Annotated in this window: 44 protein-coding genes and 1 tRNA gene (1 of these 45 cut by a window edge); 19 read left to right on the top strand and 26 right to left on the bottom strand. The window is 36.4% G+C overall.

Annotated elements, in window-relative coordinates:
• Positions 1-17 precede the first annotated feature (17 nt).
• On the bottom strand, positions 18-821 hold the full coding sequence (locus BMY56_RS10890; protein ID WP_143057810.1) for a hypothetical protein: 804 nt from the start codon (positions 819-821) through the stop codon (positions 18-20).
• A 217-nt stretch (positions 822-1038) separates the two neighbouring features.
• Here BMY56_RS10890 and BMY56_RS10885 point away from each other — a divergent pair, with 217 nt between their 5' ends.
• The 3 genes from BMY56_RS10885 to BMY56_RS10875 all read left to right on the top strand — a co-directional run bounded on the left by BMY56_RS10885 (position 1039) and on the right by BMY56_RS10875 (position 6976).
• A complete protein-coding gene (locus BMY56_RS10885) occupies positions 1039-2436 on the top strand; it encodes an ADP-ribosylglycohydrolase family protein (RefSeq protein ID WP_091623886.1) in 1398 nt (465 codons plus the stop codon).
• Between the two features lie 100 nt (positions 2437-2536).
• Positions 2537-3751 (top strand): DNA polymerase IV, encoded by a 1215-nt coding sequence (gene dinB, locus BMY56_RS10880; RefSeq protein WP_091623883.1) that lies wholly within the window; start codon positions 2537-2539, stop codon positions 3749-3751.
• 186 nt (positions 3752-3937) lie between these two features.
• Complete coding sequence (locus BMY56_RS10875; RefSeq protein ID WP_091623880.1) at positions 3938-6976, top strand: DNA polymerase III subunit alpha; 3039 nt, start codon at positions 3938-3940, stop codon at positions 6974-6976.
• Between the two features lie 152 nt (positions 6977-7128).
• Here the strand turns inward: BMY56_RS10875 and BMY56_RS10870 are convergent, their stop codons facing one another.
• A complete protein-coding gene (locus tag BMY56_RS10870; protein ID WP_091623878.1) occupies positions 7129-7971 on the bottom strand; it encodes a helix-turn-helix domain-containing protein in 843 nt (280 codons plus the stop codon).
• A 227-nt stretch (positions 7972-8198) separates the two neighbouring features.
• On the opposite strand from BMY56_RS10870, the gene hxlB reads away from it, so the two are divergent.
• Positions 8199-8783, top strand: a complete 585-nt coding sequence (gene hxlB / locus BMY56_RS10865; RefSeq protein WP_091623875.1) for a 6-phospho-3-hexuloisomerase — start codon at positions 8199-8201, stop codon at positions 8781-8783.
• A gap of 49 nt (positions 8784-8832) precedes the next feature.
• The gene (hxlA, locus tag BMY56_RS10860; protein WP_091623873.1) at positions 8833-9462 is read left to right on the top strand and encodes a 3-hexulose-6-phosphate synthase; all 630 of its coding nucleotides are present in this window, start codon (positions 8833-8835) and stop codon (positions 9460-9462) included.
• Positions 9463-10142: 680 nt separating this feature from the next.
• Here the strand turns inward: hxlA and BMY56_RS10855 are convergent.
• Entirely contained in the window at positions 10143-11774 is a 1632-nt protein-coding gene (locus BMY56_RS10855; protein WP_091623870.1) for a carboxylesterase/lipase family protein, read from the bottom strand.
• A gap of 239 nt (positions 11775-12013) precedes the next feature.
• Between BMY56_RS10855 and BMY56_RS10850 the strand changes: the two genes are divergently transcribed.
• The gene (locus BMY56_RS10850) at positions 12014-13036 is read left to right on the top strand and encodes a nucleoside hydrolase (protein ID WP_218144561.1); all 1023 of its coding nucleotides are present in this window, start codon (positions 12014-12016) and stop codon (positions 13034-13036) included.
• On the opposite strand, the gene BMY56_RS10845 is transcribed toward BMY56_RS10850, so the two are convergent.
• The 3 genes from BMY56_RS10845 to BMY56_RS10835 all read right to left on the bottom strand — a co-directional run bounded on the left by BMY56_RS10845 (position 13033) and on the right by BMY56_RS10835 (position 16369).
• Positions 13033-14013: a Gfo/Idh/MocA family protein gene (locus BMY56_RS10845; RefSeq protein WP_091623864.1), complete on the bottom strand. Its 981-nt coding sequence runs from the start codon at positions 14011-14013 to the stop codon at positions 13033-13035. The genes BMY56_RS10850 and BMY56_RS10845 overlap by 4 nt on opposite strands.
• 152 nt (positions 14014-14165) lie before the next feature.
• Positions 14166-14597 carry a BLUF domain-containing protein gene (locus tag BMY56_RS10840; RefSeq protein ID WP_091623861.1) on the bottom strand — a complete coding sequence of 144 codons (432 nt, stop codon included), beginning with the start codon at positions 14595-14597 and terminating at the stop codon, positions 14166-14168.
• A 95-nt stretch (positions 14598-14692) separates the two neighbouring features.
• Positions 14693-16369 (bottom strand): sulfatase family protein, encoded by a 1677-nt coding sequence (locus tag BMY56_RS10835; protein WP_091623858.1) that lies wholly within the window; start codon positions 16367-16369, stop codon positions 14693-14695.
• A 222-nt stretch (positions 16370-16591) separates the two neighbouring features.
• Between BMY56_RS10835 and BMY56_RS10830 the strand changes: the two genes are divergently transcribed.
• Positions 16592-17464, top strand: a complete 873-nt coding sequence (locus BMY56_RS10830) for a DUF808 domain-containing protein (protein ID WP_091623855.1) — start codon at positions 16592-16594, stop codon at positions 17462-17464.
• Between the two features lie 139 nt (positions 17465-17603).
• On the opposite strand, the gene BMY56_RS10825 is transcribed toward BMY56_RS10830, so the two are convergent.
• The 4 genes from BMY56_RS10825 to dnaE form a co-directional block, all read right to left on the bottom strand.
• Positions 17604-17677 (bottom strand) — tRNA-Asp (locus tag BMY56_RS10825).
• Positions 17678-17748: 71 nt separating this feature from the next.
• On the bottom strand, positions 17749-18678 hold the full coding sequence (locus BMY56_RS10820) for a DUF58 domain-containing protein (RefSeq protein ID WP_091623852.1): 930 nt from the start codon (positions 18676-18678) through the stop codon (positions 17749-17751).
• 125 nt (positions 18679-18803) lie between these two features.
• Complete coding sequence (gene trxA / locus BMY56_RS10815; protein WP_091623850.1) at positions 18804-19121, bottom strand: thioredoxin; 318 nt, start codon at positions 19119-19121, stop codon at positions 18804-18806.
• Positions 19122-19357: 236 nt separating this feature from the next.
• Positions 19358-23743, bottom strand: coding sequence for a DNA polymerase III subunit alpha (gene dnaE, locus BMY56_RS10810; protein WP_091623847.1), 4386 nt, complete (start codon positions 23741-23743; stop codon positions 19358-19360).
• Between the two features lie 390 nt (positions 23744-24133).
• Between dnaE and BMY56_RS10805 the strand changes: the two genes are divergently transcribed.
• Complete coding sequence (locus tag BMY56_RS10805) at positions 24134-24721, top strand: 30S ribosomal protein S16 (protein WP_091623844.1); 588 nt, start codon at positions 24134-24136, stop codon at positions 24719-24721.
• Between the two features lie 13 nt (positions 24722-24734).
• Positions 24735-25262 carry a ribosome maturation factor RimM gene (gene rimM, locus BMY56_RS10800; protein ID WP_091623841.1) on the top strand — a complete coding sequence of 176 codons (528 nt, stop codon included), beginning with the start codon at positions 24735-24737 and terminating at the stop codon, positions 25260-25262.
• Here the strand turns inward: rimM and BMY56_RS10795 are convergent.
• On the bottom strand, positions 25259-26305 hold the full coding sequence (locus tag BMY56_RS10795; RefSeq protein WP_091624470.1) for a sugar phosphate isomerase/epimerase family protein: 1047 nt from the start codon (positions 26303-26305) through the stop codon (positions 25259-25261). The two genes, rimM and BMY56_RS10795, sit on opposite strands and share 4 nt — an antisense overlap.
• Positions 26306-26342: 37 nt before the next feature.
• Positions 26343-29108 (bottom strand): DUF7133 domain-containing protein, encoded by a 2766-nt coding sequence (locus BMY56_RS10790; protein WP_091623839.1) that lies wholly within the window; start codon positions 29106-29108, stop codon positions 26343-26345.
• Positions 29109-29231: 123 nt separating this feature from the next.
• On the opposite strand from BMY56_RS10790, the gene BMY56_RS10785 reads away from it, so the two are divergent.
• On the top strand, positions 29232-30665 hold the full coding sequence (locus tag BMY56_RS10785) for a sulfatase family protein (protein ID WP_091623836.1): 1434 nt from the start codon (positions 29232-29234) through the stop codon (positions 30663-30665).
• A gap of 77 nt (positions 30666-30742) precedes the next feature.
• On the opposite strand, the gene BMY56_RS10780 is transcribed toward BMY56_RS10785, so the two are convergent.
• On the bottom strand, positions 30743-31099 hold the full coding sequence (locus tag BMY56_RS10780) for a hypothetical protein (RefSeq protein ID WP_091623834.1): 357 nt from the start codon (positions 31097-31099) through the stop codon (positions 30743-30745).
• A gap of 75 nt (positions 31100-31174) precedes the next feature.
• Positions 31175-31594 (bottom strand): carbohydrate-binding family 9-like protein, encoded by a 420-nt coding sequence (locus tag BMY56_RS10775; RefSeq protein ID WP_091623831.1) that lies wholly within the window; start codon positions 31592-31594, stop codon positions 31175-31177.
• A 582-nt stretch (positions 31595-32176) separates the two neighbouring features.
• On the opposite strand from BMY56_RS10775, the gene BMY56_RS10770 reads away from it, so the two are divergent.
• From BMY56_RS10770 to BMY56_RS10755, 4 genes are read left to right on the top strand one after another with little or no spacing between them, the layout of a single operon-like run.
• Positions 32177-33046, top strand: coding sequence for a sensor histidine kinase (locus BMY56_RS10770; RefSeq protein ID WP_245737198.1), 870 nt, complete (start codon positions 32177-32179; stop codon positions 33044-33046).
• Positions 33043-33756, top strand: coding sequence for a LytR/AlgR family response regulator transcription factor (locus BMY56_RS10765; RefSeq protein WP_091623824.1), 714 nt, complete (start codon positions 33043-33045; stop codon positions 33754-33756). Before BMY56_RS10770 ends, BMY56_RS10765 begins: the two co-directional genes overlap by 4 nt.
• A gap of 39 nt (positions 33757-33795) precedes the next feature.
• Positions 33796-34506: a tRNA1(Val) (adenine(37)-N6)-methyltransferase gene (locus tag BMY56_RS10760; protein ID WP_079511808.1), complete on the top strand. Its 711-nt coding sequence runs from the start codon at positions 33796-33798 to the stop codon at positions 34504-34506.
• Positions 34507-34561: 55 nt separating this feature from the next.
• On the top strand, positions 34562-35740 hold the full coding sequence (locus BMY56_RS10755) for an acyl-CoA dehydrogenase family protein (RefSeq protein WP_079511807.1): 1179 nt from the start codon (positions 34562-34564) through the stop codon (positions 35738-35740).
• A gap of 183 nt (positions 35741-35923) precedes the next feature.
• Here the strand turns inward: BMY56_RS10755 and BMY56_RS10750 are convergent, their stop codons facing one another.
• From BMY56_RS10750 to BMY56_RS10740, 3 genes are all read right to left on the bottom strand, one after another.
• Positions 35924-38221: an FdhF/YdeP family oxidoreductase gene (locus BMY56_RS10750; RefSeq protein WP_091623821.1), complete on the bottom strand. Its 2298-nt coding sequence runs from the start codon at positions 38219-38221 to the stop codon at positions 35924-35926.
• A gap of 104 nt (positions 38222-38325) precedes the next feature.
• The gene (locus tag BMY56_RS10745) at positions 38326-38691 is read right to left on the bottom strand and encodes a DUF7009 family protein (protein WP_091623818.1); all 366 of its coding nucleotides are present in this window, start codon (positions 38689-38691) and stop codon (positions 38326-38328) included.
• Positions 38692-38960: 269 nt separating this feature from the next.
• Positions 38961-39839 carry a nucleotidyltransferase family protein gene (locus BMY56_RS10740; protein ID WP_245737197.1) on the bottom strand — a complete coding sequence of 293 codons (879 nt, stop codon included), beginning with the start codon at positions 39837-39839 and terminating at the stop codon, positions 38961-38963.
• Between the two features lie 142 nt (positions 39840-39981).
• Between BMY56_RS10740 and BMY56_RS10735 the strand changes: the two genes are divergently transcribed.
• Together BMY56_RS10735 and BMY56_RS10730 are read left to right on the top strand one after the other, a co-directional pair.
• Positions 39982-41334, top strand: a complete 1353-nt coding sequence (locus BMY56_RS10735; protein ID WP_091624465.1) for a Gfo/Idh/MocA family protein — start codon at positions 39982-39984, stop codon at positions 41332-41334.
• 130 nt (positions 41335-41464) lie between these two features.
• Positions 41465-41797, top strand: a complete 333-nt coding sequence (locus tag BMY56_RS10730; protein WP_091623816.1) for a hypothetical protein — start codon at positions 41465-41467, stop codon at positions 41795-41797.
• A gap of 269 nt (positions 41798-42066) precedes the next feature.
• Here the strand turns inward: BMY56_RS10730 and BMY56_RS10725 are convergent, their stop codons facing one another.
• From BMY56_RS10725 to BMY56_RS10710, 4 genes are all read right to left on the bottom strand, one after another.
• Positions 42067-43278, bottom strand: coding sequence for an AEC family transporter (locus BMY56_RS10725; RefSeq protein ID WP_177170955.1), 1212 nt, complete (start codon positions 43276-43278; stop codon positions 42067-42069).
• A gap of 119 nt (positions 43279-43397) precedes the next feature.
• Positions 43398-44588 carry a pyridoxal phosphate-dependent aminotransferase gene (locus BMY56_RS10720; protein WP_091623813.1) on the bottom strand — a complete coding sequence of 397 codons (1191 nt, stop codon included), beginning with the start codon at positions 44586-44588 and terminating at the stop codon, positions 43398-43400.
• A 27-nt stretch (positions 44589-44615) separates the two neighbouring features.
• Entirely contained in the window at positions 44616-45113 is a 498-nt protein-coding gene (locus BMY56_RS10715) for a hypothetical protein (protein ID WP_091623809.1), read from the bottom strand.
• A gap of 30 nt (positions 45114-45143) precedes the next feature.
• The gene (locus BMY56_RS10710) at positions 45144-48089 is read right to left on the bottom strand and encodes a TonB-dependent receptor (RefSeq protein ID WP_218144560.1); all 2946 of its coding nucleotides are present in this window, start codon (positions 48087-48089) and stop codon (positions 45144-45146) included.
• Positions 48090-48622: 533 nt separating this feature from the next.
• On the opposite strand from BMY56_RS10710, the gene BMY56_RS10705 reads away from it, so the two are divergent.
• The gene (locus tag BMY56_RS10705; RefSeq protein ID WP_091623803.1) at positions 48623-49096 is read left to right on the top strand and encodes an Lrp/AsnC family transcriptional regulator; all 474 of its coding nucleotides are present in this window, start codon (positions 48623-48625) and stop codon (positions 49094-49096) included.
• Between the two features lies 1 nt (position 49097).
• On the opposite strand, the gene BMY56_RS10700 is transcribed toward BMY56_RS10705, so the two are convergent.
• Positions 49098-50489 (bottom strand): Gfo/Idh/MocA family protein, encoded by a 1392-nt coding sequence (locus BMY56_RS10700; RefSeq protein WP_091623801.1) that lies wholly within the window; start codon positions 50487-50489, stop codon positions 49098-49100.
• Positions 50490-50721: 232 nt separating this feature from the next.
• Between BMY56_RS10700 and BMY56_RS10695 the strand changes: the two genes are divergently transcribed.
• Both BMY56_RS10695 and BMY56_RS10690 read left to right on the top strand, forming a co-directional pair.
• Entirely contained in the window at positions 50722-51180 is a 459-nt protein-coding gene (locus BMY56_RS10695) for a COG2426 family protein (RefSeq protein ID WP_091623799.1), read from the top strand.
• Positions 51181-51284: 104 nt separating this feature from the next.
• Positions 51285-51638 carry a pyruvate kinase gene (locus tag BMY56_RS10690; protein WP_091623796.1) on the top strand — a complete coding sequence of 118 codons (354 nt, stop codon included), beginning with the start codon at positions 51285-51287 and terminating at the stop codon, positions 51636-51638.
• Positions 51639-51821: 183 nt separating this feature from the next.
• Here BMY56_RS10690 and hutG read toward each other — a convergent pair whose 3' ends face one another.
• The 4 genes from hutG to hutH form a co-directional block, all read right to left on the bottom strand.
• Positions 51822-52778, bottom strand: a complete 957-nt coding sequence (gene hutG / locus BMY56_RS10685; protein ID WP_091623793.1) for a formimidoylglutamase — start codon at positions 52776-52778, stop codon at positions 51822-51824.
• 65 nt (positions 52779-52843) lie between these two features.
• Positions 52844-54844, bottom strand: coding sequence for a urocanate hydratase (locus tag BMY56_RS10680; RefSeq protein WP_091624462.1), 2001 nt, complete (start codon positions 54842-54844; stop codon positions 52844-52846).
• Between the two features lie 27 nt (positions 54845-54871).
• Positions 54872-56119 (bottom strand): imidazolonepropionase, encoded by a 1248-nt coding sequence (hutI, locus tag BMY56_RS10675; RefSeq protein WP_091623790.1) that lies wholly within the window; start codon positions 56117-56119, stop codon positions 54872-54874.
• 4 nt (positions 56120-56123) lie between these two features.
• A protein-coding gene (gene hutH, locus BMY56_RS10670) for a histidine ammonia-lyase (protein WP_091623787.1) crosses the window boundary here: on the bottom strand, positions 56124-57671 show its 3' portion. The gene runs 27 nt beyond the window's last position; only the last 1548 of its 1575 coding nucleotides appear in the window; the start codon falls outside the window, past its right edge — the gene reads right to left on this strand; its stop codon occupies positions 56124-56126.

The raw sequence follows: 57671 nt of genomic DNA, 5'->3' as shown, positions 1-57671 counted from the left end.
TGAGGTGTGAGATTGTATTACTTAACACTTATCAATACAGCTTCACAACTTTGAAGGTCTGAGTTAAGAACAATATTCTCAGATTTTTTGCCATCTGAAATTTCAACTGACACGGTGTTAGGTGGTGAATCGCCTAAATTGTGCGCATAAAGAAATAGGTCATTAGATTTTTTAGGATCCAATTTTACGTTAAATTCTTTTTTCCAATATGTTAAATAATATTTGGAAACAACTGAAACGCCATTAAGGTATATAGAAACAATATCCCCATCTTGTCTACCATGATCCCAAATTTTTATAGTTATATTTTCTGAATCGAATTGTAATTCCTTGGTGTACGATATTTTTCTACCCTCAAAAGTTTCTCTTATAACCGGTTTCTTTTCGGGTTGTGTTACTTCGGTATTTTTAGGGGCAATTGCTTTTTTAGTTTTTGATTTTTTCTTACTAGGGACTGAACTAGTGTTTGCTAATTGTTGTTTTTTCTTTCGCTCATCAGATGCTGCATTGGTAATGGTAAAGAAGGGAGTCACTCTTTTGGCTATCTTATATTTATCGTCTGGAAACAATTCTATGGCAACAACTTGATATCGACTGCCAGAGCCAATATTTTTAGCAAGCTCAATGCCTTCTTCAAAGCCATCATTCTTAAAAGTGCCTAATTCTTGAACGACCATTTCATTTCGTACCAGAAAAAAACGGATAGTTTTACTTGTGTCAATATTTATGGTGTTCCATTTTAAAGTAATTTTATCAGGAATGTTCCAATTTGTACCTGTATCGGGTTTGGTAAGGTTAATTACAGAATTTTTATTATCCATATTACCTTGTCCAAATGAAGTTGCTGTAAACAGGCTTAAAAGGCATAAAATTAAAAAAGGGCTTTGACGCATATATAAAGTCTTGTTTCAAAGATAGTATTTAACCTTAACATCCTATAGTGCTTTGGTAGATTGCAATTTACTTCGTATTTATTGATAGGAACTATAATCAGATTATATTATTTACTTAGCTTTATTGTGTATGAAACCGTCCATTATGATATTATATTTAAATAGTTTTTCAAGAAAAACCACCCATTACTTCTTAGGATTATTAATAGTAATTTCTGTAATTTCCTGTAAGAATAAAGTGGGTTCTACAGGAAAAATGTCACACGATATAGTACAAGATTCTTTGTTGGATTATAAATCCTATCAACCAAAAAGCATTGATATTACAATCTCGAGATCAGTATACAAGAATAAATTATATGGTTTTTGGTTGGGTCAATGTATTGCCAATTGGACAGGCTTGATTACCGAAATGGATAAAATCGGAATTCCCAATAGTGAGGGTAAAGGAGAAGGTTTTTATACTCGTGATAACTGGGGTAAACCCGATGAGCCCAATTTATGGGGCTCAAATAATTATTCTAAGACAATTGATTTTTTATTCGCTGATCAAGACAGTATTTGGGGTGCAGATGATGATACCGATATTGAATATATCTACCAAGAGTTGCTTTATGAAAATAAGACCTCAATCTTAACAGGTGACATGATTAGAACCGGATGGTTAAAGCATATTAAAAAAGAAGAAGAGAACTATTTGTGGGTTTCTAATCAACAGGCACTTGATCTAATGGAGGAAGGTATGCTACCGCCAGAAACAGGATTACCTGAAAATAATCCGCATTATGAAATGATTGATGCTCAACTGACTACCGAAATATTTGGTTTTTTCGCACCCACGCGCTCAGATGTAGCACTGAAAATGGCACATTTACCTATACAAACCGTTGCTAGAGAAAACGCAGAGTGGATTTCTAATTTTAATGTAGTTATGTATGCTTTGGCTTCTTTAGCAGATGATGATAAATCTATTAAAGCGAATTTAAATTGGATGGCTGCAGAAGCCCGTAAACAATTGCCCAATGATTCGTACTCCGCTAAAATGTTCGATTTTGTAAAAGGTGAATATGAATCTGGTGTTACATGGGAAGAAGCTAGAGATGCTTTGCATGAGAAATATCAAATTCGTCAAGAAGACGGGTATTTATGGGCTACTAAGGATGAAACTTGTAATGGTTGTTTTGCGGCAGGTATCAATTTTGGGGCAAGTATTGTTAGCTTATTATATGGTGAGGGCGATATAAAGGAAACTATAAAAATTGGAACCTTGTGTGGATGGGATTCTGATAATCCTACCGCTACGTGGGGTGGATTATTGGGTTTTATGTTAGGTAAAGAAGAGGTTGAAAAGGCTTTTGATAGAAAGTTTGCCGAAAAATTCAATATACATCGTACTAGAATTGGTTTTCCCAACGACGGTATTGATGATTTTGACCATATGGCTACAAAAGGAATTTATATCATTGACAGGGTAGTGCAAGAAGAACTTGGTGGTGGGGTTGATCTTGTAAATGATGTTTGGTACATACCTCAAAAAAACTGACTTCGCTATTAAAATATAATAATGTTAATATTTGGAATAAATCCTAATAATTGGAAATAATCCATAATTTAGCTATCCCGATTTTTTTAGAGGGATAGTTATGAGCAAGACCATACTTCACATAGATTTAGATACATTTTATGTATCTGTAGAGCGACTCAATAATCGTGAGTTACAGAATAAACCCTTGCTGGTGGGTGGTACGGGAGACCGTGGTGTGGTAGCGGCATGTAGTTATGAAACCCGCGGATTTGGAGTGCATTCTGGTATGCCCATGAAAATGGCCCGCGAACTATGTCCCGAAGCTTTTGTAATTCGTGGTAATGCAGGAGAGTACAGCAAGCACTCAGATGTGGTGACCGAAATTATAAAAGAGTATGTGCCCGTATTCGAAAAATCGAGTATCGATGAGTTTTATGCAGACCTATCCGGCATGGATCGTTTTTTTGGCTGTTATCAGTACGCTTCAGAAATGCGTAAGAAGATTATTAAAGAAACCGGACTACCCATTTCCTTTGGCCTATCGGCAAACAAGGTTGTTTCTAAAGTTGCTACTAACGAAGCCAAACCTAACAATCAATTGAAAATAGATGAAGGGCTTGAGAAACCTTTTCTAGCACCACTTTCTATAAAAAAAATTCCCATGGTGGGTGATAAAACGTATCAGACCTTACGAAATCTAGGTTTACGTCAAGTACGTAGTGTGCAAGAAATGCCCATGGAAGTGATGCAGCGGGTTTTGGGAGCAAATGGCGGAGTTATTTGGAAAAGAGCCAACGGTATAGATAATACGCCCGTAATCCCCTTCTGTGAACGAAAATCAATTTCAACCGAACGTACGTTTGATAAGGATACCATTGATGTAAATAGACTGCGAGGTATTCTCATTGCCATGACCGAAAATCTAGCGTATCAATTACGACGAGGCGAAAAGTTGACAGCGTGTATTTCAGTAAAAATTCGATATTCTGATTTTAACACCTATTCAAAACAATTACGCATTCCCTATACGAGTGCCGATCATATTTTGATTCCGAAGATTTTAGATCTGTTCAAGAATTTATATAACCGTAGGTTATTGGTGCGGTTGATAGGCATACGTTTTAGTCATTTGGTTACGGGTAATTACCAAATCAACCTGTTTGATGATACCGAAGAAATTCTAAGCCTTTATAATGCCATGGATGAAATTCGTAAACGCTATGGAGATAAAAGTGTATTGCGGGCATCGGGCATGGGAGCCAAAACGATTGGTAGAATGCATAATCCTTTTAACGGACTGGCACCTGTTGTGCTAGCGCACAGGAAATTGTAAGCCCCTAGCGCCAAAGGGTTGAATAAAATAGAGCGTGCTTCGCATTGCGCCCAAAGAAAAGCCTCGGAATGATGCCTTCTGTTCACTGAGCGTAGTCGAAGTGAGAGTTGGAAATTAGAAAAGAGAAAAGAGAGCGCTTCACGTGCAGCGCAAAATACTAACAATGAACAACCGACAACCAAAAAAGTGTACCTAAACTGCCATACATATTACAGCCTTCGCTACGGTACCTTTTCAGAACTGGAGCTCTTGCAATTGGCAAGGGAGCATCACGTGACGCAATTGGTGTTAACGGATATCAATAATACATCTGCCTGTTTAAATTTTGTTCGTAAGGCTTCGGAATATAATGTTCGGCCTATTTTGGGTATTGATTTTAGAAATGGAATAGAGCCTTGTTTTGTAGGTATCGCAAAAAACAATAATGGTTTTCTGGAGCTGAATAATTTTTTGTCGGAACACATTCATCAAGGAAAGAAAATTCCTGAAATAGCTCCGAAGTTTGAACATGTATATATTATCTACCCGTTTGAAAAAGTCCTTCAGAATGAAAAGAAAAGCTTTGCTGAAAATGAGTTTATAGGAGTTTCTGTTAGCGAGCTAAAACGACTTCGGTTTTCAAAATTATTAGAGCAAAGAGATAAAATAGTACTGTTGCAACCCGTAACGTTTAGAAATAAACGCGATTTTAATGCACACCGATTATTACGTGCCATTGATAATAACACCTTGCTCAGTATGTTGTCGGTTACGGAACAGGCGAGTGAAGATGAAAAAATGTATTCCATTCCTAATCTGGCAGCACATTTTTCTGAACATAGCTTTATTCTAGAGAATACCCAACGCTTGATCGATACATGTTCTATACATTTTGATTTTTCAGAAGGTCGAAAACCACAGAATCTTCAGACGTATTTAAAAACAAAGGAAGAGGATGAGGTATTTCTTGAAAAATTGTGTCAAGAAGGTTTGCCATATCGGTATCCAGAAGTGGATCAGCCTGTTTTGGATCGTTTAGAAAAGGAACTGGGACTTATTAAAAAGATGGGTTTCGTCTCTTACTTTCTCATCAATTGGGATATTATTTCCTATGCCCGAAAACAGAATTTTTTTTATGTGGGGCGTGGTAGTGGTGCAAATAGTATTGTAGCCTATTTGCTTTTTATTACCGATGTAGATCCTATGGAGCTCGACCTGTATTTTGAACGATTTATTAATCTGTATCGCGTGAATCCGCCAGATTTTGATATTGATTTTTCGCATCGAGATCGACCTATAATGACCGAATATATTTTTAACCGGTTTAAAAATGTAGCACTCTTAGGGACCTATGTTACCTTTCAGGCGCGCGGGGTCATTCGGGAACTGGGGAAGGTATTTGGTCTGCCTAAGGATGAAATCGATTTGCTGTGCGACGGTAATTTTCAGGCGAGCAGGTTAGACAACATATCTGCCTTAGTGCTGAAATACACCCAATTATTACACGGTATGCCCAATTATTTGAGCATACACGCAGGAGGTATTTTAATAACGGAGAAACCGATTCATTGGTTTTCCGCTACCCATATGCCCCCAAAAGGGTTTCCCACTACACAATTTGATATGATTATTGCGGAGGACGTAGGTCTGTACAAATTCGATATTCTTGCCCAACGAGGATTGTCTAAAATAAAGGAAACCTTGGACATTTTGGAACGGGACCGTCCGGAGGAGTTTGCCAAGTTTGATATTCACGATATCAAGGCCTTTAAAAAAGACCCCAAAATCAACAACATGGTTAAAACAGCGCAGTGTATGGGCTGTTTTTATGTAGAATCGCCCGCTATGCGCATGTTATTGAAAAAACTGGAAGTAGATACCTATTTGGGTTTGGTAGCGGCAAGTTCTATTATTCGCCCAGGAGTGTCTAAAAGTGGAATGATGCGCGAGTATATTCTGCGCCATCGTAATAAGGGCAGAGCAGAGGAGTTAGCGCACCCGGTGATGTTAGAGATTATGCCGGAAACATACGGAGTTATGGTCTACCAAGAGGACGTGATCAAAGTGGCACACCATTTTGCAGATTTGGATTTGGGGGAAGCCGATGTATTGAGACGCGGAATGAGCGGTAAGTTTCGCTCTCGAGAAGAGTTCCAAAAAGTGCAGGATAAGTTTATGGATAATTGCCGTAAAAAGGGCTATGCGGAACAACTTATTAAAGAGGTGTGGGACCAAGTAGCTAGTTTTGCCGGCTACGCTTTTGCTAAAGGACATTCGGCCTCTTATGCGGTAGAAAGCTATCAGAGTCTGTTCTTGCGTGCCTACTATCCCTTAGAATATATGGTGGCAGTACTCAATAATGGTGGTGGATTTTACAAGCCCGAGTTTTATGTGCACGAAGCTCGTATGTTGGGTGCTACCATACATCCGCCTTGCGTAAACAAAAGTAATGCTGGTAACCGTATTGATGGAAAAGAACTGTATTTAGGCTTAGGCTATTTGCGTGAATTGGAAGAGCGTGTTATGGAGCGTATCTTAAAGGAGCGGTATCTTAATGGTAGTTTTGATTCTTTGGAAGGTTTTTTGGATAGGGTGATGATTTCCATAGAACAGGTAAGCATTTTAATACGTATTGATGCGTTCCGTTTTACGGGCGTGAACAAACATGAACTGCTATGGAAGGCCCATCTCTTTTTGAACAAGACTAAAAAAATAGACCACCCCAAGCTGTTTGCGCCCAAGCATCAGCATTTTGAGATCCCTAGTTTATACAGCACGAACCTAGAGGTTGCCTTTACGCAATTGGAGTTATTGGGCTTTAGTTTATGTAGTCCGTTCGAGCTGTTGGCGGAGCCGCCCAAGAATACGGCGGGCAGTAAGGATTTGGAAAATTATCATAACAAAAACATAGATATCTATGGCTATTTGGTCACCGTGAAACGTACAAAGACCCATACAGGGAAACACATGTTCTTTGCTACCTTGATCGACCAACAGGGGCAGGTTTTTGACACCGTACTGTTTCCGCCAGTGGCCGCTAAATATACATTTAGGGGTAGGGGAATCTATCGGTTTTATGGTAAGGTGGTGAGTGAGTTCGGATTTTTAAGCATAGAGGTCATTAAACTGCAAAAACAAGATTTTGTACAAGACCCCAGATATGCGGACATGAAGACCAGTGCAAAGGTTTTTGACCAAAAGAACCATGATCAAGAAGGTAATAGATTGGAAAGTCAGTTGAATTAAAATGAATCTAATACATATCCAAAAATCCTATATAAGAATAGGAATAGAAACACAAAAAAGGTTTCTAATGCCCTGAAAATTAGGGTAGGTTCTGTTAGGTATGAAATTGATTCTACAAAGTAGAATTGTTAATGTGTTGATTATTTAAAAATTTAAGTATACAACGTATTGTCATGAGAAATCACATGCTCTTTTACATTGTTTTGAAATTCTTGAGGAGTTTGCCCTACGTGTTGTTTAAAGAAACGACTAAAGTATGATTGATCTTTAAAATGAAGATTAAATGCTATTTCTTTAATCGTATTTTCGCTATGTATAATTTGGCGCTTTGCCTCTAATATCAACCGATCATGAATTAATTGCACTCCAGTTTTATCTAATTTTTCTTTTAAAATTTGATTTAAGCGCTTAGCACTAATATCCAATTTACTGGCATAAAAATCAGCAGTTCGTTTATTTTTATAGTGTACTTCAAGCAGAAGCATAAACTCATAAACTCGCTTTTCATTAATATCTTGCAATGTAAAATGCTGCTCTTTTAACTGTATCAATTTCAATAAAAACACCTTTAAAAGAGCTTTCATCATTATTAAATTGATGACTTCGTGACTGTATTCTTCTTTCAAAAGTTGAAGAACAGCGGTCAAACCATTCGAACCTTCTTCGCTCACCTGTAAACAAGAAAATTCACCTTGAATATTGAACATTCTGAATACATCTAACAAAAATTCTTTTAAATCTCCTTCTAGTAATTCTTGCTTAAAAGATATCAGGACACCGTTTTTCCCAGCTTTGTTCAGTTGATGCACTCTGTACGGCGGTATCAAATATATCCAATCTCCTTTTAATGTCTGAAAATCGTGCTGCGGAACATGAAGCGCATCTTCATTTTGCAACCATACAATCTCATAAAAATCTCTTCTTGCAGGGTCGTTTAAATAGGCTGGCGGGCAATTTCCTAAATCTTTAATATATAAAACTTTATCACTCAGCATAATACTTCTTTTTAACTATAAAGTAGACCCAAATCTTTGAAAGCATTATCTACCTAAAAAAAGCCCATTTCCAAAATATACCACAAAAATAGCCAATAACACCATCATTAAGAGCCATAATAGCAAATTGTACCATACAACTATCAAATTGTATAAGTCTTTAGCGAGTAGTTCCACATACTTTTGTAGTCGATTTGAATGCCAAAAGACGTTGAATCAAGTTAATTATGGAGGATACCCTTAAAAAGAACGATACTGAATTAGTGGAAAATGCAATGGATATTATTATTCATGAGCATCTTAAACTAATTAAGTCTATACACTATCATGAGATAGCGGCATTGATACCAACAATTACAAATGCCAAAAACATTTTTGTAACTGGCTCAGGCCGAACCGGTCTTATGATGAAAGCTTTTGCAATGCGTTTAATGCATTTGGGATACAAAGTACATGTTGTTGGTGAAACCACAGCACCCGCAATTACAAAGGGAGATCTACTTATAGCTGGGTCTGGATCTGGTACAACCAGCGGAATTGTTAGTGCTGCAGAAACTGCAAACAGAGAAGGTGCTAGTGTTATATGCTTTACCACTAATGCAGAGTCTCCCCTCGCATTACAATCAAAACATACGGTCATCATACCTGCGGCACAAAAGCAAGAACGTGATGAAGATATTTCAAAACAATATGCAGGTAGTCTTTTTGAGCAATCGTTGCTTTTGGTAATGGATGCTTTGATACAGACTTTATGGGGGCTAGATGGCAGTTTGGCTTCAGATTTATGGAAACGACATGCGAATATGGAGTAAATACGAGAACAATACTTAAATAAAACAGAACATTATAAATATTTAAATTATGGTAAAATTACAAGTAGCAATAGATTTATTAAAAATAGAAGATGCCATTGCATTAGCAACAAAAGTGGCTCCTTATGTAGACATTATAGAGCTTGGAACACCGCTTATTAAAAGTGAAGGCTTATCTGGCATTCGAAAAATGAAAGATGCTTTTCCTGATAAATTAGTTTTAGCAGATTTTAAAACTGCTGATGCTGGTGAATTAGAGGCTGGTATGGCTTTTGGTGCAGGAGCTGATTATGTTACTATTTTAGGGACTACAGGAGATTCTACCATTGCTGGTGCGGTAAAAGCTGCTAAAGCACATGGTAAAGGTGTTGTCGTAGATACCATCGGTGTTAAAGACAGGGTTAAGCGTGCTAAGGAAGCTATTGCTTTAGGAGCTGAGTTTGTTGAGTTGCATGCTGGTTTAGATGAGCAAGCAGAAGAAGGTTACTCTATTCAAGTGTTGATTGATGAGGCTGCAAGAGCTGGTGTAAAAGTATCTATTGCAGGTGGTGTTAACAGTAGTAGTATTACTGCTGTAAAACAATCTGGTGCTATTGTGGCGGTTGCAGGAGCAGCTATTTACGGAGCAGAGGACCCTGCACAAGCAGCGAAAGAATTAAAAGAACTATTAAATGCTTAAGTGGCAATACTATAAAAACGTTTTTACCACTAACAAACAAATTCCCATGAATAACATTTCATGGGAATTTGTCATTTACAGCGATTACCATTCCATCAAAGCTTCTAAATAAAATGTATTAAAAGAATTCGTTGAGTACCGACGTTTTTACAACACTAATGGACAAGTATCGACAGCTTTTAGATCCAGTATTATTTCCGCACGTGGCCAAACAAAATATTTAGGGTTAGGGGAATCTATCGGTTTTATGGTAAGGTGTTGAGTGAGTTTGGATTTTTTAGGCATAGAGGTCATCAAACTATAAAAACAGGATTTTGTACAAGACCCAAGGTATGCAGATATGAAAACCAGCGCCAAAGTTTTTGACCAAAAGAAAACGAATGACCAGGAAGAAAATAGATTAGGAAATCTGCTTGTTTAAAAAGCGTCAAGTACATATCCTAATATCCAGAATAATATAAGAAACACAAAAAAAGTTCCTATACATCCGCATTTTCCGCCTCCAATTTTCTTTGCGCCGTACCACGCACCAATAATTTGAATGATTTTTTTCATAGGTCCAATTTAAGGGTTTTGGTGGTTACTTTTAAAACAAAATGTAATTCAAAAAGCATAATTGGTATTGGATTCCTTTTTTAGGAACCTCCAATACCAATTATCAAAAATTATAAAATTATCGTTTAATTATTTTTGTAAGCCTTATCCAAAAACTCGTAACGAGCATCATTTTTGGCTTCTATTAATTTGCTTTCTGTATCGATAACCATAACAGAAGGGGTAAGGTCTTTTGGTTCTGCTGCTTCCCAATTTGGTAAACCTTCTCCATTAGGATTTCCAGCTTTAATGAAATTAGCAAAATAAGTCATCATGTCTTTAGATACTTTAAAGTCATCTGCAGTCCAAGCATAGTCTTTTACCAGGTGTAAATTTCCCATACAGTATTCAATTTCACAAGCATGTGGCGCTCCAACCGCTTTTGGTGTTGGTGGTGCATCAGAGCCCTTTTCTACTGTTCCGCCAGCCAAACCTGAGGCAAGGGTATTATCTACAAGAGATGGCCTTAATTTGCTATATAAATAGCGATAGACAGGTTGGTTGCTATTTTTTCTATGAAGATCAAACCATTTCCAAGTACTATAGGATATAAATCGGTCAGAAGCTAGAGCCGTTGCCGATAGTTCAATTTCTTTTTCGGATCTATGTGGATACAATTCTAATACCTTGGCATATTCTTTCGGATAAGCTTCTTTTACCTTATTTACAAAATTTTCTTCTGTATAAGGACCTTGGGTAAATGCCATACCTGGTATTTCTGCTGAATTCCATCCAAGTAATAAAGGCACCATTGCTTGCTCTTTACTCTCAAAGATTTCAGGAAGGGTCTTAGGTAAAAAATAACCATCTAGCACAGCAGGAAACCCAAATCTTTTAGAACTGTTGTATAGTTCATATACTTCCCTTGTGCTCAATTTTCTTAATTGCGCAAGTGTTGGGTAGCCAATGCTTTTAGCAAATTCTAATCCTGTTTTTTCAGCTTCTTTTAAAGTCACCGGAGACATTGTAGGATTTATTGAAGCACCGCTTTCTCCTATTGCACCAGCAATTAAATTTTTTGATAATGGCGAAGCCATTTGTTGACTTGCACCAATTGATCCAGCCGATTCGCCTGCGATGGTCACTTTTTTAGGGTCACCGCCAAAAGCAGCAATATTTTTATTCACCCACTTTAGTGCTGCATTTTGGTCTAATAAGCCATAATTTCCTGATGCCTTATATGAGGCCTCTGCACTTAATTCTGGATGTGCTAAAAAACCAAATATATTTAAGCGATAGTTAGTAGTTACCACAACAATACCTTCTTTGGCCATGCTTTCACCATCATACCGTGGCTCGGATGCATCACCTGCAACATTTCCACCTCCGAAAAAGTAAACAAGTACTGGTAAATCTTTAGTTTCCATATTCGCTGGTGTCCAAACATTTAAATAAAGACAATCTTCACTGACCCCATTGGATCTAGAGTTCATATCACCAAAAACCATAGTTTGCATCGGTCTTGGTCCAAAGGCTTTGGTTTCCTTTATACCATCCCAGTTATCTAGCGGTTGTGGAGCTTTCCAACGAAGCTCACCTACTGGTGGTTTTGCAAATGGAATTCCAAAATAGCGTTGAATTCCATTATGGGTATCATAATTACCTTCGATAATTCCATTTTCAATGGTTACTTGAACAGGAAAAGAATTGGTCTCTTGTGCTGATGAATAATTGCTTGATACAATCAGAGTGAATATTAAAATTTGAAGGTTTTTCATTTGAATTAGTTTTCTATTGTCTCAATATGTAACAATAATACATTTATTATTTTAAATATTAACTATGTGTTAATTAAAAACAATCTTTTGGACGCGTAATAGAATACAAAAAGCTAATGATATAATGGGAATTATTTTAGGAATGTGTGTATTCTTCTGTTGTTTTATATCGCAACATAACTAGATAGAAGAACATATTATCTATAAAAAACCTAAATTTAGGAGCTAATCCGAATCTTATGAAATCTATATTCCTTTGCTTCCTTATGACTTTTTCGAGCTTAAGTTTTTCGCAACAAGATGGTTTGTCAGAATTAAATGCGTTGGTAAAACCGCGTATGCGGGTAATTATAGATAATGATTTAGGAGGTGATCCAGACGGACTTTTTCAATTAGCGCATCATTTAATGTCTCCATCCGTAGAAATACGCGGAGTTATTGCTTCTCATTTATATGAACAAGGTTTTGGGGCCCCAGGAACTTCTGAGTATGCGAAAGAGAAGGCGCTAGAGATACTAAAAATTTTAAAGTTAGAAAACTCAATACCGGTATATACTGACAAAAGTGAAAGTATGACCGATGTTAAGAAACCTATAGATAGTGATGCTGTGCAGGCAATTATTAAAGAGGCAATGCGAACCGATACCGATTTACCACTTTATGTAGTTTGTGGTGGTGGTTTAACCAATATCGCAAGCGCTTATTTGTTAGAACCTAAAATTGCATATAAAATAACTTTAGTTTGGATTGGTGGGCCAGAATATACAGACATTGCCATACCACCACCAGGATATACCACCTTAGAATACAATTTGGGTATTGATATAAAAGCTGCTCAGGTCATTTTCAACACCTCTAACATTAAGTTATGGCAAGTGCCTAGAAATGTATACAGGCAACCAATAATGTCTGACGCAGAACTTTTAACACGAGTTAAAGGTAAGGGTCAATTGGGTAACCATTTATATGGTGTAATGGCAGAAGCTTTTAGTAAATTGAATAAATGGAATATACCAATTGGTGAAGTCTATATTTATGGCGATAATCCCTTAGTATTATTAACAGCTAATCAGTCTTCTTTTGAGCCAGACCCATCATCGAGTACGTATGTTATTAAACAATCGCCAAAAATTAATGATGCTGGAGTTTATGAAACGAACTTAAACGGAAGAATGATTCGGGTGTATCAACAATTAGATAACCGATTATTGTTCGAAGATTTTTATGCTAAATTAGAGTTGTTTTCGACACAGAAAAATTAAGTATTACGCCCACTTAACTTCTCTAATAGTTCCATGACCAATAATCCATCTTCGGCGGGGCAAGGGTTTTCACCTTTATTTAAAAAATAATCTACTGTCGATTTTATCATTGGTTCTTGAACATGTTTTGGGTTATGAAATGAAAAGGTTTCTATACCTTCAGTAGTGGTTAGTATAACCTCGCTACCAAAAAAAGAAAACTCGATGTTGCCCTCTGTACCATAAATGATGCATTGGTCTTTTTTATTTAAGGTAGAGGTATTGAAACTCCATAGACCACGAAATTGAATTCCATTTTCGAAAGCCATAATACCGTTTACAACATCCTCTACCAACGAATTTTTTTGTGATGTATATGAAAGCCCACGAACAGTCTTTATCGGTCCGAAATAATGAATCATCAAATCGATTTGATGCGGTGCTAAATCGTAAAAATAACCACCTCCGGATATTTGAGGGTTTATACGCCAACTCTCTTCTGTATCTGCGACTATATTCGTTTTATTAGGTTGTAGTATTTGAATATCGACATGCGTAACCTCACCAATTTTTTGGTCTCTTAAGAGCTCTTTTACTTTTAAAAAGGAAGGTAGTTTTCTTCGGTAATGAGCTATGGTAAGCTTGCTAGTACTCTTTTCTATAGCATCACATATTTGTTTGGCTTGTGTAACATTTAAAGCCATCGGTTTTTCAAGATACACGTGTTTACCAGCCTGAATCGCCTGTAATGCATATTTTAAATGTGTAGATGGGGGAGTGGCAACATAAACGGCATTGATGTCATTGCTATTTAAAATGTCGCGGGCATTAGTAGACCAATGTGGAACATGATGTCTGACAGCAAAACTTTTAGCTTTTTCAGCATCTCGGCGCATGACCGATACTAAGTTGGAGTTCTCGACCCGCTGAAAAGCTGGGCCACTTTTTACTTCTGCAACTTCGCCACAGCCAATTATACCCCAATTGATTAGTGCCATACCAGCTAATTATAGATTAAACCAAATATAATGAACATTAAGTTTTAGCCATCATATGGGTAGCATTCTTTGATAGCTATCACAAAGGGTAATTAATAAAGCTATTAGGCCTGTAGTGGTTTAAAAAAGGGATATATACTTTGTTTGAATAGTTAAGCTTGGACACTTACCGATAATTCATCCATCAATCTAAACAATTGACTTTTTGATGATGCACTGAGCGTTAAATTATTTTCTTTAAATAATGTCAATGTTTTAATAATGGTTGTTTCAACGACACTATTGTTGAACATTACTTCTGCGATGCTTTTCATACCCCAATCTGGAAATCTTCTGTCATCTAAGCTATTTTCTTCAATGGCCATAATAAACCGATGTCTTGGGTCTGTTTTTATCGTATTGATTAATTCATTGATATATTGCTCATCTCCTTCAACATATTGTAGAAAATGTTTGTCTTTATAATATAAATACCCACTTATTCCTTTAGCCTTATTCTTTAGAGTAGAAGAAAAAGAGAGTTCTTTTAGTTCTTGGGCCGTAAATGTATGTAGGGCTTCGCTAATGTATAAGACTGTTTTCATGCTAAGGATTTACTTATAATTATTAAACTAAATTATTCGAAATTTATTTTAATATCGCATGCCTTGAATAAGCTATAGCGGAAAATCTAAAGCCTCTAGTTATTCTCACTGCGTTTTTTGACAATCTCACCTAGCTTCTCTTTATTGACTCCGAAAATGCCATTTTTCTCTACATCGTCCATAAAGGTATTTATGTATTTTTGGTTTAATTCATCACTGTCACCATACTTTTTTCTTACTTCTTCTAACTCTTTATGTAGTTTCTCTTTAATAGAAGCATAAGCAGGGTTATCATATTCATTCGTTAATTCTTTAGGGTCTTTTATTCGGTCTATCAATTCCCAATGATCCAAGTCAAAATAGTAATGAATTAATTTGTATTCTTTGGTGATAATAGCATAATGCCTATTAACCATATGTTCTGCTGGATATTCGTAATAATGATAGTAAACCGCTTCACGATTCCAGTCTTCCATTTTACCGGTAAGAATAGGTATAAGGCTTTCTCCTTGCATATCTGATGGTTGTTCTACACCGGCTGCATCTAAAAATGTTTGTGCGAAATCTAAATTCTGAACCATTTCATCTGATGTTGTACCAGGCTTTACTTTGTTGGGCCATGCGACCAAAAGCGGAGTTTTAAACGATTCATCATACACAAAACGCTTATCGAACCAACCATGTTCGCCCAAATAAAATCCTTGGTCAGAGGTGTAAACGATGATGGTATTTTCCATTAAATCATTCTCTTCTAAATAATCTAAAACCCTACCTACATTTTCATCGACCGATTTAATGGTGCCTAGATAATCTTGCATATAGCGTTGGTACCTCCATTTCATTTTGTCTTCATCGCTGAGTGAAGAGTAGTTTGTTTTAAAATCTTCATTTATTTTATCGTACTGAGCTCTAAATTTGAGCATTTGCTCAGCATCCATTCGACCGACCGAATTTTCAAATCTTCGTTTATCGATGCCTATTTCTGGTTCGTTCATTTCATCGATGGTTTCAGGGTAAATTTTATTATCTCCTGTCCAGCTTAAATGTTTTAAAATACTCATTTCAGCCTCTGCCGCAGCTGGGCGACCCTCATATGTATCGAACAGTGTTGCAGGTTCTGGAAAGGTTTTATTGGTGAATTCTTCCATATGCCGCTCGGCCATTAACCAAGAACGGTGTGGTGCTTTGTGTAAATACATTAATAAAAAAGGATCTTCTGGTTTGCGTTCGGTCTTTAGCCAGTCTAAAGTCATATCGGTAATGATATCTGTCACATACCCTTTCACATTGATTTCACCTTCATTTTTTGTGATGAAATCTGGATTGTAATAGGCACCCTGACCTGGTAGAATTTTGAATTGGTCAAATCCTTTAGGGTTATTTCCAAAGTGGAGTTTCCCGAACATTGCTGTTTGGTAGCCTGCCTTTTGAAGAATCTGTGGGAAGGTCACATTGGTGGTATCGAAAGGAAAATGATTGTCAATTTTACCATTGATGTGAGAATGCTTTCCAGTAAGAATTACGGCTCTAGAGGGTGCGCAAATTGAATTCGTGACACTTGAATTGGTAAACAACATTCCCATTTTTGCAATGCGATCAATGTTCGGTGTTTCAATTAAACTATTGTCGTATGCAGAAATTGCCTGATATGCATGGTCGTCAGACATTATGAAAACAATGTTGGGTCTAGTTTGTAGAATTTCTTCTTTTTTAGGGTTACATCCTATGCATAGAAGAGAAGTAATTCCTATTAGGTAGATGAAATTTTTCATAAAAGGTCTTAGTTGTTTAATTAGAAAATCAAGGTACATAAAATAGGGCAATCTTTATCGATTCGTATTTTTTGATATGTTACGTTTTTTGTATTGATCTTAGAAATTTCTATAATCAAAATATATAGTAAGACTCTATAAATCTGTCTTGAGTTACCATTTGTACGGATAGAATTCTAAAATATGATTAGGATAAATTATTTTTGAAAAAAATACAAGACTATGGCTTCAGGATTTTTTGCGATTTTAGATGATGTAGCAGCACTGTTAGATGATGTTGCGGCGATGAGTAAAATTGCAACTAAAAAAACAGCAGGTATACTTGGCGATGATTTAGCGGTAAATGCAGAGAAAGCCTCGGGTTTTGTTTCTAAACGAGAGTTGCCTGTGTTGTGGGCCATTACCAAAGGATCTCTTCTCAATAAAATTATAATTCTACCTATAGCGTTTTTATTAAGTGCCTTTTTACCCTGGGCAGTAACGGTGGTTTTGGTTTTAGGCGGAGTCTACCTAGCTTTCGAAGGTGCCGAAAAAATTTACGAATTTTTTGTGCCTCATGAGCATGCCCATGCTATTGTTGAAATGGAAGAAATAAGCAAAGAGGAAATTTTGGAAATGGAAAAGACAAAGGTAAAATCGGCTATAGTAACCGATTTTATTCTGAGTATAGAAATTGTAATCATTGCTTTGGGCTCAGTGATTAAAGAACCTTTAGAAATACAAATTGCTGTAGTTTCTGTGGTAGCATTATTAGCAACAGTTGGTGTTTACGGTATTGTGGCCCTTATTGTTCGTATGGATGAATTCGGATTTAGATTAATTAACCTCAACAAAGAAGAGGACAGTATCTCAGATAAAATAGGGCACTTTTTTGTGAATGCGCTGCCTAAGGTAATTAAAGCGCTTTCGGTAATTGGAACAATTGCCTTGCTACTAGTTTCTGGCGGCATTTTTGTTCACAACATTGATTTTTTTCACCATCTTTTGCCTAATGTTCCAGGTATACTAGTTGAATTTATTATAGGCTTGGCTATTGGTTTTATAGCGCTATTGTTATTTATGGCCTTTAAGAAGGTATTTTTTAAAACTACCTAGAGTTACATTGTTTTTGACAAAGTGATTTAATACAAGTTCAATAAGGATGTATAGCCACTTTTTTAATCAAGTTATTTGGTGTTATTCCTAAGAAATTTTTATAAACGAAAAAAGCTCTCAATTTCTTGAGAGCTTCTTGCGGTCTGGACGGGACTCGAACCCGCGACCCCCTGCGTGACAGGCAGGTATTCTAACCAACTGAACTACCAGACCGTGGCGTTTAGCGAGTGCAAATATATGTTGTTTATTGAATTGCACAAACATTTTCTTTAAATTTTTTTAGACTAAAGAAATTTATTTCGCTCAACTAAGAACGTGTTAAGCACGGTAGAGAAATCACTTTGAATGTCAATATCCACATATTTAATTTTATATTGAGCGCATTTCATCTTAATATCAGTGATATAGCTGCTAATTTGCTCATGGTAGGCATCTTTTATATTGTCTGCATAAAGGTCTAAATGCTCACCTGTTTCAACATCAATAAATCGTTTTGGAGTATTTTCAAAATTGAAAAATAATTCATGTTGCTTGTCCATTGGGTGAAAAAGGACCACATCATGCTTATTATATTTCAAGTGTCGTAGTGCTTCGAACAATTCTGCGTCATCTTTTTCGCTTTGAAACATGTCGGTAAACAAGAAAATTAGACTACGACGTTTTATATTTTCTGCAATTTGATGTAGATAAGTATAGGTTTTAGTTTCTTTTGGTGGATTCTTTGTTTTACCAATCTCACTTAATTGCGCCAATAACATTTGAAAATGACGTTCGCTTCCCTTTTCTGGGGCATAGTAATTATAACTATCAGAATAGATACTTAAACCAACGGCATCTCGCTGTCTTTTAAGCACGTTCATCAAAGCTGCTATGGCTAACACACTAAACCCTATCTTATTTAATGAATCGATACTTAGATTTTCAACTTCAGGATAATACATAGATGCAGAATTATCTAAAATCATGTGACACCTGAGGTTGGTTTCTTCCTCGTACCGCTTTGTATATAGTTTATCGGTCTTTGCAAATAGTTTCCAATCGATATGCTTGGTGCTCTCCCCGTTATTGTAGATTTTGTGTTCTGCGAATTCTGCAGAAAACCCATGAAACGGGCTTCTGTGAATGCCACTAATAAACCCTTCTACTACTTGATTAGCAAGAAGTTCAAGATTAGAGAATAATGATGATTTATTTAATTCTGATTGTAAGTTCACGAGATTAAAGATAGTAATTGCCCCCTACCTTCCAAAGGTTGAACTGCTAAGATTTAGGTAAAAAAAAAGAGGATGTCTAAACTAGTCATCCTCTTTTTTAAAAAATTATATTTTATATAAACAGCTTATAAAGCAGCGTCAATAGCATCTGTGTAAACTTTCTTAGGTGAAACACCTACTTGTCTACTTACAATTTCACCATCTTTAAATACCAAAACGGTTGGTATGTTGCGTACACCGTACTTTGCAGCGAATTCTTGATTTGCATCAACATCTACTTTACCTACAACAGCTTTGCCTTCGTATTCAGTGCTTACTTCGTCAATAATAGGACCAACCATTCTACAAGGACCACACCATGCTGCCCAAAAATCTACTACTACTGGTTTATCGCTTTTTAAAACTACCTCGTCAAAAGTAGCATCTGTTATTTCTAATGCCATCTTATTTACTTTTATTGATTATGCAAATTTAGTCAATTATTCTTCCGATTCCTTACGAGGTCACGATTCGTTTTAACTATAAAGGTATCAAGCTAATTTATCAATTTATCTAGCTAGTTTTCATGTATCCAAAGCTAAATTTAAGTCATAATATAGTTATTTGTTTAGTGTTAATAGAACTATGTTGTTAACGATATAACGACTGAGTAAAGTATGGTTGTTATGATTGAGTTTATTTAATTCAATTTGTAATGTACATTTTGCTCTTCAAGCTGATGTAATAATTCGGATGAGATTTGCACTTTTTGTCTTCTACTCGATAAATTGACTTTTATTTTTTCTTCCATCTCATACACTATAAAATTAATAGGATGCTCTCCTTTATGATTTACAAGCGTGTCTTTCAGCTGTAATACTTTGCTTTCCTGTAATTCGGTGATGTCTAATTTTATGGTCAATTTACGTGCATAGGTTTCCATAACCTCTTGCAGCATCATAAAACTGTTGAATTGCATTCTTGGGTCACCTTTCTTGCCAGTATCTTTATTTGCCCACCCCTCACGAACGAATAGTTTCACATAAGCGAAAGAATTGATCATTAGAAAATGGCGAAATTTTAAATATTCTTCTCCAAAAATCCTGAATTCAAATGAGTCAGTATAATCTTCCATGGTAAATGCCGCCCATCCTTTTCCATTTTTTGAAACTCTATGCTGAACATCGGTTATAACGCCTGCGAACGTGAGTTCTCTATTCACATAACTAGGTAAGTCGGTAGCACAGGCAACATTGGCATTACAGAAGGATTTTATTTCTGTTTTAAAATCATCTAACGGATGACCAGAAATGTAGATACCAACCACCTCTTTTTCCCTACGTAATTTTTCCATCGTTCCCCATTCCTCGCAAGGTGGTACCATAGGTTCTGGAATTTGCACTTCACTGGCATCGCCAAATAAACTTACTTGTGCCGAGTTTTCGTTTTCTTGAAACTTTGCTCCGTATTTAATAACCTTTTCCAAAAAGGTAATTCCGTCGCCTTCATCGTGAAAATATTGTGCTCTATGTGAGGTGCCAAAAGAATCGAAACCACCGGCAACAGCTAAATTTTCAAAAGCTTTTTTATTCGCAGCTCTAAGATCTATACGTTTCGTAAGGTCAAATACCGATTTAAATGAACCATCTTCTTGGCGATTTTTAACAATAGTCTCTACAGCTGAACGGCCTACACCTTTTACGGCGCCCATACCAAAACGAACTGCCCCTTGTTTGTTTACTGCAAATTTGTAATACGATTCATTCACATCTGGCCCGAGAACATCTAAGCCCATACGCTTACATTCCTCCATAAAGAATGTTACTTGCTTAATATCGTTCATGTTGTTACTCAATACCGCTGCCATATATTCGGCTGGGTAGTGGGCCTTTAAATAAGCGGTCTGATATGCGATATATGCGTAGCAGGTAGAGTGACTTTTATTGAAGGCATAGGCAGCAAAGGCTTCCCAATCTTTCCAGATTTTCTCTAAAACTTCTGTAGGGTGCCCATTTGCAGCGCCACCTTCTAAAAACTGGGGTTTCATTTTTTGCAGTACCGCAAAGATTTTTTTACCCATCGCTTTTCGTAAAACATCGGCATCACCTTTAGAGAAGCCTGCCAATTTTTGCGACAAAAGCATCACTTGCTCTTGGTATACGGTTATCCCGTAAGTTTCTTTTAGGTATTCTTCCATGTCTGGAAGGTCATAGGCGATTTCTTCATTACCGTTTTTACGGGCAATGAAACTTGGAATATATTCCATCGGACCAGGGCGATACAAGGCATTCATTGCAATAAGGTCATCAAAAACGGAAGGCTTCAAATCCTTCATGTGTTTTTGCATCCCGGGAGATTCATATTGAAAAACCCCTACCGTTTCTCCTCGTTGGAAAAGTGCATAGGTCTTTTCATCATCCAACGGAAAATCATCGGGCACCAAATCAATACCATGTTTTGCCTTTACAATTTTTACGGTATCCTTGATTAAGGTCAAGGTTTTTAATCCCAAAAAGTCCATTTTCAGCAAGCCAGCACTTTCAACAACGGAGTTATCGAATTGGGTTACATATAAATCGGAATCTTTAGCCGTAGCAACGGGTACGAAATCGGTAATGTCACTAGGTGTAATAATCACCCCACAGGCATGAATACCAGTGTTACGTACAGAACCTTCTAATATTCTGGCCATTTTAAGGGTCTGGCCTTCTAGGTCATCACCGTCATGTATGTTTAAAAGCTGATGTATTTTTTCTAAATCATCTGCCCTAAATTTCTTCTTTAAGTCGGCCTCACTTTGTCCAAAAATTTTGCTCAATTTGGACATGGTAGGGATTAGCTTGGCTATTCTATCGGAATCACTCAAGGGTAAATCAAGTACACGAGCCGTATCTCTAATTGAAGATTTGGCGGCCATGGTACCATACGTGATAATCTGCGCTACTTGGTTAGCGCCATATTTTTTGATTACATAGTCCATTACCCTACTACGGCCTTCGTCATCAAAGTCAATATCAATATCGGGCATGGACACACGATCCGGATTCAAGAAACGCTCAAAAAGCAAATCATATTTAAGGGGGTCAATATTGGTAATTTTCAAGCAATAGGCTACTACAGAACCAGCTGCCGAGCCACGACCTGGACCAACGGAGACATCCATATTTCGTGCTTCGCGGATAAAATCTTCCGTAATCAAAAAATATCCGGGGTATCCTGAGTTTCGAATCGTATCCAATTCAAAATCGATACGTTCCCTTATTTCTGATGTAATTTCTGGATATCGTTTCTTGGCGCCTTCATAAGTGATATGCCTTAAATAGGCATTTTCACCACGGTTTCCTCCGTCTACAGCATCTTCAGGGTCTTTATATTCTTCTGGTATATCAAAAACGGGTAACAGTACATCACGAGCCAATTCATAGGGTTCGATTTTATTAAGAATTTCTGATATGTTTAAAATAGCATCGGGTAGATCCTTAAAGAGATCTTTCATCTCATTTTGAGACTTGAAATAGTACTCTTGATTCGGTAAGCCGTATCTGTATCCTCTTCCACGACCAATTGGCGTAGCTTGTTTTTCACCGTCTTTTACGCAAAGTAGAACATCATGTGCATTGGCATCTTCTTTGGCGCAATAATAGGTGTTGTTGGTAGCAACCAGTTTTACCTCGTGTTTTTTGGCAAATTCAAGTAATACTTTATTGACTCTTTCTTCATCTTCCTGGCCATGGCGCATCAATTCCATATACAGGTCGTCACCAAATTCCTGTTTCCACCATAAAAGGGCTTCTTCAGCTTGATGTTCACCGACATTCAATACTTTACCTGGTACTTCACCATATAAGTTACCGGTCAATACAATGATATCTTCTTTGTATTGTTGAATCACTTTTTTATCGATACGCGGTACGTAGTAAAATCCATCCGTATAGGCGATAGAAGACATTTTAGCCAAATTGTGATATCCCTTTTTATTCTTGGCGAGTAGTACTATTTGGTATCCGTAATCTTTAACGCTTTTATTCTTGTGGTCTTCACAGACAAAGAATTCGCAACCTATAATTGGTTTTACTTCTTTTGCCGTAGGTTCCTCACCTTTTTCAACTGCCTCTGCATTTTTGGTTTGAACAGATTTGTTGTAGGCACCTATTTCCTTTACGAAATGGAATGCGCCCATCATATTGGCGTGATCCGTAATAGCCACAGCTGGCATTTCTGCATCACCAGCGGCTTTTACTAAATCTTTTACGGCAATGGTAGATTGTAATACCGAAAACTGTGAGTGGTTATGAAGATGGGCAAAGGTCGCATCTTCTAAGGTCTTTATATTTTCTTTTAACTCTTCTTTAGAAACACCACCAGTATCTTTCGCCCAAAGGGCATCTGCAATTTTCTTAGAAGCTTTTTTAAGGTTGATGTGCTTAAGGCCGATGAGTTCAATTTCTTTCGGATTAGCTTCCGAGAAATTTTTGAAATAATCAGGTTGAACATCTAATTGCTCGGTAGAGTATTGTTGTTTTCTGACCAATTCCAAAAAACATCGGGTTGTAGCCTCAACATCTGCCGTTGCATTGTGTGCTTCCCCAAAAGGTTCTCCGAATAAATACTGATGTAATTCTGTGAGGGTCGGCAATTTGAATTTACCGCCACGACCACCAGGTATTTGACACAATTTAGCCGTGTGTTCTGTACAGGTATCTAAAACAGGAAGTTCTTGCAGTGGGTTTTCAACACTCAACCGATGAAATTCTGCACCCATAATGTTGAGGTCGAACTTTACATTCTGTCCAACAATAAATTTAGTTTTGGACATTGCGATATTGAACTTCTCTAAAACTTCTGCTAACTGAATACCTTTTTGTTCTGCCAACTCGGTCGAGATACCGTGAATTTGCTCCGCATCGAACGGAATTGTAAAACCATCTGGCTTCACCAAATAATCTTGATGCTCTATCAACTTACCCATGTCATCATGCAATTGCCAAGCAATCTGTATGCAACGTGGCCAATTGTCCGTGTCAGTATAGAGAGCATTCCAATTTTTAGGAAGACCGGTGGTTTCGGTATCAAAGATGAGGTACATAGCGAATTTTATGAGTGTTCAATGCGGCCAGTTCAGCGAACTAAAAAGTGCCCATAAAATTACTAAAAAGTAAGGTGTTGAGAAAGGGGAGTTGCTAAGAGTTATTAACCGAAGAAATCGATTCTATGACTATTGGTTATATATTTTAAATGTATACCAGAGTTTATATAGCTTATTAATGGGATTAAGCAAATTACTAGAAGTACTCGTTTATGTTCGATTTCACTCATTTATTTACCTGTTATAAATAGTGAAGTTCATTGCTATTTAAATAACTGTAAATCTTAATTGTGTATTAACTAAAATCAAGTATATTTGCAACCGCTTAAGAGTAAACGAAATAAAAAGAATTAATAATCAAGGGTCGGGCACCCTACAAATTAATGTGATATGCCAGTAAAAATTAGATTACAAAGACACGGTAAAAAAGGAAAACCATTCTATTGGGTAGTTGCTGCAGATGCAAGAGCTAAAAGAGATGGTAAATTTTTAGAGAAATTAGGTATCTACAATCCAAATACAAACCCTGCAACAATTGAACTTGATATTGATAGTTCGGTAAAATGGTTGCAAAACGGTGCACAACCTACAGATACTGCAAAAGCTATTCTTTCTTATAGAGGTGTACTTTTAAAGCATCATTTATTAGGTGGTGTTCGTAAAGGTGCTTTAACAGAAGAACAAGCTGAAGAAAAATTCAATACTTGGGTTTCTGAAAAAGAACAAGCTATCGCTGATAAAGTAGGTGGTTTAGATAAAGTTAAAGCTGACGCTAGAGCTGCAGCATTTAAAGCGGAGAAAGAAGTAAATGAGAAGCGTGCTGCTGAAGCTGCTGCTGCATTACTTCCTGAAGTTCAAGAAGGCGAAAGCGCTGAAGCTGAGGTAGAAGCTGTTGAAGCTGCTGGTGAGCCAGAACAAGTTGTTGAAGCTGCAGATGCAACTCCAGAAGCTCCTGCTGCTGAAGAAGATAAAGCATAATTTATAAGAAACGATGCAAAAGGAAGATTGTTTCTACCTAGGTAATATCGTTTCAAAATATAGTTTCAAAGGTGAGGTGCTAGTAAAACTAGATACCGATGACCCCGAGATATACGAAAACATGGAATCAGTATTCGTTTCTTTAGGAAACAATCTGGTTCCATTTTTTATTAAAAGATGTCGCCTTCATAAATCTAATCTACTCCGTATAGATTTTGAAGAAGTAAAATCAGAATCTGATGCAGATCGCATTATGAAAGCTGGTCTCTATCTACCATTAACAAAATTACCAAAGCTAACAGGGAATAAATTTTATTATCATGAGGTAATAGGTTTCACGGTTATAGATTCTGTACATGGTGATATTGGTGTCATAGAAAGTGTAAACGATACTACTGCACAAGCTTTGTTCGAAATACAAAAAGAGGACAAACAATTATTGATTCCTATAAACGATGATATTGTTACTAAGATAGATCGTGAAAATAATACGGTTTTCGTCAAAACACCTGAAGGTTTGGTGGATTTGTATCTTAATTAACTTTCCAAAGCATTTTTAGCATAGGCTAGACATTTCTTAACCTCTTGCACCGCATCGGACCCTTCTGGAATATCATATTCTAATTCAATAGTTACAGGAAAAGTATATTTATTGTCGCGCATTAATTGCAGTACTTCAACAATAGGAGTGTCACCGGTTCCCCATAACACATTTCCCTTATCATGCTCAGGAGTTTGCCTATCTTTTAAATGCATGCTCTTGATATGGCTATGTTTTTCCCTTACAATTTCTAAAGGTGCTTCGTTTCCTGCAGCTACAAAATGGCCTAAATCTAGATTTAAAGCATTGTGGCTAGATTGCTCCAAAGCGGTATCCCAAAAGGTTGGAGTTTGCTGTTCATGACCATGGTATGCTACAAAAACATCATGTTTTTCAGCCATTTGACCCAATTTCAACGTGTGTGCGTCATCACTAGGGTGTTCTAAAGTTACGTGGCTAGCACCTAAAGCTTTAGCTGCTTTCATGCCCCAATTGATTTCTTCGTCAGTATTGTCTTTTCCAAAAGCATTCGGTTTAAAAGCATAAATGCTAACACCAGCATCATTATACATTTTACGAAGCGCTATAAACTTGTCCATCGAGACTGTTGCACGCCAAGCCGCAACGGTTTTATTATATGACTCTAATTTCGATTGCATTACCATAAATTCCTTTTCCTCTTCATCATTCAGTTCATTATTTCTTTTACGTCTCATTAGACCATAAAAAGTTCTTCTGTCTACCGGACTCTCTGGTTTTCCTGCATATTGTTCTGCAGGGTCTCCCATAAGTTCTACTGCATTTATTCCTGTGTCTAAAATATTGTGTAAAGTTGCTTCAGCGCTTTGGTCTGGCATACTTCTAAAAGAGTAGGTGATAAGACCCATTTGAACACCGTTAATCTTCGAATTAAGTTGTGGTGTAAAACTCAGAAAACTACGTGCTCCAAAAACTGAAGGGCCTAATAGTGTTGTGCCGGCAATGAGCGCTGTTGTTTTTTTAAGAAAAGACCTTCGTTGTTGAATTGATTTTTTTGTTTTCATGATGATAGGTTTTGGTGCTGTAAAAAATGTAATTAGTTTATTTAGATAGTTCGTTTTTGGTGTTAAGAACATATAATTTTAACTGTCTTATGCGCCATGGTATTTCATTCTCATCTTTTACTGTAGAAGTCAATTTAAATTTCAGGAATTTTGTTAAAACCGGATTGAAATCTAATTTAAAATCTTGATCTGATCCTTCACCATTATCCAATACTTCCCAATTTTCTCCATCCTTTGAAGTTGATATTTCATAAGAATTTGCAAACGTTTGTAATGGTGGTGGTGATCCTTCTCTCCAACCTCTTGAAATTGGAGGGGAATTGAATTGTATACCTGTAAGCGATAAAGCAATTGGAAATTCAATTTGAAACCACATTCCTTCCTTTTGATTTTCTCCGGTAGTCCATCCTTCAAAATTAAATGCACTTTTTGGCGAAGCGGTTCCTCCAATTCGATTCGGAGCTGTGTGACTTGCCGTAATCTTCCAATCAGGTTGTAGTGGTAAAGAAGTAGGTACGGAGTGTATCAATTCAGGATATCTATACGTTCCTTTTTGGTTAACAGTTTTATCCCTTACTTCGGCTACATATTCGCTCGTTACCGTTGAAGCTTCGTTTGATAGGTTATTTCTAATATAAGATGCGATTGCTGCAACCCATTCATCAGATTGTTCTTTATTGCCCACCATAATACCAGCCGCATACGTTTTACCATCTATAGGGCCTTCTAGACCGTGTAGAATAGTTTTAATAATATATTCTGGATGTTCTTGAACGCGTATGGATCCAGATAAAGGTGGGGCCATTACGGTTCCATTTCCTAAAGGAGTTCCTGTGCCATCGTTGCCGTGGCATTGCACACATAGTTCATTGAATATAATTTTGCCTTTTTCTAAACTCTTTTGTTGTACCTCACTTAAGAGAACTTCATTTCGATTCCAACGATTTTCTTGTTTTGTTGGCGTTAATATTTGAGAACCTACTGTTTGTATTCCTTTTGCCTGATTGGTTTTTACAATCTTGGAAAGTGCTTTTTGATAATCTGGTATCTCTAGTAATTTAACGGTTAACATGGCTTGTAGGGCTACATCTATATTGTCATCTTCCAATAATTTTAAATAGGAAATTGCTAGACTTTTATTCCCAGTTTTATACAACGTTTCGCTGCCGCGGATTGCTTGTATTCTTATTTTAGGATTAGGGTCTTGAAAAAGTGTTTCCAATAGGTCTGGGTGTAGTGCTCCAAGCCCCTCTAGACACCAAATTGCATGAGTTCTTGCTAATTGGTTTTTACTGGATAACGCTACCTTTCGTAGCGCTGGTGCTGTACTCTGATCACGTGAAAGAACAATTAATTGTTGTGCCTTGTCTCGCCACCAACCATTCGGGTGTTCCAAATATGTAATCAATTCCAAAGGTGTTTTATCGAACATTTTTGGTTGGGTCTTATCACGTTCCTTACTATCATGGGTAATTCGCCATATTCTGCCTAGTCCAATCACTTTGTCCAATTGGTATTGTTCTATTTTTGTTCTAAGATAAGTGCCTTTTTGTGCCCATTGTCCTTCTTGAATAATACCATGATACATATCGGTAATATATAGGGTGCCATCGGGTGCGGTGGTCATGTCTACCGGTCTGAATAAAGGATCAGTAGAACGAAGAAATTCAGATTGTTCATCTTGATAGGCATTGTGTAAGGTGGTTAAACCTTCAAATACGACCGGATTAATTTGTCTTACGATTCTCGCAACAGGTTCGCCATAAAAATACTGACCATATAATTCCGATGGTAAACGATCACCACGGTAAACATCGTTACCTGCTGAACCGGTGACACTGTTCAATGATCCATCTTCCGCTCTTATTTGATCCATACCTCCTTGCATGTCGGCAATTTTAACAGCAGCGCCATAGGGTACTTTAAACCCTTCTGCCAACTCGTTTTCAATAGTGTAATTTCCATAATGAATGGGAAATTGAAAATGAGATGGTACACCGCTAGCACCTCCTTGAAACCATAATTTTCCATCATCATCATGTGTTACGCCCCATTGTGCTCTATTATAGCCCGTTTTTTCCCTTATCACTCCATTTGGTGTTTCTTTAACTCTAAATGCATTTACCGTGCTGTAAAGCCAATTATCCATTCCATAATACATGAATGCTTGTTGATGTTCAACATTGCCAGACCTACCGTATTTATTGGTAAAAAATTCCTTTTTATCGGCTATACCATCGCCAGTGGTATCTGTATATTTATACACATTGTCGGTATCTGATTCCATAGTTAAAATACAATCCTTACCGTATGGCAATACAAACCGCGGAAAAATTAAACTATCAACAAATACGGTTCCTGTTTCATAGATGCCATCATTGTCTTTATCCTCCCATCTAGAGATTCTGCTTTTTGGGTCTAAAGTACCATCAGAATCTGCTGATAACATATACGTTCTTAATTCTAATACATACATTCTGCCGTTTCCATCAAAAGAAATGGCGCCTGGTTGTTCAATTTGGGGTTCTGTTAGAATAGGTTCTATGTGATACCCTTCAGGCAATAAAAACTTTGTTGCTTCTTGTTCTGGGTAAAGTGGAAGTACTGGAGATTTTGGTTCAAGGTCAATTCCTGCCCAATCTTCATTTTCTGGGTCTACATCTTCTGGAAGCGTTAAAACAGGAAGTGAATCTGACATCGAGTTAATAACAACATCTACTGGTTTGGGAGTAGTATTTTCCCGTTTACAACTAAAAAGCAAATGAGAACCGATAATAAGACTTAAAAACAAGGTATATTTCATAGAAGATATTAATGAAGTAATTAAGAATGAGATGAATTTCTAATCTTGAAATTATGAAATTTTACATTGATTTATTAGTATATAAAGTAGAATCTGCATATTTGTTCCATAGAATCACATTTTATGAATTCAAAAGTTATTTATATCCTATTTTTAACGCTATTTTTTTATCAAAATAGTAAAGGTCAAGAATCTATAAAGCAACTTTATTCATCACCGAATATCATATTAATTCTTACCGATGATCAGGGTTACAATGATGTGGGTGTATTTGGGGCGGAAGATATTTCGACGCCCAATCTTGACCAAATGGCTAAAGATGGAGCAAAACTCACAAATTTTTACGCTGCTCAAGCGGTTTGCTCTGCTTCACGAGCTGCTATTCTAACAGGTAGTTATCCTAATCGTATAGGGATACATAATGCTCTTATGCCAAATAGTAAGAAAGGACTTAACCCTAAAGAGACTACCCTTGCAGAAATGCTAAAAAATAAAGGTTATGCTACAGCAATATTTGGTAAGTGGCATTTAGGTGATGCGGAAGAGTTTATGCCTACTAAGCAAGGTTTTGACGAATATTTCGGAATACCGTATTCTAACGATATGTGGCCATTGCATCCTCAGCAAGGTCCAATATTTGATTTTGGTGCTTTACCATTATATGAGAACGAGAAAGTAATCGATACCCTGACAGATCAGACAAACTTAACAACATTGATTACCCAGCACAGTGTTGATTTTATTGAACGGAATAAGGATAATCCATTTTTCTTATATGTTCCGCATCCTCAACCTCATGTTCCTCTTTTCGTTTCCGATAAGTTTAAAGGCAAGTCGAATAGAGGTCTTTATGGTGATGTGATTATGGAGCTAGATTGGTCGGTTGGTGAAATTATAAAGTCCGTAGAGAAAAATGGCTTAACCGAGAACACAATTATAATTTTTACATCAGATAATGGACCATGGCTGGCATATGGTAATCATTCAGGTAGTGCATATCCTTTTAGAGAAGGGAAAGGTACCGGGTGGGAAGGTGGCCAACGTGAACCTTTTATAATTAAGTATCCGAAAGAAATTGAAGCAGGGGTTACAATAGACGCTCCTTTAATGGCCATAGATATTTTTCCATCCCTCGCAGAGGTAACAAACTCTGAACTTCCTGATGAGGTAATAGATGGTAAAAGCGCTTGGAGTTTATTGACGGGTAAAACAAATGAAAGTCCGCAAGAAGCTTATTTCTTTTATTACCGAGTTAATGAGTTATTCGGAGTGCGATATGGAAAATGGAAGTTATATTTTCCACACACGTATAGAACAATGAATGGTCAAACACCTGGAAAGGACGGCTTGCCAGGTGAATATAAAATGGTTGATTTAAAGCAAATTGAATTGTATGATTTAGAATCAGATGCTAGTGAAATAAATAATGTGGCTGCAAGCAATGCTAAAGTAATTGCCACAATCAAGAAACTAGCAGATGATATGCGTACAAGGCTAGGGGACTCTTTAATGGGTATGGAAGGTCTAGAAAATAGGGCGCCCGGAATTAAAGAGTGATTTATCAATTATGGATATAATAAATTAGTACTTCTGTATTTCGAAAAACTGAAGTTCATCATCATTATTCACTACCATTACATAATCTTTTTGACATCTTTGGCGGCATAAAATCCTATTTTAGAACCTCGTTTTGCTGTAAAGTAACCCTTACCATCACCTAAGAGAAGAACACCTGTTCCTGCGTCGTTTCTAGGTGTTTCTATTTCTGAAACATATAGATTGCCAATTGCCAAAACATCAAGCGCACCATCGTCGTTAAAATCCCTTATAAGCATTTCGTTAAGGTTCGATAGTTGTGCCATATTGGGTAAATATTTTACTTTAAAAGTACCAGCACCTATATTTTCCATATAAACAGGAGCAAATGTATCTGTGCGGTAATGAAGCGAATGGTTTAGCTTTTCTTCTCCGTAGACATCTTCTATTTCCATGAAGGCGAAAGCATCATATTTTTCAATTTTTTTCTTTATATCTGGTATTTGCTAAGATGAGCATGAGAAGCCCCGCTATGGGTAATGCTTCTCTTTATTATATAAACCCAATACGATATCGCTATTTCCGTTTGCGTCAAAATCATTATTGTAAAAAATAATAGTATCCTTTTGTTTTAATGTAGCCCAGACATGTGGTTCTTTCAATTCAGCAAAAAAGTATAGGTAGCTTTCATCCCAAATCATTTTTACTTTAGTGGTATAGATAGGCTTTTTGCAACCTTCAATATCTATAAAATTATTCGTCCACTTAGCTTTATTCCAAGAAGATTCATCCATTTTTCCGTCAATAATTAAAGTTTCGCTAGTCTTTTGAGCAACATAGGTTTGAGGTGTATTTTGGGCCAATAGAGAGATGCTCCCTATATACAAAAGAAACAATACAATTGCCACGGTCTTTTTTGTCTTTATCGAGTTGTATTCAAAAATTGCCATACCTCAATTGGTTGGTTATGTTGATTTTTTTTAGATACTAAATAAAACTTTCGAGATATGCGTGAAAATAAATTTCACTTTTGGTTCGATATAATTTTAATTTATTTGGCTGAATTCGTGGAAAATTATTGTAATCCTAAATTCATTAAAGTTAAAATTGTAGACTTGCAAATTGTTCCATTTTTAAATTGAATTTAAGCCTATTGTGGTTTTTAATTACTTTTAGCAACAAATAGCAATTTATTACATTTCATAATTTCCCTTGAATATTTTTAAAGTTAGCGAGTGTGGGAATAAATTTAGCTTAACAACTTCAGATTGATATCCAACGTCAATTATGGATATAAAAAGGAATGACTTTTATCTATGCATCATAAGATATTGAATTTTTTACGTAGGCCTAAATTTTTTGGTGACAATGATATTAAACCATTGCACCATGTTTTATTTTGGTCGGTTTATTTTGTGTTCAACACTTTTCGGTGGAGTTTTATTCACGATGATTTTTTACTTTCCTTCAGAACCAATTTAATAGGTTTTCCTATTCATATGTTTTTGGCTTATTTAAATGCGTATTATTTAATGCCAAAATTTATTTACACAAAAAAGTATGTTCAATATACCGCCTATATTCTTTTGGCATTGTTCATTATGCTTTTGTTTAAATACAATTTAACGTATTACTTGGTTAGCACAGATGTAATGCCCGAGGCGCCCGAGGCTGTAAATACGCTTACCGTCGGTTATGCTATTCAGACCATGATAGGCGAAGTATATGTTATTTCCTTTTTTACTGCTATAAAACTAACTATAGATTGGTTACGCGAAAGTAGTAAGCTTCACGATTTAGAAAAGCGCCAACTGAAAACCGAGTTGCGTTTTTTAAGGTCTCAGGTATCTCCTCATTTTTTCTTTAATACACTCAATAATATATACTCTTTAACCCTAGAGAAGTCGGATCAAGCACCTGAGGTTATTCTTAAATTATCTGAACTAATGCGGTATTTGTTGTACGCAACAAAGAAACAAAGACAAGATTTAACCAGTGAGATTAATTGTATTAAGAATTACATAGATTTGGAGCGTATTAGATTTGACGATAGTCTTAAGATAGAAATGAATATTTCAGGAGATCTTGACAATTGTAAAATGGCTCCTATGTTATTAATTCCTTTGGTGGAGAACTGTTTTAAACATGGTGCAAGTAAGAATATCGGTGAAATGAAAATTGATATCGATTTGCAAGTCATTGAAGGTTTTATGATTTTTAAGGTTTCAAATACAATACCTAACCCCCATAAGGAATTTCAGTATCCGGTAAAGTCGGGTGGTATTGGACTTTCTAATGTAAAAAAGCGTTTAGAACTTGGGTATGCTAAAAGCGATTATGAGCTATCTATCTTCGATGAGAATAAAATGTTTAATGTTATTTTAAAGCTTAAGGTAATATGATTTTGAAAGTGATTGTTGTAGATGATGAACCATTGGCGGTTAATGTAATTAAAAACTATATTCTTAGGGTAAAAGAGTTGCAATTAGAAGGAACATTTTCTAATGCCATGGATGCCTCTACTTTTTTAAGGGATAACCCTGTTGATATTATGTTTTTAGATATTAATATGCCTTACCTAAATGGGTTAGAATTTTTGAGCACACTTCATCAAAAACCTTTTGTGATTATGACAACGGCACATGAAGAACATGCCTTAAAAAGTTTTGAGCTCGAAGCAATAGATTATCTAGTAAAGCCAATATCCTTACCAAGATTTTTTAAATCTGTAGATAGAGTTATAGGGCTTAAACAAGGGGTGAATAAGATTGTTAATGACAAAGACGAAAAGCCTTCAATTTTTGTTAAGGTCGATAAGAAGAAATTACAGAAAATATTTCTAGATGAAATAATGGTGATAGAAAGTCTTAAAGATTATATCAGAATTATAACTCCCACGGCAAAGTACATTATTCATAAAACCTTAAGCAGTTTTACTGATGAATTGCCTGGCGATAATTTTATACGTATTCATAGGTCTTACACCATTGCTGTCGATAAGGTTAGTGTAGTTGAGGGTAATAGTGTTGAAATAGGCGGAATACGATATACTATTGGTAGAAGTTATTTAAACGATGCAAAGAGTAGAATTTTGAAAGATTTGAATGAGTAGTGATAGGATATTATCGGCCATTTTTAAAGTGATTCTCTAATGAGCGAGCTATTTCGATTTAAACAATTTGAAATCAACCAAGATCGTTGTGCTATGAAAATTGGTACGGATGGTGTTTTACTTGGCGCTTGGGCTGATATCAAAAATGCTGAATCTATATTGGATATTGGCGTAGGCACTGGCGTTATTGCTTTAATGCTCGCACAAAGAAGCAACGCTGAAGTCATAGATGCTATTGAAATAGATTCGAATGCGTATGAGCAATGTGTAGAGAATTTTGAAAATTCTTTATGGGGTGATAGACTTTATTGTTATCATGCTGGTTTAGATGAGTTTATTGAAGAAATTGAAGATTTATATGATGTAATTGTTTGTAACCCTCCTTTTTATACCGAAAGCGTTACTTCAGGTGATTTACAAAGAGATCAGGCTAGACAAAATGAATTTCTCCCTTTCAATGAACTACTAGAAGCGGTTTCAGTACTAATTTCTGAAAATGGAATCTTTAGTACTATAATACCTTTTAAGGAGAAAGATGATTTTATACGAATGGCTGCAACCTTTGATTTATTTCCCAGTCGTTGTTTGCATGTAAAAGGTAACCCTGCTGCAGAAGTAAAAAGGGTGTTGTTAGAGTTTACTAAGCTAGAAAAAGCATACGAGGTATTAGATTTAACCATTGAAAAAGAGAGACATGTGTATACAATGGATTACATTAAACTAACAAAAGATTTTTATTTAAAAATGTAACTATATGGTTGCATAATGTTATATTTCTTTAATTATCTTTGATAAAAGCAATGTTATGAGACCTGATTTATTTGAAGCACCAGACTATTATAATTTAGATGATTTATTTTCAGAAGAACATTTATTGGTACGTGATGCAGCGCGCCAATGGGTAAAAAGAGATGTTTCACCTATAATTGAGGAATATGCACAAAAAGCAGAATTTCCAAAACAGATTATTGGTGGTCTTGCAGAAATTGGTGCCTTCGGACCATATATTCCTGAAGAGTACGGTGGTGCTGGTTTAGATCAAATTAGTTACGGCCTCATCATGCAAGAAATTGAGAGGGGAGATAGTGGAGTACGGTCAACAGCATCGGTGCAATCTTCTTTGGTGATGTATCCTATATTTACTTACGGCACTGAAGAACAACGTAAAAAGTATTTACCAAAATTAGCAACAGGGGAATGGATGGGGTCTTTCGGATTAACGGAGCCAAACCATGGTTCTAACCCAAGCGGCATGGAAACCAAATACAAAGATATGGGTGATCATTATCTTTTGAATGGAGCCAAATTATGGATTTCAAATTCACCATTCTGTGATATAGCGGTGGTATGGGCAAAGAATGAAGAAGGTCGTATACACGGTCTAATTGTAGAGCGTGGGATGGAAGGTTTTACAACACCAGAAACACATAATAAATGGTCATTAAGGGCTTCGGCTACAGGTGAATTGATTTTCGATAATGTGAAAGTTCCTAAAGAGAATTTATTACCTAATAAATCAGGCTTAGGAGCACCTTTAGGATGCTTGGATTCTGCTAGATTTGGAATTGCATGGGGTGCTATTGGGGCGGCAATGGATTGTTATGATACTGCATTGAGATATGCAAAAGAGCGAATTCAATTTGGGAAGCCAATTGCTGCAACACAATTACAACAAAAGAAATTAGCCGAAATGATTACTGAAATTACCAAGGCTCAATTATTAGCTTTTCGTTTGGGGCAACTAAAGAACGAGGGTAAAGCAACAACTGCACAGATTTCAATGGCTAAAAGAAACAACGTTGAAATGGCCATAAATATAGCGCGTGAAGCAAGACAGGTTTTAGGTGGTATGGGTATAACGGGTGAGTATAGCATTATGAGACACATGATGAATTTAGAAAGTGTGATCACTTATGAGGGTACTCACGATATACATTTGTTGATTACCGGTGCTGATATTACAGGTATGCCAGCTTTTCAATAAAATAACATTTTACTTTAGTAGCCATAACATGCATTGATAAATCTCAATCTATCTTTGAGTCGCACTAGTAAGATGTGTGCATGTTTATGATATAACTTAGCCGATGGAAACATTGGCTTTTTTATGCTTTATGGTTTAAAATAAGTATGTACGTAACAACCTAAAATAAAGTATTATAGACAACTATTTCTTTACCAATCTCACCTTTATTGATTTACTTATTGGAGTTTTACTGCGATCTGCAAAGTGATTATAGGGTACCAAAACGTTTGTTTCAGGAAAGTAAGAAGCCAAATTACCCGATGGTATATTATAAGGTACTACTTTGAAATTATGGGCAACTCTTACGGTAGTATCATACGTACTTGTAATATCAACGATGTCTAATTTTTTGAGACCTACAGCTTTCATATCATTACTATTCATAAAAATTACCCTTCGGGCATTATATACTCCACGATAGCGATCATCTAAGCCGTAAATAGTGGTGTTGAATTGATCATGCGAACGTATGGTCATTAACATGTATTCATCTTTTGCCAATTCGTGAAGTGGTAACTTGTTGATAGATATCTGAGCTTTTCCATTAGGTAGCATGCTAAAATCTAAATCACGTACATTATTGGGTAAGTAGTACCCTGCACCTTCTGAGCGTTCTTTGGTTTTATTAAACCCTTTTGCTACTTGATCTATTTGAGTTCTAATTAGTTCGTAGTCATCTCCTAAAGATTTCCAATTCATAGGGTGGTCATCACCAAAGTAGGCTTGGCCAATATTTGCAATGATTTCTGGCTCACTCATAATAGTGTCTGAAGCAGGTTTTAATATACCCTTAGATTTTTTTACCCTTCCCATGCTATTTTCGACAGTGAAGTGACGGGGCATTCCATTTTTCATGTCTTTTTCTGACCTGCCAATCGTTGGTAAAATCAATGCAGTTTTACCGGTAATTAAATGCGTTCGGTTCAACTTGGTACTAACTTGTACAGTAAGGTCACAGTTTTGTAAACCCTTGGCGGTGTATTCAGTATCTGACGCAGCCATTACGAAATTACCGCCAAGGCACATGAAAATTTTGGCCTTTCCTTCAAACATAGCTTTCATTGAGCCCACTACATCGACACCTTCATGGTCTGGTGGGGTAAAGCCTAGATGTTTTTTAATGCGTTCATTCATTTCTTTGTCAACGAAATGCTGAATGCCAACACTTCGGTCGCCTTGTACGTTACTGTGACCGCGAACTGGGCAAGTACCTGCATTCGGTTTTCCAATAGCGCCCTTAAGAAGTAATAGGTTTACAAATTCACGAATGTTTTCAACACCATTCTTATGTTGGGTTAGGCCCATTGCCCAACAAACAATGATTTTAGATTTGTTGGCTAAAAGAGCTACGGTTTCATCGATTTTATCTTCAGATACACCGGTTAGGTTTAGGAGCTCTTCAGATGAATAAGTATCTAAATCCGAAATAAGCGCATCATAACCGTTAGTGTATTTTTGAATGAAATCATGGTCAAATACATTTTTATGTTCTTGGTCTAAAACTGCTAATTTTTTTAATATCAATTTTATTAGTGGAATATCTTGATTGATGTTTACAGGTAGATGAATATCTGCCATGTCTTCACCGCCGCCAATCCACCCTTTTATGTGCTGCGGATTTTTGAAGTTTACCAACCCTGATTCCTCTAATGGGTTTATACTAATTACCCTACCACCATTCTGCTTACATTTTTCAAGTGCAGATAACATTCTAGGATGGTTCGTACCTGGGTTTTGACCCGCAATAAGTATAACTTCGGCTTCATAAAGATCTTCTAACGTAGTCGACCCTTTACCTATGCCCAAAGTCTCACCTAGTGCAACACCACTACTTTCATGGCACATATTTGAGCAATCGGGTAAATTATTGGTGCCTAGTGCACGGGCGAACATACCATATAAAAATGCAGCTTCATTACTTGACCTGCCAGAGGTATAAAAAATTGCCTCATCAGGATTATTTAATTTCTTTAATTCCGATGCAATTAATTCAAAAGATTCTTCCCACGAAATAGGTTCATAATGAACGCTTCCAGGTTTCAGCACCATTGGTTCTATTAAACGCCCAAATTTGTTAAGTTGAAAATCTGTTAGCTGGGATAGTTCTTCAACTGAGTTTTTTTGAAAAAAATCTGCACCAATATGACTTGTAGTTGCCTCATCACCCAATGCTTTTGCCCCATTTTCGCAATACTCCGCAATTGGTGAAGGGTGTTCTGGGTCTGGCCATGCACAACTAGGGCAGTCAAAGCCATCTTTTTGGTTCATGCTCAGTAATGTTCGCATAGAACGAAGAACGCCCATTTCCTTAAAAGTATGTTTCAACGCTTCTCGTACACCTAAATAACCTGCTGCATGTGTTATGGGATCCTTTAGTTCAATTTCAAGAAAATCTTCAGATCCCCTAAAGGATACTTTTCGGTGAGTATTTGAGTCCATGATTTAAACTTAGTTAATGTGATGGAAATCTTTGGACTTATTTTCGTTAAATTATATCTCGATTGAAAGACCAATTTAAAAACGCTAGATATTATAGAAAGAATCTAACTTGATTTCGGATTTGGATAATTATCCGATTGGTCTTCTATGGTATTATCTAGGCAGGTAAAATCTTTCTCCAGAAGCAAGTATAATTCGTTATCCTTCGATGTTTTAATATTGTGGTCAAAAGTGATTATGTCGTTTGCATACCAAGATTTACCATTTATGTATGGCATTTCTAAACTGATGCTGTTGTTTTTAAAACTGACATTTAGGTTGTCAATATCTTTTTTTAGAACAACTCCATAATTGAATTCTTGATTCCCAAAATTGGTGCTATCATAAATCTTCCCATTTTCAGAAAGCGCTTTAACCTCTGTTTGGGTTAATCTAAATCGAATGGAATCGCCTTTTATTCGAATTTTCATAGCTATGAATTGAGTACACAACAAAAATAGTTCATCTCACCACATAATATGAGCGGTTTACATCAATTTGTTTTTAATAGTTAACCTTCCTCGTAAGTTTACTATGTAATAAAAAACGAATTAAATTTTTTCATTTTCATATAGTGTTCTCGTAAAAGAGTCCAATCTCAAAAAGATTGGACTCTTTTTAGTTTACCTCATTTTAAGCCAAAAGAAAGCCCCATTAGAACATTTATTCTAATGGGGCTTTAATAAATATTCAAAGGAAATTAACTCCAAATAGGAGCAGGGTATTTTCCTGAGTCAGATTTTTCTTTTAGGCTATTCATTGCTTTTTCTTTATCACTTGCATAAGTAACGCCGAACCAGTCGCCACCAGAAGGTATGCATTTTACTTCTATCTCGTTTGCTTGTAACATTTCTTGTATCATTAATGGAATATACAATTCACTATTGGCAATACGGTCATCATCATTTAAAAATAATCTGAATTCAGATTCAATCTTATCGAAAATAGAAGGTCTACAAACCCAAAAGTTCATACTTGCCTGTTCATCTCCTGTGAAATCTAAATTTGTATCTTCATCAACGATTTTATTATCCCTCTGAATTAATTTTAGTCGTTCTTGAACAGAAACTAAATTATCGCCTTTAACTTCACAAACACCTCTAGAAACAGAACCGTGTTCAGATAAGGTGTCTTTTAAAGTATATCCTAATAGCGCATATGCATTATCATCCGATTTCATAAAATCAGCAGCTCTCTTATAAGCGGATTGGCCATAAAAATCATCAGCATTAATGACCACAAACGGACCATCGATAACATTTCTGGCTGTCCAAACTGCATGCGCTGTACCCCATGGTTTTTTACGTTCACCTGTAAATGTAACTCCGTCAGGTAAATCCGTAAGCTCTTGTGCAAGAACATTTAATTTTATAGTTTTTGGTAATCTTTTTGAAAGGTGCTCTTCTAAAAAGGAAACATTTTCTTTTTTCGTGATAACTACAATTTGCTCAAAATTGTTCTGTATAGCGTCATAAATAGCGAATTCCATTAAAAATTCACCGTTTGGGCCTAAATCATCGAATTGTTTAAGTTTTCCATATCTACTGCCGCTACCAGCAGCCATTAAAAGTAAAGTCATGATTTTTGTGTTTAAAAAGTCAAAAGTATGAAATGCAATGATAAATTATCTGTCAAATTAGATGTATCACCATTAAAATTGATGATTAATTAATATTAGTCAAGTAGTTTTTATAAATTCAAAGCTTATAATTTTTATGAATATGAGCTCTAGAAGAAATTTTATTAGGAATGCATCAATTGCAAGTATGGGAATAGTAGCAGTGCCAGGGTTCGCCCGTAATAGTTTTAGCGCTATAGATAAATTGAATGTTGGATTGATTGGAGTCGGACTAAGAGGAACGAATCATCTGCAAAACCTATTGTTGAGGAAAGATGTGAATGTTACTGCGATTTGCGATGTTGATCAAGAACGTATAGCTATTGCTAAAAAGCATATTGCAGAAGCAAAAGGAAAAGCTCCAAAGGTATTCGGCTCTAATGATATGGATTATAAGAATCTTTTGGCCTTGGCAGATGTTGATGCTGTTGTAATAGCGACACCATGGCTTTGGCATACCCGTATGACGGTAGATGCTATGGAGGCAGGAAAATATGCTGGTGTAGAAGTATCAGCTTCAAATACCTTAGAAGAATGTTGGGATTTGGTCAATACTCATGAGCGTAGCGGTACCCATATGATGATATTGGAAAATGTAAACTATCGTAGAGATATTTTGGCCGTGCTCAACATGGTGAAACAAAATGTTTTTGGTGAGCTAGTTCATTTTAGGTGTGGTTATCAACATGATTTAAGACATGTTAAATTTAATGATGGAAAAACGGCCTATGGTAAAGGAGTTGAATTTGGGGAGAAAGGTATTTCTGAGTCTAAATGGCGAACTGAACATTCAGTGAAACGAAATGCAGATGTATACCCAACTCATGGTCTAGGTCCTATTGCTGTAATGGCAGATGTTAATAGAGGAAATCGATTTGTATCTATGACTTCTCATGCCACAAAAGGTATAGGATTGCATAACTATATTGTAAAAGAAGGTGGTGAAACTCACCCAAATGCAAAAGTGAAATTCAAGCAAGGTGATGTCATTACCTCTACCATAAACACGGCTAATGGCGAAACTATTATTATTACTCACGATTGTAATTTGCCCAGACCTTACTCTTTAGGGTTTAGGGTTCAAGGTGCTAATGGTCTTTGGGAAGTGGACGGAAGTAGAATTTATGTAGAAGGAGAATCTGAACCTCACACTTGGAGTGAAGCACAGCCATGGTTGGAAAAATATGACCACCCACTTTGGAAAAAGTATGGCGAATATGCTTTAGATGCTGGTCATGGGGGTATGGACTTCTTTGTGATGAATTCATTTATTGAATCGGCGAAAGAAAATATCGCTCCACCATTAGATGCATACGATGCTGCAGCTTGGAGTGCTGTTACACCACTTTCTGAGGTATCTATAGCAAATAATGGAGAACCTCAAGATTTCCCTGATTTTACACGAGGTCTTTGGATGAATAGAAAACCGTATAATTGGATGAAAGAAACTTATTAAGAATTATATTTCATGACTGATAAATTATTATAATCTTAGTTTAACAATAAAATATTATTAATTTAATATTTTATTGTATCTAATATTAAGATATCTTTAATATCTTTAAGTATAATTTAATATTCATGTCATGAAAAAAATATTATATTTTACAGTAATTTTTACTTTTTTAAGTGTGTCATGTGTTTTAGCCAATGATACCGAGCCGAAAAGTACCAAGGCTTTAACCAGTCAGATTTATAATCTATTCGCTGAAGAGAATGTTCCAGACCAGATTAGGGGGCAAAAAGCAGAAGTTCGTTTAGCTGTTGACGATAAAGGTTTGGTTAGGATATTATCCATATCTACCAATTCCAGTTTGCTTTCAGAGTATATTAAGGAGAATATAGATTTTCAAGAACTTCGAAAAGGTAGTTATGATGAAGGTATTGTATATCTCGTACCTATTGAAGTAGCTAAATGATATAATTCTTATGTAAATGAGTCAAATTATCTAACATTTAAGAGGAGTAGTTTGAATTAAAAAGGTTGGCTTGGCGAGTATATTTATACACGTTGAGCCATTTTTTTGTTTAATAGTTACCTGAGTTATGAGCCTTAATTGTTTTAGTAATTTTTATAATCGCTCTAGAACGGTTCATGACATGTGTTCTTTTTGTTTTTGAAAGATATTTCTGATTTTATATTTTGCCTTTGGATGAATAGACCACTTTGTAATTGGATGAAAGAAACCTAGTTAAAGTTAGATTTAGCTTGCCTTGGCATCGCTAATTGATTTTTTTCATTAGTAGGCTTAATATCATCTTTTGCAATGGTTAAGTGTGATTTTTTTTTCAAAGTTTTATGGGTTATTTTTCGTTCTCTATCTAACATGAAGCTTGTAGTCTTAAAAATATCCGGAGTAAAAGAAATAGCTAAAATCGATGCGCCTAAACCAAGCAATATTAGTGGATTGATGAAGAACTCGCTAAAAGAGAAAATACCGATAATCAATAGTGTAGAAAAAGGTAAAGAACATGCCAATATGTTTAGTCCGAAGTTAACATCGAATGTCGGATTTGGCTGTGCGTCTTTCTCATCCATAGACTGAATGGCACTCATATGTGCGAATGGCCAAAAACTACATGCGCTTTGAGGAAAAACAATTAATAGTAAAATCATTGCCGGAGTTAAAGTTGGTATTGCGAATGCAAATAGACCGCTTAATAAAAAAGCAAGACCCGCTCTACGGAATAACATAGATATTATTAACTTAAATTCACCAGAATTGATTCTAACGGCCATTCCAATAAATAATAAGACTAATGGCGTCATCAAATCTTTTACGCTTAATGCAGTGTTTTGAAAAAAGGTTGGTAATGAAGAAAGGTTTAGTCCGAAACCTAACATAATCAAACCTATTACAATGACCATATTAATGGGTTCGTTTATTAATGAAATGAAAAGACCTTTTATTTTGCTTTTAGAGGATTCTTGCTTCTCAATTAATGAGTTTTTGCGATACCAATGCATGGCTAGCATATAAAGTAGAATGAGTACGAAAATTTTATTACCTATATCGGCAAGTGCAGCTAATGCTAAAGTATCGTCACCTAAATATGCTACAATGAATGGAAAGCATGAAAGACCTGGTGCCGTCGATGGTAATAGCATCATTAACGTTCTCTTTTTACTTTGCTCTTCTTTATGTAATGATGCTGCAAGAAAATATTTTGTAGCTAATAACATCAACAGATTAAAGGTCAAAGCGGCTAAAGGAAATACTAATAATGTTCCATTAAGCTCTATTTTTAAGAGGGCTACGAAAATAGTCGCAGGTAAGGCCACACTTAATATTAAGACCTTAACTCCTTTTAAATCTTGCTTGGCCACTTTTTTTTGTAAAAGTAACCCGAGGCCAATGATTAATATTAATTCCAGTGTTTTCTGTAAAGCAAAATTCATCTTCTGAGGGATTTGGTTTGGACAGGGTTCTCTAAAAATGAATAGTCCGAAGGAGTTGAACTTAAGACTGTTGTATCAAGGCAATTATCCATTCATCCAACTCCTGGACTAATTCAAACTTAAACTAGCACTTTTTCAAGGGCAGCTGTAAACAGCTTCATTTCATCCATAGTACCCATGCTCACACGGCACCAGTTTTTTCCATAGATTTCAAAAGCTCGTACACCAACACCTTCGGCGGTCATTTTTTCTAAGAAAGGTTTACCGTCCATTTCTATAGGGAAAATTATAAAGCTTGTAGAAGAAGGTACATATTCAAAGCCTAAGCGATCAAGGTTTTCGTACACGTATTCTCTACATACTTTATTCAATTTTCTAGATTTATCCTTAAATGCAATATCATCCATACTTGCCATAGCTGCATAAACTGAAGGAAGGGAAATGCCCATGCCACCACGCGTAATCTTTTGTATGATATCCAATGTTTCAGGTTGGGCAACAACATAGCCTACACGTAAGCCTGCCATACCCTGTATTTTAGAGAATGTGCGTGCTATGATTACATTTTTACCATCATTTATTAGCGAAACCATACTCTTTTTAGCACTATCGTCTAAAAACCCCAGATAGGCTTCATCTACGAAAATTGGAGTCTTTTCAGATACTCGTGAACAGAAATCAATTAGTTCTGCATGGTCTGTCATACTCCCTGTAGGGTTGTTGGGGTTACAGATGTACACTAATTTTGTATCATCATCAACTGCTGCTTCCATGGCTGCTAAATCGTGAGACCAGTCTTTTTTAAGTGGAATGGGTTTCCAAGTGGCACCAGTTGCTTCAGCAACTTTAATTAGGGACATATAAGCGGGATCTGCAGAAACAATATTACCTCCATGTTGAAAGAAAACCATTGCCGTTTTTTCCAAAAGGTCTGATGAACCTGGGCCCATCATGATATTTTCTTGCTTAACACCTTCTTCCAAAGCAATTTTATCCATCAATTCATACAATTCCTTCCAGGCGTATCGATTTCCTTTTGGAGCATACTTTTGCATGGCGTCAACAGCCATAGGTGATGGTCCGTAAGGATTTTCATTTGCGTTAAGTTTTGCAGCTAACTCTAGTGGTTGTGTTGGGGCATAAGGTAGATACTCCTTAAAAAATGGTGTGTAGGGTATATTTCCTTTTGCATCTACTACCGTTGGTTGTGAGGGGAAAGCCCCATAGGTCAAATAAGGTGCTGCCATTACACCTGCTGCTGTGAGAACGCCTTTTTTAAGCCAATCTCTTCTGTTTACATTTGTTTTCATTTTGTGCTATATTTAAGTTTATAATATTCAATTAGATTCTACAGGATCAGCATTACTACCAAGGTCACCTGTTGCAACCAGTGTATCGTCGGTAGTACTCAGATAGATATCAATATGGCTATCCATTGATGAAATGGAATCATAGAAAGAAGTATCTGTTATAACATAGAGTTTACTAGTGTCTAGCTCACCTGTTTCGCCAGAAACATTATCTAATGTTATCATGGTGGTTCCTCCAGAGCCCGCTGCACCATCTATAATCAATGCAGGATGCAATAGACCAGGAACTGTGTTATAAAGTGAAATCTGTACTAGCGTTTGGTCTAAGGCGCTTTTCCAAAACACGATTCTGCCATACACATTTGACCCATCGGGATCAGTTGAATCAATGGTATATGCTGTATAGGTAGTTAACTTGCCACCACCATCGGCAGTGGTCAATATTGGGTCTAATCGTTCTTGTTCGCAAGAGAAAAAGCCAATTGTTACTACTATGATTACTATGTGTTTAATGTATGTTTTCATAATTATCTTTTCTTAAAGGGTTACCTTGCTTTATAGTGTGAACGTTAATCTTCCAAAATAGTAAGAGCCTGAAGACCCTTGCTGATAATTAGAATATAAGTTGAATGTTCGAAGTTCATATCTAATGATTTCTGGATATTCATTGAACACATTATTACCACCAACGGTTAGGCTTAGATTGTCTGATACCTTGTAGGTGACACCTAGATCTACCGTAAATTCTGGAGTAAAATATTGATCAGCGTACCCTGTAGAACCATCTAATAATGTTCTCGTTCTGCTATCTCTTGTTTGAACAGAACCATAACGTGTTCCTCTCAGCATGGTTGAAAATTTTCCAATGGAATAATTTAGGGTACCTATAAGTTTGCTACTTGGAGTGCCTGTTTCAAATTGACCGATAAGGCCTCTATTTACGTAATTGTCAGCCAATTCCTCATCGGTTAGGTTGGTGTTCAAATCTGGTAAATTGATGTTTTCAAATTTGTTCTCCCTAAAGGTTCCTGAAAGAACAATACCTAATTGACCTGCGCCTAAATTAGTATTGTAATTGGCTACAGCCTCAATACCTTTGGTGCTAATGTCACCTCCATTAATTCTGAAGCTTGCAAGTCCGCTTCCAATGATTGGTGCTAAAGCAGGAGTAGTGCCTGCATTAAATTCACCAGTTTCAAAAATTCTATCGAAAATATCAATTTTGTAGGCATCTAAGGTGAAGTCTAGTTTTCCAATTTTAGTAGTAAAACCTAGGCTAAAGTTTCTTGAACGCTCTTCTTGTAATTGACCTATACCCAATGCGCTTGCTGCAGAACTGCTATTTTGGTAAAGAGTTCCATCAAAAGGAACCAGATTTACGAAGAAAGTATAGCTATGCGAGTAGTTTAGTTCCTGTAATGAAGGAGCCCTAAAACCACTACTGTAAGATCCTCTTATTGCGAAATTATCACTGATAGAATATCTACCAGCAATTTTACTGGTTATAACATTTCCAAAATCAGAATAATTTTCTAAACGTAAGGCACCAGAGATAAGAAATTTATCGGATACATCCAATTCTAAATCAACGTAGGCTGCCATAACAGATCTGAAACTGTTACTCTCGTTTTCAGGGGCAAAACCTCTAAAGCACTGACAGTTCAATGCATAGTTTTTCACTAATTCTTGGCTTACACCTGCATATGGTAAAACAACTGCGGCGCCAGTTTCATTAACAATAGGAGAACCATTCAAGTCTTCAAGTGGGAAACCATCAGGACCAATTAATGCCTGGTTGTCTTCTGTAGCGGTTACAACGCCGACAGTGCCTGCTGTCCAGCTTTCTTCTTGTCCTGCTTCGATGGAATAGTTTTCAACTCTTAATTCACCTCCAAAGGCAACATTCAATCCTGAAAGAATGTCTTCATAGTAGTTGGTGAAATCTAGATTAAGTGAGTTTTGTAAGAAGCTATGTGTTCCTAGGTTCATTTCAGTAGGAGAGCTTTCTCCAATACTTGCGTTCCAAGTATTGAACATACCGTATTTCGCTGAGTTGGTTCCGAAGGTGTTGCTTAAATCAAATTCGTAATCACCTAGCTCGCCGGTAATACCTGAAGCCAATGATACGTTGTATTGGTCAGTATAAATTTGAGGCCTAAAACCATTGGGATAAAGGGCATAACTTGTTCTGTCTGCTTGTGCAGCTCTTCTATAAAAACAGCTATAGGCATCTGAATACTGATATCCAAAATCACCAAAGGCATAAAAGTCTGTGGTATCTGTTAATGGAGTTTCCATATTGAAACTAAAACCCATTAATGTTTTTGCTGGTTGACCAGAGTAGGTTGATACATCTACTTGTTCAATACCTCTAGCACCCATTAATCCTTCAACAGTGGTTAAAGAGTTAATTAAACCGGCATCACCACTGCCTTGGGCAGCAATCAACTCAGGATTGGTAATAATTGGATTACCATTAACATCGGTAGTTCCGTTATTTAAATATATATCGCTATAGAGTGGTGCTCTATCAACTTCTAAAACTGTTGGTCTTATTGTTCGTTCTGATTGACTTACAAGAACTGAAGCATTGAAGTAGCCTCCATTTTCAAATCCGACTCCATAATTTCCATCGAATTGAAAATTGTAGCCGTCCCAATCTCCGGAAGATCTGTTTAGTGCTTTTTCTGCGTCTGTTAAATCAGAATCGCCAAAATCAGGTGAGGCATTTGGGTAAGCACCGCCAGTTAGTGTTCCGGTAAATTCGCCAGTTCCTTTTTTAAGAACTATGTTCACAACACCGGCAATCGCATCAGATCCATATTGGGCAGATGCACCATCACGTAATATTTCTATTCTGTCGATACCTATAGAAGGTATAAACTTCATATCTACCGCATTTGAAGGTGTACCCGTTTGTGATGCGGCAAGAATAGCTGACGTATGCCTTCTTTTTCCATTTACCAAAACCAACATTTGGTTGGGAGCCAAACCTCTTAAAGAAGGCGGACTAACAAATGACGATAAGTCACCACCACCACTTGTATATGCGGTAAATGATGGAGCGGAAGCTGCTAGCATTTGTGAAAGGTCTTGCTGCGGCATATTTATCGCATCTTTTTTAATATTGATTACATCTACAGGTACGGGAGTGTTCAATTTTGTTCTTGCAGCGCCCCTTGTGCCTAGTACAATGGTTTCTGTCAACTGTTGTGCTGACTCTTCAAGGATTACGTTCATTGTCGTTTTTCCATTTACGGGCATTTCTAATTTGGCATATCCTATAAAGGAGTAAACCAAAGTGGCATCGCTTGCTGCCGTAATGGAATACAAACCGTCAAAATCTGTAATGACCCCTGTAGTGGTTCCTTTGACCATTACATTAACGCCGGCCAAGGGACCTTGTGAATCTGATACTTTACCGGTAATTGTGTTTTCCTGTGCTCGAGCTACATGTAGGGTACATAGTAACAAGAAGGATAGAGTTAGAATTTTCTTCATAATCATGTGAGTTTAGTTGTTGCTCAATGATGCACCTGCCTAATAAGTATTCCTGTTTTTAATAGAAAAACTAACGGGGGATACATTATGCGTAAAAGAAAAGTTCCGGAAACTTTACAATCAAAATATCAGGTCATTAGTTGATAATTTGACTTAGACAATATTATAGATTGTTGAAGAATAATAAAAATAGTATCGTTTTGTAACTAATTGTAAACAAGCTTATTGTGTTTGTTTTTCTTGAATTAAAACCACTTTTTTTGATTAAAAATGATAATATTTCGATTTTTTAAAATCCTAATAATACGATTGTGGTGATTTGATATTATTTGCTGCGAAGATGCTTTTTATGCAATCATCAGTGTGATTATGAAATTTTAAATAAAAACTCAATTATTGGTATTTTTATTGTCATATTAATACGTAAAATAACATAACTATAAATTAAATTTGTTAAAAATGGTTAAACACTTATAATAGTTTAATAAATAGGCGGAATTTAATTGATGTGAAAATTTAATCGAACGGATCAAATGAGAAATAAATTAGACGATGTAGATTTTAATATTTTGAATATTCTGGCGGAAAATGCACAAACCCCTTATACCGATGTAGCCAAAAAATTGATTATTTCTCCAGGAACGGTACATATGCGAATGCGAAAAATGAGGGAGATGGGTTTAATAACCGGAGCAACCCTTAGTTTAGATTACGCTAAAATGGGTTGGAAAATGACTATTTTTTTAGGAATATTTTTAAGTGAGATTAACCTTTTTAAGAAGGTCATGAAAAAATTAAATGAAATTGAAGAGGTGGTTAAAATACACCACGTAACCGGTAAATACGATATTTTCATAAAGATGCATGCTAGAGATAGCTTTCACTACAAACAAGTCTATCAAGATGAAATTCTTAGCATTACAGGTATACGTGGTATAGAATCTTTCATATCAATTGAAGAGAATGTAGAACGTCACATCCAATTCATCGAAGTGAAAGAAGAATAATTTACATTAATTTCATTTCTGTAGGGTTCCAATTAACGGGTTGTTTTCTAGAATAACTTTCGTTAGCCAAAAGTGCTGCTCCGGCTGCTCTAAGTCCAAATGTTGGGTCTTGTATTACTTTGCCATTACTTCTTATGCTTGTAAAGAAATTATTGAAATGGTCGTAATGAGCTCCTTTGTAATCACCAGGTGCCTCCCAAGTGGTTGTACCTGTAGACAGACTAGAGCTTCTAGGTTCTAAATTTTTAGCGGCATATTCGTTTTTAATTTTTTGTTGCATTTCCTCTGTAAACGAAATCAACGAATATCCACTTGGGGTCATGCTTAATTTTGAACGGTTTACGGTGACCGAATTTTGCCCTATTTCCATTTCACCTTCGGTGCCTATAAGTTTAAATCCTCCTCCTCCTCCGCTGCCTGCGATAAAGTTTATACGGAAAGCTGCATTAAAAGGCGCGTGAGTTTCAGTTTTAGGATAGTCGTATAACGTTATGGAAACATCGGGTACATCTCTACCATCTTTCCAATAACGCAGTCCGCCAGTTGCTAAAGCTCTATTTGGTCCATGTGAACTTATGACATAATTTAATGTGGAAAACGCGTGAACGAATAAATCTCCTGCCACACCAGTACCATAATCTTGGTAGTTTCTCCACCTAAAAAATCGTTTTGGTTCGAAAGGTACATTGGGGGCATTGCCCAAAAAGGTATCGAAATCAACGGTATTCGTGCTTGCATCTGGCGGTATAGGGTATTGCCACGCACCTTCAGCAGAATACCTATCGTTGTACATGTCTAACATCACAATATCCCCAATAGCACCTTCTTCATAAAGTTGCTTTGCTTTCTCATTACCAAGTGATGACATTCCTTGGCTACCAACTTGGCATATTTTACCTGAGTTTTTTTGAGCTTTTATAATTTCTTGTCCTTCATTAAAATTTTGCACCATTGGTTTTTCACAATACACATGCTTGCCAGCATTAAGAGCTGCAACTGCTATAGTTTGATGCCAATGATCTGGTGTTGCAATAATTACGGCATCAATATCATTACGATTTAATATTTCTCTATAATCTCTAGTCACGAAAATACCTTGCCCCCAAAGTTCTTTTGCTCTTTCAAGCCTTCCTGTGTATAAATCGCATGCTGCGACCAATTGTACCCCATTAACTTTCAGGGCAGCTTGTGTGTCGAATATTCCCTGAATTCCTGTACCGATCAAAGCAATATTTATTTGATTGTTCGCACTAAACTCTTGATGGGTGTAGCTTCTACTTAAAATTAAACGGTTGTTACTCGAGGCTGCCAATAAAAAAGGACTTGTACTTAAGGCAGCTGAGGTAAGTGAAGCGCGTTTTATAAACGATCTTCTTGAATTTTTTTTGCTCATGTTTTGGTTCGGTATTGGTAGTTGTTGTCAACTTTTAAAAATAGCAATTTTAAAATTGAATATGGGCATGCCTACTTCATTTATAAGACAAACTAATAATAGCTATGTGTTATTGCTTATAAAATATGGAAGCTGTTGGTCTTGATAATTCGCATATCATCATTATTTATGATTTAAATGGCAAAGAATTTTTCTATAAGGGCGTAATTTTGCAATCCCTTAAAATAGACTTTTGTTGAAAGATTTGATCATAGCAGCACTTTGGAGCATCTCACCACTAGGGGAAGCTAAAGTTGGTATACCCTATGGTTTGCTAAATGGAGTTAACATTTACTTGGTATTAGTAGTGTGTTTTTTAGCAAATGTCATGGTGTTTCCTATTATGATGTTTTTCTTGAATACCATAAACACATACTTACTTCGTTGGCATTTTTATAAGAAAGGTGCACTATTCATTGCACGTAGGGCAAAAACGGGTTCTGGTGATCAAATAAGAAAATATGGTTTTTACGGGCTTATATTTTTTGTAATGTTACCTGTTCCTGGTACAGGAGTATATGCAGGTAGTATTGCCAGTTACCTTTTTAAAATTGAGCGTAAAAAAGCCTTTGTAGCTAATACCATTGGTATCTTTTTATCTTCTGTAATCGTTTGGGTCACTACTTTGCTGACTATGAAAGGTATGGCGTAGTATCCTGTTAAGTTTGTTTTACTTCTTTCATTATGTGAATAACTAAACATCTTAAAAATTCCATTACCAACATAAGCCCATTAAATTTGCAGCTTTTTTATGCTATGAATGACCTTAAAATTGGTGATAAACTTTATAATGTTGAGCAGAATGGATTCAACGATTTTGCTAGATATTCATTTTCTGAAGTGGTACGTTTAACTGAAACCTTGGCTGTATTAAAAAATGGAGTAAGGCTTATAAATAGACCAAAACAATCTTATATTATGGAAGATGTTGGCTATTCGGTTTCACGTAATAAAGGTTCGCATTGGCATATCGTTTCTTTAAAAGCAATTCGGAATGCGCAAATTGAAAATGAGAAAATTAAAATTCATGATTGGTTTGCTTCAAAGCAATTTTCATTAAAAGAAAAACAACAGATTTTTCAACTTTTCAGTAATAATGAAAACCAATAAAATTTGGTTATAAAATAGTTGTTGTAAGAAATTAACAGCCTATACATTTATTTAAAAACCTTTATTATCTTTGCGGTGTTGTGTTGTGTCTCAAAAAAAAATTGAGGCAATTGTGTTTATCGGTTTATGCCGATAGTACCCAATGAAAGGCTTTCCATAAAGGGAGGCTTTTTTTGTTTTCGCTTATACTTTATGAATAACATAATGAACCAAAGAGGCTGCTAACTTTGCAGTTTGATCATCTATATCGTAATTCGGATTTAGTTCAACCACATCCAATCCTAGTAATTTACCCGATTCAAGAATAAGTTTAAGGCTTTTAAGAACAATGTCAGGAGAAAAGCCCATTGGAGATGAGGCGCTAACGCCTGGTGCGAAAGCTGAAGAAAAACCATCTAAATCAATTGTAGTGTATAGATAATCAACATCTTCTATAAATTGCATGAGTCGTAATTCTACATGTTCTAAATAGGTCATGCAAAAATACTTTTGTTCTAAATAATTTGCCTGATGGGTCTCTGCAAATTCAAATAGGTCTTTTGTATTGGCATCTTTTCGAATACCTAAAGCCATATATTTTATAGACTCATTTTTAGCTTCATGCTCCATGGCTATTTGGTAAAAAGGTGTTCCTGAGGTATTACCATTGGTGTTTGGCCTAAAATCGAAATGAGCGTCAAAATTAATGATTCCTATCGTTTTGCCTTTTGGTAAGTATTGAGACAGACCGTTGTAATGCCCATAAGCAAGATCGTGACTTCCACCAAGTATAATAGGAATTGCCTTGTTTTCTAAAATAAATTTAACCGCGACTGATAAATCACTTTGTAGTGTTTCTAAATCTTCATCATTACATTCTAAATTTCCAAAATCGATGAGTTGCGTGTTGTTGTCAAGATGGTTGGGCATTTTCCCCAATTGCTTTCGAATAGTATCAGCACCTAAGGATGATCCAACCCTGCCGTGGTTTCTGCGTACACCTTCATCACTACTATAACCTAATAAGGCTATGGTCTTGTTTTGGTTAGACTGAAATGGTGATTTGATACTCGAAAGAATAATTTTTTCATTCAAGTAAAGTTGTTGGTCAGACGACCTTCCAATCCAATTATCCTTTCTAGGAAGCTTATAATTTGACATGTTATATTAACAAATTAGGGGTGAAATGTAATGAATTAAAGCATGAAATTTACACTAGAATTCGATTAAAACAAGTTCTCTAAATTTTTGTCTTCTACTAAATTAGGAAAAGTAACTTTGAGCGTTGGAGTTCTTTCCATTTCTCGTTGAATCGCGAACATTGCTTCTTTATTTCGGGCCCAGCTTCGGCGAGATATCCCATTGTTTACATCATAGAAAAGCATGTTTTTTAGTTTACGCTCTGCATCGTTCGAACCATCTAACACCATGCCGAAACCACCATTGGTGACTTCACCCCAACCAACACCACCACCATTATGGATGGAAACCCAAGTAGCACCTCTAAAACTATCGCCAATAACATTGTGTATGGCCATGTCGGCAGTGAATTTACTGCCGTCTGTAATGTTACTAGTTTCTCGGTAAGGAGAATCTGTACCACTTACGTCATGGTGGTCTCTACCTAAAATAATAGGGGCAGACAGCTCTCTATTAGCAATTGCCTCATTAAAGGCCAAAGCTATTTTTGCTCTACCTTCAGCATCAGCATATAATATTCTGGCTTGAGAACCTACAACCAACTTATTTTGTTCGGCTTCAGATATCCATTTAATATTATCCTGCAATTGTTGTTGAATTTCAACTGGAGCTTCTTCTTTTATTGCTTTTAATACCCGTAGGGCAATTGCATCCGTTTTTTGTAAATCTTCAGAATTTCCTGAGGAACAAACCCATCTAAAAGGACCGAAACCATAATCAAAACACATTGGTCCTAGAATATCTTGTACATAAGAAGGATATTTAAAATCAATACTATTTTCTGCCATTACCTCGGCACCAGCTCTCGAAGCTTCTAAAAGAAAGGCATTTCCATAATCGAAGAAATAAGTTCCTTTTTTAGTATGGAGGTTAATGGCATCTGCATGTCTACGTAATGATTCCTGAACTTTAGCTTTAAAAGCTTTCGGGTCTTGATTCATCATTATATTAGCATCCTCGAATGAAAGTCCGACAGGGTAATATCCGCCGGCCCATGGATTATGTAAAGAGGTCTGGTCAGAACCTAAATGAATATAAATATCTTCTTTATAAAAGCGCTCCCACACATCAACAACATTACCAATAAATGCCAAAGAGATTACTTCATTATTCGCTTTAGCTTTTTTTGTTCGAATCACCAATGAATCTAAATCTTGAATTAATTCATCTACCCAACCTTGTTCAAATCTTTTTTTGGCGGCATGTGGATTAACCTCAGCACAGATAGTAATACAGCCGGCAATATTACCCGCCTTTGGTTGAGCACCACTCATGCCACCTAAACCTGCAGTTAAAAATAACTTGCCTGCTGAAGATTCGGTTGTTTTTAATACTTTTCTAAATGCGTTCATTACTGTTATAGCGGTGCCATGAACAATGCCTTGCGGACCAATATACATAAATGAACCAGCTGTCATTTGACCGTACTGAGTTACCCCAAGTGCATTGTATTTCTCCCAATCATCTGGTTTAGAATAGTTCGGGATCATCATTCCGTTGGTAACTACCACGCGTGGAGCTTCTTTTGATGAAGGAAAAAGACCCATTGGGTGACCAGAATACATATGCAAGGTCTGTTCTTCGGTCATTTCCGATAGATATTGCATCGTTAGCAGATACTGAGCCCAATTTTGAAAAACGGCACCATTACCACCATATGTAATCAATTCTTGAGGATGTTGTGCAACTGCAGGATCTAAGTTATTCTGAATCATCAACATGATTGCAGCAGCTTGAGAAGTATGAGCTGGATAGTCCGATATTGGCCGGGCATACATCTCATAAGATGGCTGAAAACGATACATGTAAATACGGCCGTAAACCTGTAATTCTTCGGCAAATTCTGGAGCTAAAATAGAATGCCATTTTGATGGAAAATAGCGTAAGGCATTTCTAATTGCCAATTGTTTCTCTTCTTTAGAGAGTATTTGCTTTCGATTCGGAGCATGACTTACATTTGAAGAACGTTCCTTTTTTAGAGGAAGTTCAGCGGGTATTCCGGTTTGTATCTCTTGTTTAAAGTTCATCATACTGTTTTTTATTTTTCCTAACTCCTAATTATGCTTATCATAGACTAGGTTGCCATCCTTCCAAACCATGCAAGGTTTTAAGTTGCCTTGGTTGTAGAGAATATCTTGGTAATTATCACTGTGGAAAACGGCGAAATCTGCTAAAAGCCCTTCTTCTAGTTTTCCGCGATCAGAAAGGTTTAAGGCTGCAGCTGCTCTAAAGGTGATTCCTGATAAAACCTCTGCATTCGTCAATTTTTGAAATGTACCCAAAATACTGGCTTGGGTAAGTAAATCGCCCATGGGTGCAGAACCAGGGTTATGGTCGCTCGCTATAGCTAAAGCGGCACCTGCATCTAGTATTTTACGAGCAGGAGTGAAATCACAGCCTAATCCTATAGAAGCTCCTGGTAAGGCAACGGCAATGGTATCGCTATTCGCTATGATCTCAATTTCATTTTCGGTACTTGCCTCTAAATGGTCAGCACTTAGTGCCTTATAATTAACAGCTACTTTACTTCCAGCTGGCGTAAATTGATCGGCATGAACGGTAATATCGAACTTCAGAGCACGTGCTGTATTAAAATAATCTTTAATGTCTTCGGCTGAAAATGCACTTTCTTCAATGAATGCATCAATACGGTTAGCCAATTTTTCTGACTTAAGCATCGGAAATAAATGGTCTGCTATTTCTGATAGATATGCGGTTTCTGTTCCTTGAAAATCTTTGGGTAACATATGGGCAGCTAAACATGTGGGTATTAAATCTGGCATCGCGGTAATATTTGCCTCTTTAATGGCCCTTAGCATTTTTAGTTCTTCATCTACAGAAAGACCATATCCACTTTTTACCTCTATAGTGGTGGTGCCGTTTTTTAAATGGCGATTAGCAAGTTTTATGGTGCTTTTGGTCAATTCTTCTTGTGTGGATTTTCTGGTTTGCATAACCGTATCCCAAATACCACCACCCGCATGTGCGATTTCTAAATAAGATTTACCTGCATTTCGCATAGCATAATCCTTTGCGCGTGACCCTCCAAAACAGATATGGGTATGAGCGTCGATGAAGCCCGGTACACAAACATGATTTCCTTTTAGGGTTATTGTTTCTGCAATTTTATCGCTTTCTTTTAAAAGTTCAAAATCTCCTATTTTAGTAATAGTCGAACCGGTAATAATGATACCGCCATCTGAAATTATGTGCAATTCACTATCCTTAACGGCACCTTTTAAAGGTATGCCGGTCATGGTGATAATTTGTTTGAAAGGGCCTATTAATGTTGATTTTTCCATATTTTCAATATACTTCGAATTCTGTTGAAAATTTAGTTTTTAAAGAAATGTTGTGTTCCTTTTGAACCCGATCTACAACTTTTATGATGGTTTTATGCTGAATCATTTCAATTCCTTTTTCAATATCGTCGGCGAAAATGCGGTCTTTTACCGCAAATGCGACCTGCTCACGAACCGCATTATGAACTTCATCTAGGAAAACTCCAGATTTTAATGGTTTTCGAAACTCAAAAGCTTGTGCTGCAGTAAGTAATTCAATAGCCAGTATTTTCTCGACATTTCCAATCACCTGTAATGCTTTTCTACCTCCAATGGATCCCATACTAACATGATCTTCTTGTCCTAGGGATGTCGGTATACTATCTGCGCTTGATGGAAAACAGAGTCCTTTGTTTTCACTTGCCAAAGCAGCTGTAGTGTATTGTAAAATCATGTAGCCAGAATTTATACCCGTGTCTTTCATTAGTAATTTAGGTACGCCTGGGCTATTGCCTTCTAAAGCTAAATAAATTCTTCTATCTGAAATATTACCTAATTCCGATGCTGCTAAACAAGCATAGTCTAATGCCATAGCCAACGGCTGACCATGAAAATTACCGCCACTAATGGTCAATTCTTCATCAATAATTACGGGGTTGTCGGTAACCGAATTTAATTCAACTTCTACTAATTCTTTTAGGTGTAGCCAAGCGGTACGAGAAGCACCATGTACTTGCGGTATGCAGCGAATAGAGTAGGGGTCTTGTACCTTTTCACAATCAATATGATCCTCCATTATTTCAGAACCTTTCAATAATTTCTTTACTCTTTTCGCAACATGAACATTGCCTTTAAAAGGGCGTAAAGCGTGAAGTTCATTATAAAAAGGTTTTACAGAACCTTGTAACCCTTCAATCATCATGGCGCCAATAATATCGGCTTGCGCTAATAATGAGTGTAATTGTGAAACTACCTTTACGGCATGAGAAGCAATAAACTGTGTGCCGTTTATTAAGGCTAAACCTTCTTTTGGGCCCAACGCGATAGGTTCGAGACCGGTTTTTTCGAACAAGGTTGCTGTCGTGATAATTTCATTTTTATATTCCACTTTTCCCATTCCAATTAAGGGAAGAAATAGATGAGATAAAGGTGCCAAGTCACCTGATGCACCAACTGAACCTTGAGACGGAACTACTGGTATTGCATCATTTTCTATATGCCAAATAATTCTTTTTAATGTTTTAAGTGCAATACCTGAAAAACCTTTAGCTAAGGATTGTGCTTTAAGAACTAGCATCAATTTTGCTATATCTTTCTTTATTGGGTCACCAACACCTACACTATGACTTTGAAGAATATTGGTCTGAAGAATATTCGTTTCCGATTTTGAAATCTTAGTAGTGCATAAGGGTCCGAATCCAGTATTAATGCCATAAACAGGGTGTCCCTTGTCTACTATTTTCTGAACGATTCCCCAGCTTTTCTCTATTTTTTTCTCGGTTTCACTAGAAAGTAGTACAGAAATTTTATTCTCAGTAATTTCTAATGCTTTCCCTGCGGTAAGCCAATCTTC

This window comes from Maribacter orientalis, assembly GCF_900109345.1.
GTDB lineage: Bacteria > Bacteroidota > Bacteroidia > Flavobacteriales > Flavobacteriaceae > Maribacter > Maribacter orientalis.
This window is presented reverse-complemented; position numbering and strand designations above follow the sequence as displayed.

Coding starts and splice junctions, on each gene's coding strand:
- BMY56_RS10890 (WP_143057810.1), bottom strand. CDS start 821: ATGGATAATAAAAATTCTGTAATTAACCTTACCAAACCCGATACAGGT.
- BMY56_RS10885 (WP_091623886.1), top strand. CDS start 1,039: ATGATATTATATTTAAATAGTTTTTCAAGAAAAACCACCCATTACTTC.
- dinB (WP_091623883.1), top strand. CDS start 2,537: ATGAGCAAGACCATACTTCACATAGATTTAGATACATTTTATGTATCT.
- BMY56_RS10870 (WP_091623878.1), bottom strand. CDS start 7,971: ATGCTGAGTGATAAAGTTTTATATATTAAAGATTTAGGAAATTGCCCG.
- hxlB (WP_091623875.1), top strand. CDS start 8,199: ATGGAGGATACCCTTAAAAAGAACGATACTGAATTAGTGGAAAATGCA.
- hxlA (WP_091623873.1), top strand. CDS start 8,833: ATGGTAAAATTACAAGTAGCAATAGATTTATTAAAAATAGAAGATGCC.
- BMY56_RS10855 (WP_091623870.1), bottom strand. CDS start 11,774: ATGAAAAACCTTCAAATTTTAATATTCACTCTGATTGTATCAAGCAAT.
- BMY56_RS10850 (WP_218144561.1), top strand. CDS start 12,014: ATGAAATCTATATTCCTTTGCTTCCTTATGACTTTTTCGAGCTTAAGT.
- BMY56_RS10845 (WP_091623864.1), bottom strand. CDS start 14,013: ATGGCACTAATCAATTGGGGTATAATTGGCTGTGGCGAAGTTGCAGAA.
- BMY56_RS10840 (WP_091623861.1), bottom strand. CDS start 14,597: ATGAAAACAGTCTTATACATTAGCGAAGCCCTACATACATTTACGGCC.
- BMY56_RS10835 (WP_091623858.1), bottom strand. CDS start 16,369: ATGAAAAATTTCATCTACCTAATAGGAATTACTTCTCTTCTATGCATA.
- BMY56_RS10830 (WP_091623855.1), top strand. CDS start 16,592: ATGGCTTCAGGATTTTTTGCGATTTTAGATGATGTAGCAGCACTGTTA.
- trxA (WP_091623850.1), bottom strand. CDS start 19,121: ATGGCATTAGAAATAACAGATGCTACTTTTGACGAGGTAGTTTTAAAA.
- dnaE (WP_091623847.1), bottom strand. CDS start 23,743: ATGTACCTCATCTTTGATACCGAAACCACCGGTCTTCCTAAAAATTGG.
- BMY56_RS10805 (WP_091623844.1), top strand. CDS start 24,134: ATGCCAGTAAAAATTAGATTACAAAGACACGGTAAAAAAGGAAAACCA.
- rimM (WP_091623841.1), top strand. CDS start 24,735: ATGCAAAAGGAAGATTGTTTCTACCTAGGTAATATCGTTTCAAAATAT.
- BMY56_RS10795 (WP_091624470.1), bottom strand. CDS start 26,305: ATGAAAACAAAAAAATCAATTCAACAACGAAGGTCTTTTCTTAAAAAA.
- BMY56_RS10790 (WP_091623839.1), bottom strand. CDS start 29,108: ATGAAATATACCTTGTTTTTAAGTCTTATTATCGGTTCTCATTTGCTT.
- BMY56_RS10785 (WP_091623836.1), top strand. CDS start 29,232: ATGAATTCAAAAGTTATTTATATCCTATTTTTAACGCTATTTTTTTAT.
- BMY56_RS10780 (WP_091623834.1), bottom strand. CDS start 31,099: ATGGAAATAGAAGATGTCTACGGAGAAGAAAAGCTAAACCATTCGCTT.
- BMY56_RS10775 (WP_091623831.1), bottom strand. CDS start 31,594: ATGGCAATTTTTGAATACAACTCGATAAAGACAAAAAAGACCGTGGCA.
- BMY56_RS10770 (WP_245737198.1), top strand. CDS start 32,177: ATGCCAAAATTTATTTACACAAAAAAGTATGTTCAATATACCGCCTAT.
- BMY56_RS10765 (WP_091623824.1), top strand. CDS start 33,043: ATGATTTTGAAAGTGATTGTTGTAGATGATGAACCATTGGCGGTTAAT.
- BMY56_RS10760 (WP_079511808.1), top strand. CDS start 33,796: ATGAGCGAGCTATTTCGATTTAAACAATTTGAAATCAACCAAGATCGT.
- BMY56_RS10755 (WP_079511807.1), top strand. CDS start 34,562: ATGAGACCTGATTTATTTGAAGCACCAGACTATTATAATTTAGATGAT.
- BMY56_RS10750 (WP_091623821.1), bottom strand. CDS start 38,221: ATGGACTCAAATACTCACCGAAAAGTATCCTTTAGGGGATCTGAAGAT.
- BMY56_RS10745 (WP_091623818.1), bottom strand. CDS start 38,691: ATGAAAATTCGAATAAAAGGCGATTCCATTCGATTTAGATTAACCCAA.
- BMY56_RS10740 (WP_245737197.1), bottom strand. CDS start 39,839: ATGACTTTACTTTTAATGGCTGCTGGTAGCGGCAGTAGATATGGAAAA.
- BMY56_RS10735 (WP_091624465.1), top strand. CDS start 39,982: ATGAGCTCTAGAAGAAATTTTATTAGGAATGCATCAATTGCAAGTATG.
- BMY56_RS10730 (WP_091623816.1), top strand. CDS start 41,465: ATGAAAAAAATATTATATTTTACAGTAATTTTTACTTTTTTAAGTGTG.
- BMY56_RS10725 (WP_177170955.1), bottom strand. CDS start 43,278: ATGAATTTTGCTTTACAGAAAACACTGGAATTAATATTAATCATTGGC.
- BMY56_RS10720 (WP_091623813.1), bottom strand. CDS start 44,588: ATGAAAACAAATGTAAACAGAAGAGATTGGCTTAAAAAAGGCGTTCTC.
- BMY56_RS10715 (WP_091623809.1), bottom strand. CDS start 45,113: ATGAAAACATACATTAAACACATAGTAATCATAGTAGTAACAATTGGC.
- BMY56_RS10710 (WP_218144560.1), bottom strand. CDS start 48,089: ATGAAGAAAATTCTAACTCTATCCTTCTTGTTACTATGTACCCTACAT.
- BMY56_RS10705 (WP_091623803.1), top strand. CDS start 48,623: ATGAGAAATAAATTAGACGATGTAGATTTTAATATTTTGAATATTCTG.
- BMY56_RS10700 (WP_091623801.1), bottom strand. CDS start 50,489: ATGAGCAAAAAAAATTCAAGAAGATCGTTTATAAAACGCGCTTCACTT.
- BMY56_RS10690 (WP_091623796.1), top strand. CDS start 51,285: ATGAATGACCTTAAAATTGGTGATAAACTTTATAATGTTGAGCAGAAT.
- hutG (WP_091623793.1), bottom strand. CDS start 52,778: ATGTCAAATTATAAGCTTCCTAGAAAGGATAATTGGATTGGAAGGTCG.
- BMY56_RS10680 (WP_091624462.1), bottom strand. CDS start 54,844: ATGAACTTTAAACAAGAGATACAAACCGGAATACCCGCTGAACTTCCT.
- hutI (WP_091623790.1), bottom strand. CDS start 56,119: ATGGAAAAATCAACATTAATAGGCCCTTTCAAACAAATTATCACCATG.